Origin of the sequence: Streptomyces sp. SID5643 (assembly GCF_009872555.1) — a bacterium.
Taxonomy (GTDB): domain Bacteria; phylum Actinomycetota; class Actinomycetes; order Streptomycetales; family Streptomycetaceae; genus Streptomyces; species Streptomyces iakyrus.
The window spans coordinates 56,182-112,702 of record NZ_WWIC01000052.1 but is presented as its reverse complement, the minus strand read 5'-3'; the positions used below and the strand labels follow the sequence as shown (position 1 = coordinate 112,702).

Below are 56,521 nucleotides of genomic sequence, written 5' to 3'. Positions count from 1 at the left end.
CTGGCGGAGGAAGCGCGGCTGACGCCCTGACGCGGCCGCCAGGCCGGGGCGTCGGGGCCGTCGAGGGCTTGCCCATGGCTGCGACGCCTGCGGGCCGCGCCGGTTTCCGGCCGGCACGGCCCGCAGGCGCAGAAGCCGCTTTCACGCCACCGGCGCGATCCGCATCCTGATGTCGTCCGGCGACAGCGCTCCCTTGGCCGTCACATGGTCGCCCGACGACTCCCCGCGCAGCCGGCGCCCGATCCACGGCACGAGGAACTCGCGCGCCCAGGCGACGTTGTCCCGCCGCATGTCGAGAGCGCCGCGCGGGGGCAGCTCGGGCCACGCCTGCTCCGGGTCGGCCGGCACGTCGAGGCCGAGCACCTGGCCGGCGCGGAGCGCCACGCGCGTGTGCCCCTCGGGCGACAGGTGCAACCGGTCGGCGTCCCAGGCCCTGCGGTCCCGCACGCTGCGCAGGGACCACAGGTCGAGCACCGGGCAGCCGTACCGGTCGGCGATGGCACGGACGTGTCCGTTGTACGTGGCGATCTTGCCGCGCAAGTGCTTGAGCACGGGCACGCCACGGGTGTCGAAGCCGGTCGTCACCATGACCGTGCCGGACACGGCGGTGAGCCGGGCCAGGGCACGCTCGAAACGTTCGGCCACCTCGTCCGGGTCGGTGCCCGGCCGGATGATGTCGTTGCCCCCGGCGCAGAACGAGACGAGGTCCGGGGCCATGTCGACGGCCCGCGGAACCTGGTCCGCCACGATCTGGTCGAGGAGCTTTCCGCGTACGGCGAGATTGGTGTATTGGAAGTCGCCCTCGGGCCTGCGGTCGGCGAGCAGGACGGCGAACCGGTCGGCCCAGCCGACGAACGCCCCGTCGGGGCCGGGGTCACCGACGCCCTCGGTGAAGCTGTCCCCCACCGCCACGTACGACCCGATCTCTGCTCTGCTGTCACTCTTCGAATCGTCTGCCACAGCAGCTCATGATTCACCTTCGAATGTGGCCTACGCGACCGTAGGAAAGGGTTGACGGACGGTGAGATAGCCCACTCCTCACGTGTTCGCCAACTCCGGAACAGCCCGCTGCCGTAGAGCCGGGCTGATCAGGAACCGGCGCCGGTGTAGCGGTGGACCTGGCCGTGGTGGTCGAAGTCGCCGCGGACCGGAAGTCTGAGCGGGGTCCGGGCCGGTGGAGCGGTCACCGGCCCGGAGGTGCGGAACTGTTCCGCGACACGTGCAGCTGATGTCCCCGGCCCACTGGGCTGCCACGGTGTTGTGCCCTGCACGGGACACACGCCACGACCTCGACCAGGCGGGGGCAGCGCGGGCACGCCTGACCTCGCCACCGGGGCCAGGCCGGCACCGCGGGGCCCGCGCGAGCCACGCGGTGCGGGAAACGAGGCACTTCCCCGGCGAACTGAGCCACTGCTGTTCCTCCGCGCGGTCCGTCAAACCGACCTGGAGGGGCCGGAGGCGGAGGTGTTCTCGCCGGACGGCGGCGGGCGGCGAAGGCGGTAACAGCTGTTACCATGCCGAGTATGGCGAAAACACAGCTGGGCGCCCGCGTGGACGAAGACGTCGCCGAACTCGCGAAGATGCGCGCCGCCGACCTGGGGCTGAGCATCGGGGACTACCTCGCGCGGCTGGTGCAGGACGACGCCAGCGGGCTGCGCGCCCGAGCGGTGGGGGCGGCCGCCCGCTTCCTGGCCGACCACCAGGCGGTCTTCGACGAGGCCGAAGAGGCCCAGCAGGCACACCGGGGAACGCACGCGGCCTGATGGACCTGCACATCGACGTTCCCTGGATCCTGCGGGTCGCCGAGGCCGCTGGAGCGGACGATCCGGCCCCCGATGACTACGGTGTCCCGGTCTCGGCGGTTGCCCGCCACCGGGCCGAGCTGTTCGAGCATCCCGTCTACGACGGCCCCTACGCCAAGGCCGCCGCCCTGGTACACACCCTGGGCCGATGCCGCTGGCTGGAGCGCTCCAACATGGCCGTCGCCGCCGCGTCCGGCGTCATGTACCTCGAAGCCGCCGGGATCTCCGTCAAGCCCGGCCGCGAGGACGCCGTCGCACTCAAGGACCTGCTCCTCGACCCCGCCTGCACCGCCGGCAGCATCGCCGCTCTGCTGCGGACCTGGCCCACCGCCGGCTGACGCCCGCAGGCCGGCCGGCGCCGCGGTTCGGTGTCGGCCCGCACGGGAGGCCGGTGAGCCGCCCCCGGCCCACCCGGGTCGCGCTTCCGTACCTGCCGGATCTGCACCGGGTGGTCGGACACGCCGTCCATCTGCGCGTCTGACGCGGCCGCCGGGCAGCACCGCCGGCACGGCAGGTCGCTCACCGAACGCACTGCCGCCCGCCCGCGTTCGGCGCACCTCAGCAGGTCTGCGAGGATGGCCGACAGCCGTCCGTGCCGGGTCCGGGCACCTGCGGGCGGTGCGAGGCAGGGGGTACGGGCAGCGGCCCGGCGGGCGGGAGAGCGGAGCGGTGGGGCACATGCCGGAGTACCCGGAGTACCTCGCCGCGGTCGTGTTCGCTGCGGGAGGCGTGGTCAACGCCCTGCTGGCACCGCACCGGTTCTCCACCGCCGTCCTGTTCTGCCTCGCGGTGACCTCCACCGGACTCGGCGTCGCCGGTCGCAGTGCGGCAGCCCACCCGACCATCGCCACCGTTCTCGCTTTCGCTGCCTTGTTCCTGGCGCTCGCGCTGGGCATGCTGCTGCTGGCCGACGGCGTCCTCCTGGTCCGGCGCTACGGACCGCAGGCAGCCCTGCTGGCGACCGGGGCCGCCGGCTGCGCGGTGCTGGCGGTGCTCGGCCTCGACGCGGTCGTCCACGTGGTCGGCGGCGAGGCGTTCGGTGCCCTCGTGGTCGCGGTCAACGCGGCCGCGGGATACCTCACTCTGCTCTTCCTGGTCTTCGCCGGCTACGTGTACGTTCGGGGCCGTAGCACCCCCCTGCCGGGAACCACCCATGTCGTCGTCCTGGGCGCCGGGCTCAACGGCGACCGGCCCGGCCCGCTGCTGACCCGCAGGCTGGAGCGCGCCCTCGCGATCGACGCCGCCCGCGCACCGGACACGCCTGGTGTGGTGTTCGTCGTCTCGGGCGGCCAGGGCGACGACGAGGTCTGCTCCGAGGCGGACGCGATGTCCGACTATCTGCGCGAGCGCGGAGTGCCCGTCGGCCGGATCGTGCGGGAAGACCGCTCCGTCAACACCGGGCAGAACCTCCGTTTCAGCGCGGCCCTCGTGGAGGACACCGCTCCCGGCCGCCGTGCCACGGTGGTCACCAGTTGCTTCCACGTTTACCGCACGACCCTGCTCGCCCGCCGCGTCGGCGTACCCGTGCACGTCGTGGGCGCGCCGACCTCCCCCGCCTACTGGCTGGCCGCGACACTGCGCGAATTCGCCGCCATCCTGTGGCTGGACCGCCTCCCCCTGGTCGGACTCAGCCTTCTCCTGGCAGTACCAGTGGCGACGACGGCCTTCGAGCACTGAAACGCCGGCCGCACACCTCGTGCCGGGCCCTGACCGATCCCTTGACGCGGCCGACGGCATGCGCACACACCGAAGGCCGGACCCGGGGATCGGGGTCCGGCCTTCGGCCGCGTGTCAGGCAGGTGGTCGTGCGGTGGGTCAGCCGACGGAGACGCCGTGGGAGCGCAGGAAGGCGACCGGGTCCACGTCAGAGCCGTAGTCCGGCGTGGTGCGGATCTCGAAGTGCAGGTGCGGTCCGGTCACGTTGCCGGTCGCGCCCGACAGGCCGACCTGCTGCCCGGCGGTCACGGTCTGGCCGGCCGAGACGGAGAGCTGGGACAGGTGGGCGTACTGGGCGTAGTGGCCGTCGTTCAGCCTGATGACGACCTGGTTGCCGTACGCGCCGCCCCAGCCGGCGGAGACGACGGTGCCGGCGCCGACGGCCTTGAGGGAGGTGCCGGTCGGGACGACGAAGTCGACACCGGTGTGGTAGCCGCTGGACCACATGCTGCCGGACATCCGGTACGGGGTGCCGACGGTGGCACCGGCCACCGGGAGGCTGTAGCCGCTCGCGTTGCTCTCGGCGGCGGGCTTGGCGGCGGCCGGCTTCGCGGCGGGCTCCGCCTTCGGGGCCGACTCGGCGGCAGGCTTCGCGGCCGAGGGCTTCGGGGCGGAGGCCTTCGGCGCGGACGGCGCCGAGGACTTCGGCGCGCTCGCGGCCTGCTTGCCGATCGACAGCTTCAGACCCGGGTGGATCAGCGACGGGTCCGAGCCGACGGCGTCGCGGTTGTCCGCGTAGAGCTTCTTCCAGCCGCCGCTGACGTTCTGATCGTCGGCGATCTTCGCGAGACAGTCGCCGGCCTTCACGGTGTACGTGCGGGGGCCATTGGCCTTTTCGGCGGCCTTCTTCTCGGCCGCCGGAGCGGACTGGACGGCCTTTTCCGGAGCCGACTGCGGGGTGGCGGCGTGGGCGCCGGCGGCCCCCATGAGCGGCAGCGCGAGAGCGGCTCCGCCGGTTCCGGCGACGGCGATGGAGCGGGTGAAACGCTGGGTCTTGGGACGGCGGTGCTTACCCTTCGCGGGCATGACGAATTCCTCTCCGTCGCCTGCGAGGTGAGCTGTCGGGTGCGGGCTGGAGATGCCCGGCCGCGCCGGGGCGCGGCTTAACCCCAAGCCGTTCCGGGAACCGGAACAGGCGTCTTACCTGTGGGTCCCCCGCTCCTGCCGTACGTCGGGTCAGTGTGTGCGGGCTCCGGTCGGCGGCAGGATTAGGCGTCCGTCCGGATTGGTGTGGAACGTAAGCGACCAGGACGCAAACGGACAAGCTTGCGGTTGCCCGTGACGGTGTTTTGCTTTGACGCGTCGCCACATCCGCGGTCACCGAGCGTGGATTACCGATCTCCCGCTTTCCTCAACAGCCCTGAACAACACGAGAATTACGTGCACATGGCAACAACGGATCGTCACGAATATGACGATGGTCACGCACCCCGACCCCATCTCCTTTACAGTCGGGGCACGTTATCCCTAAGCGGTTTAAGCTCCTTATTCGGACAGAAACGGCTACTTCCGCTTAAGGCGGACGACCGCGGCATCCAGATCCCCCCGCAGGCCCACGCGCAGCCCGTGATGAAGCAGCACGGCTCCCCGGTGAATTTCGCCCGTTTCGAGGCATTCGTACGATGCGGCCGGGTCGAGGGCGCACAACCGGAGAGCCGGTACGGGCTCGCCGTACCGCTGCGCCTGGAGCCAGGCGAGGACGACGGTCTCGTCTCCGAGGGTGTACTGCACGGCACTCAGTCCGCCCTGCGGGGGACGCAGCCGGTACTGGTCGCCGCGTTGCACCACGGGCCGGATCTCCTTGTAGAGCTCCACCCACTCCCGCGCCTCGGCGAGTTCCTCCCGCGTCCACCGCGTGAGGTCGCCGCCGACCCCCAGCACCCCGGCCATGGCGCTGACGAACCGGAACCTCAGGGAGCTGGCCCGCTGGTTGAGCATGACGTTCGGACTGTCGGTGACCCAGGCGGCCATGACCCGGGCCGGATGGATCTGACTGAAGCCGTGCTGGATGGCGAGCCGGTCGAGCGGGTCGGTGTTGTCGGAGGTCCACACCTGGTCCGTGCGGCTCAGCACACCGAGGTCGATCCGCCCGCCGCCGCCCGAGCAGGACTCGAAGGCCACTCCGGGATGGGCGGCCCGCAGCCGGTCCAGCAGGGCGTACAGGCCGCGCACGTGATCGATCCACAGCCGCTGCGGGTAGGGGTCGTCCGGCCAGCCGGCGTCGGTGAAGCAGCGGTTGAAGTCCCACTTGACGTAGTCGACGGGAGCGCCGGCGAGAAGCCCGTGGAGCTGCTCCCAGAGGTACTCCCGGACGTCCTCGCGGGCGAGGTTGAGTACGAGCTGATTGCGGAACTCCGTCCGCCTTCGTCCCGGTTGGTACTGCACCCAGTCGGGGTGCGCGCGGTACAGGTCGCTGTCCGGGTTGACCATTTCCGGCTCGACCCAGATCCCGAACTGCATGCCGAGGCCGTGCACGTGGTCGGCGAGCGGCTTCAGCCCGCCGGGGAAGCGGTCGGGGTTCGGGGTCCAGTCGCCGAGCCCGGCCCGGTCGCTGGTGCGCGCCCCGAACCAGCCGTCGTCGACCACGAACAGCTCGACGCCCATGGCGGCGGCCCGCTCGGCGAGCGCCCGCTGCTGCTCCTCGGAGATGTCGAACTCGGTGGCCTCCCAGGAGTTGAACAGCACCGGCCGGTCCCGGCCCGCGTCCGGGATCACATGCGCCCGCTGGTAGGCGTGCCAGGCGCGGCTCGCCCCGCCGAAACCGCCGTCGCTCCAGAGCCCGGCGAAGACCGGCGTCGTGTACGACTCCCCCGTGGCCAGCGTCAGCAGCCCCGAGTCGTCGTAGCCCGCGCCGCCGGTGATCTGCACGCGCGCATCCGGGAGCTGGGCCACGGAGATGCGCCAGGACCCGGACCAGCCCAGGGCGCAGCCGTAGACCTCGCCGCGCTCCTCGGTGGCGTCGGCGTCCAGGGCGACCCACGGCAGGTGCTGGTGCGAGGTGTGGCCGCGGCGGCTGCCGATGACCTTCTCGCCGTGGGTGAGGCCGGAGCGCGTCAGGCGTGACTCGGCCCCCCAGCGGCCGTGCAGCTGGGACAGCCGCCACGCGTCGCGGTCGGGCAGGGTCCAGGTCGCGGAGTCGGCGCGCAGCAGTTCGACGTCCGGCCCCCGGTTGTCCAGGGTCACCCAGCGCTCGACGACGTCCGTCGAGGAGGGCATGCGGTAGTGCAGCGTGACGGTCAGGTCGCCGTCGCGGAACCGGAGCCGCAGCTCGCCGTCCCCGGCGTCGTGCCCCTCGAATCGCCACTCGGTGCCGCGCCACCCGGCCGCGCGTACGGACAGGGCGGGGCGCACGAAGCGGGGGCCGCCCTCGACCGGGTACTCCTCGCGTCCGTCGAGCGGGGACTCGAAGGGCCAGTAGTCCGGCAGCGGCCGGACGGCGAGGGCCTCGGCGTCGGTGAGGCCGATACGGGGGCCCCAGTGCAGATGCAGCAGCTCGTCCCCGTCGGTGACATGGACGGCGTAGCTGCTGGCCGGCCCGGAGAGCACCCACGTACGACCGTCTTCGGAGATCTCCAGCATCATGCCCTCACAGATTCGAACAAGCCCGACCAGGTGCGACCAGGCGGCAACATCATCGGGGGCCGCGGGGACTCCGGGCAACGCCTGTGGACAACTCATTGCCCCAGGCAGGCATGTCGTATCGTCGAGTGACGCCCGGCGACGAGCCGCGTCGGCGGCGCCGAAGGGGAGGAGCCCTCGTGACACAGCAGGTCCCGTCGACCGAGCCCGAGCTGGCCGGAGTGCGCAACTTCCGTGACGTGGGCGGGCTTCCGACCGTGGACGGACGCCGGGTCCGCCCGGGAGTGCTGTTCCGCAGCGGCCACCTCGCTCACGCGACCGGGGAGGACGCGGCCTTCCTGACCACGCTGGGCCTGCACACGATCTTCGACTTCCGCAACGCGGCCGACCAGAAGCTCGAAGGGCCGGACGTCGCGCTGCCGGGCGTGCGCAATGTGAACCTGCCGCTGAGCGACCCCGCCGACGGCGCCGAGTTCTGGAAGATGGTCCGCGACGGCGACCTGGAGCAGCTCCGCGCGATCCTCGCGGACGGCAAGGGCGCGGACCGGATGACCGCCTCGTACCGCATGATCATCAAGGACCGCACCGATGAGCACTCCCAGGTGCTGCACGCGCTGGCGCAGGACAGTGTCCCCGCCCTGATGCACTGCGCCGCGGGCAAGGACCGCGCGGGTCTGTCCGTCGCGGTCACGCTGCTCGCGGTGGGTGTCGAGCGCGAGGCGATCGTCGACGACTACCTGAAGTCGAACGCCAAGCACCGCCGCTACAAGGTGCACCGCAGCAGCTCCGCCGCCTCGGCCTACTCCCCCGAGGTCATGGAGCTGCTCAGCCCCCTCTTCGACGCCCGCGCCGAGTACCTGACGGCGGCCTTCGACACCATCGAGGACACCTGGGGCGGCGTCGACACCTACCTGGAGAAGGGGCTGAAGCTGGCCCCGGAGACCCGGGAGCTGCTGCGCGAGCGGCTCCTCGACTGAGGCGGCCGGGCGGGCGCTACTTCGCGCCGACCTCGAACAGCAGGTAGATGAACGCGGCGAAGATGTGGCCTGCGATGAGATAGACGAACAGCCTCACCCACAGGGCTCGGGGGAACTTCTCCTCCATGTCCCTCATGAGACGTCTCCAGGGGTGGGGCCCAGGCACAGGGCGGCCGTGGGGCTCTGCAGCAGGGTGTGGACGAAGAGCAGCTCGACGCCGTCGTGGTCCTCGGCGGCGATCCGGTGCGGGGTGAGCGAGTCGAAGTGGGCGCTGTCGCCGGCCGCCAGCCGGTGCGTGGTGTCCCCGAGCCGCAGCCGCAGCCGGCCGCGCAGCACATGGAGCCACTCCTCGCCGGGGTGGACGCGCACGATGTCGCCCTGGGAGCCGTGGGGGACGCGGACGCGCAGGGCCTGCATACCGCGGCCGGGGGCGCCGGCCTGCCAGTAGGTCCAGCCGCCCGCCGCGGTGGGTTCCATGTCCGCCGCGCGGATGACGGAGTCCCGCTCGGCGACCGTCTCGCCGAGCAGCTCGGCAACCGTCGTACCGTAGATGCGGGCGAGTGCGAGCAGCATCGGCAGCGACGGCTGGCGCTGGCCGGTCTCCAGCCGTGAGAGGTGGGCGGGCGACAGCCCGGCGGCGCGGGCCGCGGCCTCCAGCGTCAGGGAGGCCTGGCGCCGCAGCGCCCGCAGCTGGGGCGCGACGGCGGGCAGGGCACCGGCCGCCGGTTCGGCCGGCAGGGCGGCCCCGGAGGGCCGCTCGGTCTCGGAGGAGCTCATGGCTCCATTCAGCCGGAGGGTTGCCTCTGCGGCAAATTTCTTGCCTCTCAGGCAAAAGCCAGTGGTTCAAGGAGTCCGGACACCGGCCCTCATCGGTTGGCGACCGCCTGCTTGACGAGCGTCTTGCCGAAGTCCCACACCAGCCCGCCGTTGTGGGCGTCGTCCATCACGGCCGTGAAGGCGTCGAGGAACCGGTCCACCTCCCGCTCGCCGATGATCAGCGGCGGGATCAGCTTGATCACCTCCATGTGGTCGCCGGAGACCTGGGTGAGGATCCGGTGCCGCTGGAGCAGCGGCACGACGACCATCTGCGCGAAGAGTCCCTTGCGGGCGGCCTGGAGCATGGCCCAGCGGCTGCGCAGCTTCAGCGACCTGGGCCGGCCGAACTCGATGCCGATCATCAGGCCCCGGCCGCGGACCTCGGCGAGCATCTCGTACCGGTCCGTGAGCGCGGCCAGCCGGGACCGCAGCTGCTCCCCGGTGGCCCGGACGTTCGCGACGATCTGCTCGTTCTCCATCACCGACAGCACCGCGAGGCCCGCCGCCATGGCCTGCGCGTTGGACCCGAAGCTCGCCGAGTGCACCAGCACCCGGTCCATGGACGAGTAGACCTTCTTGAAGATCCAGTCCTTGCCGATCGTGGCGCCCACCGGCACATAGCCGCCGGAGAGCGCCTTGGCCACGCACACCAGGTCCGGTTCCACGCCGTCCTCGTGCTGGTAGGCGTAGAAGTCGCCGGTCCGGCCGAGGCCCGTCTGCACCTCGTCGGCGATGAGCAGCGCCCCCCGCCGGTGCAGCAGCTCCTGCGCGGCCCGCAGCCAGCCGGGCGGGCCCTCCAGGACGCCCTTGCCCTGGATCGGCTCGACGATCAGCGCGGCGACGTCCCCCTTCTTCAGCTCCCTCTCCAGCGCGTCGAGGTCGCCCAGCGGGACGGCCGTGTCGGGCAGCAGCGGGGCGAAGCCGTCACGGAAGCCGGACTCGCCGTTCACGGAGAGGGAGCCGGTGGTCAGGCCGTGGAAGGCGTGGGCGCAGTAGAGGATCCTGGGCCTGCCGGTGACGAACCGGGCGAACTTCAGGGCGCCCTCGACGGCCTCGGTGCCGCTGTTGCCGAAGAACACCCGGTCCAGGTGCGGGCTGTGCGCGAGCAGCTTCTCCGCCAGCAGGCCCGGCAGCGGCTGGCAGTCGAAGCGGGTGAGATCGGCGAGCTGCGCGTCCAGGACGTCGTGCAGCGCCTTGCGTACGACGGGGTGGTGCCGGCCGAGGCCCATCACCCCGAACCCGGCGAGCATGTCCAGGTAGTCGTTGCCGTCCGCGTCGTAGAAGTAGGCGCCCTCGGCGCGCTCGTAGACCTTGTCGAAGCCGATGGTGTGCAGCATGCGCGGGAGCTGGTGGTTGAGGTGGCGGGTGTGCAGCTCGTAGCGCTCGGCTCCGCGCTCGGCCAGCAGCTTGCCGAGGTCGAACTCCCCGGCCTGCGACGACTCCGACGCGGACTCGGCGGTTGTCATTCCTGTGGCTCCTTGGACTGCTCTTCCTTGACGGCCAGGCTTGCGCTGATCCGTCCGGCGACCTCGACGGGTGTCAGGCCGATGTCGGCGAGCACCTCCCCGCGCTTGGCGTGCGCGAGGAACTGCCCGGGGATGCCGAACCGCCGTACCGGCACGTCGACGTCGGCGTCGCCCAGGGCCAGCGCCACGGCCGAACCGACCCCGGCCGCACGGCTGTTGTCCTCGACGACGGCGACCAGACGGTGCTCGGCGGCGAGCCCCGGCAGCGCCGGGTCGACGGGCTTGACCCAGCGCGGGTCGACGACGGTGCAGCCGATGCCGCGTGCTTCGAGCAGCTCGGCGGACTGGAGGCAGACCGGTGCCATCACGCCGACCGCCACCAGGAGTACCTGCGGCTCGGAGGAACGGTGCAGCACGTCCAGCCCGCCCACCCGGTCGAGCGCCGGGATCGACGGGCCGACGGACTCCTTCGGGAACCGCAGCAGCGTCGGCGCGTCGTCCACGGCGACCGCCTCGCGCAGCTGGGCGCGCAGCTGGTCGGCGTCCCGTGGCGCGGCGATCCTGAGCCCGGGCACGACCTGGAGCACGGACATGTCCCACATGCCGTTGTGGGAAGCCCCGTCGACACCGGTGACCCCGGCCCGGTCCAGCACGAAGGTGACCCCGCAGCGGTGCAGGGCCACGTCCATGAGCAGCTGGTCGAAGGCGCGGTTGAGGAAGGTGGCGTAGACGGCGACGACCGGGTGCAGCCCGCCCGTCGCCAGACCGGCCGCGGACACGGCCGCGTGCTGCTCGGCGATGCCGACGTCCCACACCCGGTCAGGGAACCGCTCGGCGAAGGCGCCGAGACCGACCGGATGCAGCATGGCGGCGGTGATCGCCACCACGTCCCGGCGCTCCTCCCCGATCCGGACGATCTCCTCGCCGAACACCGAGGTCCAGGAGGGGCCGCCCGCCGGGGAGAGCGGCGCGCAGGTCAGCGGGTCCATGACGCCCACGGTGTGGAAGTGGTCCTCCTCGTGGGCGAGGGCGGGCTCGTAACCGCGGCCCTTCTCCGTGAGGCAGTGGACCAGCACCGGCCCGTGGAAGCGCTTCGCGCGCCGCAGCGCGGACTCCACGGCCCCGGTGTCGTGCCCGTCGATCGGGCCGACGTACTTCAGCCCCAGGTCCTCGAAGAGGCCCTGCGGGGCGAACGCGTCCTTGAAGCCCTTCTTCGCGCCGTGCAGGGCCTCGTAGAGGGTGTTGCCGACCAGGGGCGTGCCCTGGAGCACGTCCTTGCCCCAGGCAAGGACCCGTTCGTAGCCGTCCGTCGTGCGCAGCGTGGCGAGGTGGTTGGCGAGGCCGCCGATGGTGGGGGCGTAGGAGCGTTCGTTGTCGTTGACGACGATGATCAGTGGGCGGTCCTTGGCGGCCGCGATGTTGTTCAGGGCCTCCCAGGCCATACCGCCGGTGAGGGCCCCGTCGCCGATGACCGCGACGACATGGCCCCTCTCGCCCTGCACCTGGCGGGCCTTGGCGAGCCCGTCGGCCCAGCCGAGGGCCGTGGAGGCGTGGCTGTTCTCGATGACGTCGTGCTCGGACTCCTCGCGCGAGGGGTAGCCGGACAGGCCGCCCTTGCCGCGCAGCTTGGAGAAGTCCTGGCGGCCGGTCAGCAGCTTGTGGACGTAGCTCTGGTGGCCGGTGTCCCACAGGATGCGGTCGACCGGCGACTCGAAGACCCGGTGCAGGGCGATGGTCAGCTCCACCACGCCCAGGTTGGGTCCCAGATGGCCGCCGGTCCTGGCGACCGCGTGGACCAGGAACTCGCGGATCTCTTCGGACAGTTCCCCCAGTTCCGTCTCGGACAGCGCCTTCAGGTCACGTGGTCCCCGGATGCTCTCCAGAATCGTCACGCTCGGGCCCCCTTCGCATTCCGTGCTGCTCAGCTCACGGTGACGGCCGGCTCCCCCGGCCCCACGCCGTCCTGCTCCATCTGCTCGGCGATCTTCATCGCCTCTTCGATCAGCGTCTCGACGATCTTGGACTCGGGGACGGTCTTGATGACCTCGCCCTTGACGAAGATCTGCCCCTTGCCGTTGCCGGAGGCCACTCCGAGATCGGCCTCCCGCGCCTCGCCGGGCCCGTTGACCACACACCCCATGACGGCGACCCGCAGCGGCACCTCCATGCCGTCGAGCCCGGCCGTGACCTCCTCGGCCAGCTTGTAGACGTCGACCTGGGCGCGCCCGCAGGACGGGCACGACACGATCTCCAGCCGCCGCTCCTTGAGCCCCAGGGACTGGAGGATCTGGATGCCGACCTTGACCTCCTCGGCCGGCGGTGCGGACAGCGACACCCGGATCGTGTCGCCGATGCCCCGCGACAGCAGAGCCCCGAACGCCACCGCCGACTTGATCGTGCCCTGGAAGGCCGGGCCCGCCTCCGTGACGCCCAGGTGCAGCGGGTAGTCGCACTGTTCGGCCAACTGGCTGTACGCCTCGATCATCACGACCGGGTCGTTGTGCTTGACGGAGATCTTGATGTCCCGGAAGCCGTGCTCCTCGAAGAGGGACGCCTCCCACAGGGCCGACTCGACGAGGGCCTCCGGGGTCGCCCTGCCGTACTTCTGGAGCAGCCGCCGGTCCAGCGACCCGGCGTTGACGCCGATCCGGATCGGCGTGCCGTGGTCCTTGGCCGCCTGGGCGATCTCCTTGACCCGGTCGTCGAACTGCTTGATGTTGCCCGGGTTGACGCGGACCGCCGCACAGCCCGCCTCGATGGCCGCGAACACGTACTTCGGCTGGAAGTGGATGTCGGCGATGACCGGGATCTGCGACTTGCGGGCGATGGTCGCCAGCGCGTCGGCGTCGTCCTGCGTGGGGCAGGCGACCCGGACGATCTGGCAGCCGGAGGCGGTCAGTTCGGCGATCTGCTGGAGCGTCGCGCCGATGTCGGAGGTGCGGGTCGTCGTCATCGACTGCACCGACACCGGGGCCCCGCCCCCCACCGCCACCGGACCGACCTGGATCCGGCGCGACGCGCGCCGCTCGGCGATCGGCCGGAGCGGCACCTCGGGGACGCCCAGCTCTACGGCGGTCATGGCCTCACTCCCGATTTCCGGAGACGGTCTCGCGCATGGCGCGCAGGGACTCCTTCAGCGATCCCATGGTGGCCAGGACGGCGGTGGGCTCGTAGCCGCAGTGCGCCATGCAGTTGGCGCAGCGCGGGTCCTTGCCGCGGCCGTACTTGTCCCAGTCGGTGTCCTCGACCAGCTCCCGGTACGTCGGCACGTACCCGTCGCTCATCAGGTAGCAGGGGCGCTGCCAGCCGAAGAGCGAGTAGTTCGGGATCGCCCACGCCGTGCACGGGAAGTCGACCTTGCCCTCCAGGAAGTCCAGGAAGAGCGGCGAGTGGTTGAGCCGCCAGCGCCGCCGGTTGCCGCCCGAGAAGGCCTTCTTGAACAGCTCGCGGGTCTGCTCCACGCCGAGGAAGTGCTCCTGGTCGGGAGCCTTCTCGTAGGCGTAGGCGGGCGAGATCATCATCTCGTCGACCTGGAGGTCGTCGTTGAGGAAGTTCAGCACCTCGACGATGGTCTGCGGGGTGTCGGTGTTGAAGAAGGTCGAGTTGGTGGTGACCCGGAAGCCGCGCCGCTTGGCCTCCTTGATCGCCTCGACGGCCTCGTCGAACACGCCCTCCTTGGCGACCGACTCGTCGTGCCGCTCGCGCAGCCCGTCGATGTGCACCGCGAAGGCGAAGTAGGGCGAGGGCGTGAACGTGTCCATCTTCTTGCGCAGCAGCATGGCGTTGGTGCAGAGGAAGACGTACTTCCGCTTGGCCACCAGCTGACGCACGATCTCGTCGATCTGCGGGTGCATCAGCGGCTCGCCACCGGCGATGGACACCATCGGGGCACCGGACTCCATGACCGCCCCCACGGCCTGGGCGACGGGCATCCGCTGTTTCAGTACCCCGGCGGGATGCTGGATCTTGCCGCACCCCTCGCACTTGAGGTTGCAGGCGAACAGCGGCTCCAGCTCCACGATCAGCGGGAACTTGTCCCGCCGGCGCAGCTTCTGTTCAGCCAAGTACGTAGCGACCTTGATGGACTGTCGGAGCGGCATGGCCATCTGGCTCACCTCCTGGGGAGCAGCAAGGAACGGTGCCATTCGAAGAAAGCGGGAAGGACGGAACGAAGGACACGGAAAGCTGATATTCCACCGCGCACCGTGCCGATCCGGACGAGTTCATGTTCAGGAGCGTCCACGACCACCCGGACGGCCGCAACCGGGCGCTCGCCCGCACGCACGGCGCTCAGGAGCGTGACGGCGGACTCCATGTCGACCGCGATCGCGCCGGTGGCGCGCAGAGCGGACCGTTCCGGGCCGCGCACGACGTGGTCGGAGCCGGTGAGCGGCCCGGTGTGCACCGTCCGGCCGGGCAGCGCGCGGGCCAGCTCCTTCACCAGCAGCTCGGTCCCGACGCAGCGCGTCGTGCCGCGCGCGTCGCGGGTCTCCTCGGCGACGACCAGATCACCGGGGTGCATGCCCGGCGCGAGCCCCGCGCAGAAGCCGGTGGCGAGGACGGCCGCGTCACGCAGGGCCGGGTCGGCCAGCACGCGGGTGACGGCCCGCTCGGCGGCCGCCGGCCCCATGCCCGTCCGCAGCACCGTGACCGGCCCGCCGGCCCCGCCCCGGCCGCCCGCGCGCAGGGCGAACTGCTCGATGCCGAGCGCGCAGGCGATCAGCAGCGGGACGGGAGCGGGCTGGGTGCTCATCAGCTCCCCTTGAGCCGGCCGGCGAAGGGCTCCCCGTGGACGTACCGGCCGAGTGCCGTGAGCGGGAACACCTGCCGGTAGAGGTGGTAGTTGATCGAGAAGTCCCACGGGAAGCCCGTCCCCGTGAAGTACGGCTCGTCCCAGGAGCCGTCCTCCCGCTGGGTGGCGGCGAGCCACTCGACACCGCGTTCGACGGCTTTGGAGTCGCGCTCCCCCGCCGCGAGCAGGGCCATCAGGGCCCATGCCGTCTGCGAGGCGGTCGAGGCGCCCCGACCGCTCCACTGCCGGGCGTCCTGGTAGGAGCGCAGGTCCTCGCCCCAGCCGCCGTCGTCGTTCTGGACCGACTCCAGCCAGGCCACGGCCCGCCGGATCGCCGGGTGCGCGGCGGGAAGACCGGCCGCGGTCAGGGCCGGGACGACGGAGCCGGTGCCGTAGACGTAGTTGACGCCCCAGCGCCCGAACCACGAGCCGTCCGGCTCCTGTTCGGCCAGCAGCCACTCGATGCCGCGCCGGGTGCGCGGATCGTGGGCGAGACCCTCCACCGCGAGCATCTCCACGACGTGCGCGGTGACGTCCGCGGAGGGCGGGTCGATGACCTCGCCGAAGTCGCAGAACGGCAGACGGTTGGGGAAGGGGCTGGTGTTGTCGACGTCGAAGGCCGCCCACGCGCCGTTCTTCGACTGCATGCCCAGCGTCCAGCGCATGCCGCGGACGACGGCCCTGTCGAGGCGCTCCGGGTCGTGGTGGGCGATCCGGCGCAGGGCGAGGATCACCTCGGCGGTGTCGTCGATGTCGGGGTAGTTGTCGTTGTGGAACTCGAACGCCCAGCCGCCCGGCGGCAGTCCGGGCCGCTGCACGGACCAGTCGCCGGGCCGGACGATCTCCTCGCCCAGCATCCAGTCGGCCGCCTTCACCAACTGCGGGTGATCGGGGGGCAGTCCGGCGTCGACGAGGGCGATCGCGGCCAGGCAGGTGTCCCACACGGGTGACTGGCAGGCCTCGATCATCCGGGCCCCGTCCTCGCGCCACACGGCGAACCGGTCGAGGGACGCCAGCCCCTCGCGCATCACGGGGTGTTCGAGGTCGTAGCCGAGCAGGTGCAGGGCGATGATCGAGTACACGGCCGGGGGCTGGATGCCGCCCCAGCAGCCGTCGTTCTCCTGCCGCTCGATGATCCAGCGGGCGGCGCTGTTCATGGCGGCTGTCCGCAGTCGGCGCGGGGCGACCTTCCGCAGGGCGTGCAGGCCCTTGTCCATCCGCTGGAACGCCCCGTCCCAACTGAAGAGCGGAGCCAGGGGCTTGGGCGGGCTGGGCCGGTCCGGGTCGGTGTGCAGCTCGTCGAGCGGGAAGGGCGCGGGGCGTACCGGCCGTTTCGCGGAGACGATCGTCAGCGGGACGATGGTCTGGCGCGCCCAGCAGCCGAAGTCGTAGATGTTGAGCGGCACCCACTTCGGGAAGAGGACCAGCTCCGGCGGGAGTTCGGGCAGGTCCTCCCACTTCCACCAGCCGAACAGGGCCAGCCAGATCCGGGTGAAGACCCGGGCGGCGGCGATACCGCCCCGCGCGCGGATCCAGGCGGAGGCCTTCGCCATGTGCGGTGCGTCGGGCGCGTCACCGGCCAGGCGGAGGGCGACGTAGGCCTCGATGGTGGCGGACAGATCGCCCGGTCCGCCGAAGAAGGTGGCCCAGGTGCCGTCCTCACCCTGCTCGCCGCGGATGAAGAGGGCGGCGGCCCGTGTGGTCTTCTCGTCGCGGATGCCGAGGAACTGACGGAGCAGCAGGTCCTCGGCGTCCATCGTGACGTTGGTCTCGAGGTCGCCCTTCCACCAGCCCTGGGCGTCCTGGAGGGAGAGCAGGAAGTCGGTGGCGCGCCGGGCGGCGCGGGCGGCGGCTTCCGGTACCCCGGCCGCCCCGGGGGTGTGCGTGTCGGTGTCGCTGGCCGCGGCGGCGCGGGGTGGCAGGGCCCCGGTGCTTCCGTCGGTCGTCGCTGTCATGGCTTCCCCTTCGTGCAGTCCTGCATGGCGTGCATCTGCTTGGGTCCGCCGTCGGCCGGTGCCCGTGATGAACTCACGGCACCGGCCGGCGACTACGCGAGGGCTATTCGGCCGATAGTGATCATCTCTTTCGTACGACGACGAAGTCCGCGAGGGCCGTGAACTGTGCCCGCACCCGGTCGGGCATGTCGACGGCGTCGAGGGCTTCGATGGCGATGGTGTGCTGACGGCGTGCCTCGTCGGCGGTCCACTCTCGGCCCCCGGCCTCCTCGATGAGGGCGGCCCGGGCCGCGAACTCCTCCTCGGAGAAGTTCTCGAAGTCGTGCGCCTTGGCGTCGGCGGCGAGGATGTCACCGAGCCGCTCGGAGGCGGAGCCGCCCGCCGCGAGGGCGGCCACGACCGGCAGGGACTTCTTGCGCTGGCGCAGGTCGCTCCAGGTCTGCTTGCCGGTGGAGACCGGGTCGCCCCAGATGCCGAGGAGGTCGTCGACGGCCTGGAAGGCGAGGCCCAGGTGGTAGCCGTACTTCTCCAGCGTGTCGGCGGTGTGGTCGTCGGCGCCGCCGAGCACCGCGCCGATGGAGCTGGCGCAGGCGAGCAGGGCGCCGGTCTTGTTGCCCTCCATCTCCAGGCACTCCTCGACGCTGACGCGGTCGCGGTGCTCGTAGGAGATGTCCTGGGCCTGGCCGTCGATCAGGGCGCGGCTGGCCGTGGTCAGGCGGCGGGTGGCACGGCCGGCCTCGACGGTGCCCAGTTCGAGGAGGACCTCGTTGGCGAGGGCGAACAGGGCGTCGCCGACCAGGATGGCCTGGGCGGGGCCGTGCACCTTCCAGACCGTGTCGCGGTGACGGCGCTGTTCGTCGCCGTCCATGAGGTCGTCGTGGAGGAGGGAGAAGTTGTGGACCAGTTCCACGGCGACGGCGCCGGGGATGCCGGTCTCGGGGGCGGCGGACATGACCTCGGCGGACAGCACCGCGAGGGCGGGACGCACGGCCTTGCCGCCGTCACCCTCGGCGGGCCTGCCCTGGGCGTCGATCCAGCCGAAGTGGTAGGCGGCAACAGTGTCCATGGGAGGTGCCAGGCGGTCGACGGCCGCCCGCAGTACCGGAGTGGCCAGGGTCCGGCCGCGCTCCAGCAGCGCGGTCACGTCCACCGCCTCGGCAGTCTGTGAGGCCGGGGGCACAGTGGGCACAGTCTCTCCTCTTGTTGCGGTACCGGGGGTGCGGGGGCCGCCTGCCGCGCCGGCCTGAGCCGGCATCATGCCGCCTCCTCGAACTCGAAGAGGGCTTGCGGACGGGGCCGGCCCAGGGCGCCCAGCACGGCGTCCGCCGCGCTCACACCACTGCGGACCGCACTCTCCATGGTCGCGGGCCACCCGGTGGCGGTCCACGCTCCGGCCAGGTAGAGGCCGGATGCCTTGGTGCGGGCGCCGGGCCTGAGGCGCCCGACGCCCGGGGCGGGAGCGAACGTCGCGGTGCGCTCCCGGGTGACGAAGAAGTCCCTCACTTCGGCGCCGCGGGCCGGCGGCAGCAGCCGCTCCAGCTCGGGCAGGTACCGCTCGCGCAGCACCGCGACGGGCGCGTCGATCTCGGCCTGCGCCGCCGACTGGGAGACCGCGAGGTACTGCCCCTCGTGCAGTCCGGACGCCTCGGTCCGGTCGAAGACCCACTGCACGGGGCTGCCGAGGGCGGTGAAGAACGGCCGGCCGAGGACCTTCCGGTCGTACACCACATGGAGGTTGAGGATGGGCGCGGTACCGATCTCCAGGAGCCGTTCGGGCGCGTCCAGGGCGCCCGCGGGCAGCAGTCCGTGCGCCTCGCGCTGCGGTACGGCGAGGACGACGGCGTCGGCCCGGAGCGCCTCGCCGGGGACCTCGACGGTCCACTGCCCGTCCCCGCCCGGGCTGACGGAGGTGACGCGGGTGCGCAGCTCGGTGCGCACGCCCGCGGAGTCGAGCGCCTTGCGGGCCAGCCGGTCGTGCAGGTCGCCCAGCGGGACGCGCGCCCAGCCGATGTCGGCCGCGCCGGGGTCGGACAGCAGGCCGGTCTTGAACACCATCGCGGCGAGCGCCAGGGACGCGTCACCCGCGACCGCGTTGAGGGTGGCGACCCCGACCAGGTCCCACAGGGCCTCGACGGCGCGCGGCGACTGGCCGTGCGCGGCCAGCCAGCTGCCGAAGTCCTGGGTGTCCAGCGCCGGGTCGGCGAGGTCGAGTCCCTTGAGCGCGAGCGCGGCCCGGCCCACCCCGGCCCGGTCGGCGAGCGACAGGTGCGGATAGGTGGCGAGGCTGCGCCCCAGGTGCAGCGGCACCGGCAGGGCGTCGCGCCGGAGTCTGCCCAGCCGGCGTCCCTCGGGCCGGTCGAGGTCCAGGACGGGTACGTCGAGCCGGTCCTGGAGCGGGGCGAGTGCCGCGCCCTCGATGCGGTCGAGGAACCAGCGGTAGGCGGTGCAGCAACGCAGGTACACGTGCTGGCCGTTGTCGACGGTGAGATCGCCGCGCCGGAACGAGAAGGCCAGACCGCCGAGTCGCGGCCTGCCCTCCAGCAGGGTGACGCGCATCCCGGCGTCGGCGAGCGCGAGCGCGGTGGTGACACCGGCGAGTCCGCCGCCGACCACGACGGCGTGCCGCGCCTGTGCCTCCGGTCCTGCGGACCGTGTGCCGTGGGTCATCGCGCACCCTCCCCCAGGGCCGGAGCGTGCTGCTCGAACGGTGCACAGCCGGCCGTCTCCGTCAGGGACGCGGACCCGCGCCGGAGGGTTGCCCGCCGGTTGCCTCCGACGGCTCGGCCGAGAGGCGCGTCGCACCCGCGCCCGGCCCGGGCCGCACCGCCGACGGCGGCCTCCGTGCCGTTCACACACGCCTCCTGACGGTCCGCCGGGTCACGTGCCGGGCGTCCATGCCGGACAGGCCGCGCACGGCGACGTAGGCCTTCTCCCGGCCGGGCAGGGAGACCCGGCCGCGCAGCACGGCCTGCGGGTCGCGTTCGATGCGGTCGAGGAGGCGGCGGTAGATGCCGGCCATGGCGGCGACGCAGGCGCCGCTGCGCCGGTCGAGCATGGGGAGCAGCCGGTAGCCCTCGGCGAACAGGGCGCGGGCCCGTCGCACTTCGAAGTGCACGAGGCCCGCGAAGTCGGAGCCCTCCGGTGGTCGCGGCCCGCTGAAGCCGGCCGAGCAGCCGAACTTGGCGAGGTCGTCGGCGGGCAGGTACGTGCGCCCGCCCTCGGCGTCCTCGCGGACGTCTCTGAGGATGTTGGTGAGCTGGAGCGCGAGCCCGAGCGTGTCGGCGTACTCCGGCGCGCGGTCCACCCCGCGCGCACCCGGTTCGGTGCCGAAGACGCCGAGGGAGAGCCGCCCGATCGCACCGGCCACGCAGCGGCAGTACACCTTCAGGTCGTCCCAGGTCTCGTACGTCTCGCCGCGGACGTCCATCAGGACGCCGTCGATGAGTTCGTCCAGACCGCCGAGCGGGATCGGGAAGGCCCCGGCGGCGTGCGAGAGGGCGACGGCGACCGGGTCGGTGTCGTCCTCGGCGACCTCGTCCTCGCGGATCCGGGTGAGCAGCGCCCGGGTCTCCTCCAGCCTGGCCACCTTGACGTCGTCGGCGAGCGCGCCGTCGCCGATGTCGTCGACCCGCCGCGAGAACGCGTACAGCGCCGACATCGCCCGGCGCTGGGGCGTCGGCAGCAGCCGGATGCCGTAGGCGAAGTTTCGGGCCTGGCGCCCGGTGACGGCCTCGCAGTAGCTGTAGGCGGCGAGTACCGGTGGGGACGCGTGTGGTTCCGACTCCACGGTCCGGATCACCCCTCTCCTCGCAGAGTCACGCCCACCTCACGCAGCAACCGGACCTTGCCGGGCTTGGGCGGGCCGGGAAGTACGTCGTATTCGGCGGCGGCGATCGCGTGCACGGCCGCCCTTCCCCCCGCCACGAACCCCGCGAGCAGCAGTTTCAGCCTGCCGTGGACGCTACCCACCAGGGGGGCGCCTTCATTCAGGAGGTCCCGGGCCCTTTGCGCTTCGTACGCAATCAGCGCACGGACCGGCGCTCCGGCGGATTTCGTGGCGAGATCCGCTTCCTGGACGTGGAAGCGTTTCATGTCGGCCGCGGGCAGATAGACGCGGTCGCGGGCCAGGTCCTCGGCGACGTCCTGGAGGTGCTCGACGATCTGCAGGGCCGTGCAGATCATGTCGGAGCGGCGGATCCGCTCGGGTGTCGAGGTGCCGGTGACGGCGAGGACGAGACGGCCGACGGGGTTGGCGGACAGCTCGCAGTAGGCGAGCAGGTCGTCGTAGGTCTCGTAGCGGCCGACGAGCTGGTCCTGGCGGTTGGCGGCGATCAGGCCGAGGAACGGCTCGGGGGTCAGCGAGCAGCGGCGCACGGTCGGCTGGAGGCGGCGCAGCAGGGGGTGGCGCGGGGTCGCGTCGAAGACCCGGCGCAGGTCGGCCTCGAAGGCGTCCAGCAGGACCAGCCGGTCCTCGGCCTCCCGCGGGGGCACGCCGAGCAGGCGGGCGTCGGCGCCGCCGGGGGCCAGATCGCCGTCGCCGATGTCGTCGACCAGGCGGGCGAAGCCGTAGACGGCCATCAGGTCGGTGCGCCAGGCCCGGGGCAGGAAGAAGGGGGCCACCGGGAAGTTCTCGCCGGCGGCCTTGTCGAGCGTGCCGCGCTCCGGATCGAGGGGGCGCGCCGTGCCGGTTCCCGTCACCGCCGGCTGCCCGGCGCGGGGACGGCACGTGCTGCGTGGAGCTGGGGAGTTTCCGAAGCCATCGCCGTCACATCTCCCGTTCTACACTGCCGACCCAATACACACTATTTCGGACACGCCGCCCAGCCGTCCGCACGGTGCTCCGACGGGCGGTGTCGCGCATTATTGCCCTGATTGCCGTGTTTCGGGACCGGTACAGCTTACGTTGTACAACGCGACACGGTTCGTCAGGGTGTACCGCACATCACGAGAACACACCGATTGGCCCCAAGATTCCCAAGATGGGCCGGAGTTGACGTTTCCTTTGCAGACGCGGGGCCCCGCCGGAGCAGTTCCGTCGGGGCCCTGGCCGAATCGGGCTACTTGCCCGTGAACTTCTCGTACTCCTTGAGCACCTCGTCGGTGGGGCCGTCCATGCGCAGCTCACCGCGCTCCAGCCACAGGACGCGGTTGCAGGTGTCGCGGATGGACTTGTTGTTGTGACTGACCAGAAACACCGTGCCCGCTTCCTTGCGCAGCTCCCGGATGCGGTCCTCGGAGCGCTTCTGGAACTTCCGGTCGCCCGTGGCCAGGGCCTCGTCGATCATCAGGACGTCGTGGTCCTTGGCCGCGGCGATGGAAAAGCGGAGCCGGGCCGCCATGCCCGATGAGTAGGTGCGCATGGGCAAGGTGATGAAGTCGCCCTTCTCGTTGATGCCGGAGAAGTCGACGATGTCCTGGTAGCGCTCCTTGATCTCCTCACGGGACATGCCCATGGCGAGCCCGCCCAATATGACGTTCCGCTCGCCGGTGAGGTCGTTCATCAGGGCGGCGTTGACGCCGAGCAGCGAGGGCTGGCCGTCGGTGTAGACCTTGCCCCGCTCGGCGGGCAGCAGACCGGCGATGGCCCGCAGCAGGGTCGACTTGCCGGAGCCGTTGGAGCCGATCAGGCCGATGGCCTCGCCGCGGTACGCCACGAAGGAGACTCCGCGCACGGCGTGCACCTTGCGCACGCCCCGCTCCTCGCCCCGCTTGATGATGCGGCTGAGGGCGGCGGTGGCGCTGCCCTTGCCGGTCTTGGCACCGTTGACGCGGTAGACGATGTGCAGGTCGTCCGCGACGACGGTGGGGATGCGCGCGTCCTGCTTCTGCTCAGCCACGGCCGTACCTCTCCTCCGCCTTCCAGAAGTACACGAAGCCGCCCAGGGCGAAGAGCACGGCCCAGGCGCCCGCGGCCGCCCAGACGTGGTCGGGGAGGAACTCCGAGCCGTAGTCGTCGATGAGGGCGAAGCGCATCAGGTCCATGTAGATCGCGGCCGGGTTCCACTGCAGGACGTTCGCGATCCAGGACGGCTTGTCCGCCAGGAAGATCGGGATGGAGAACATCACGCCCGAGGCGTACATCCACGTGCGCATCACGAACGGCATCAGCTGCGCGAGGTCGGGGGTCTTGGCGCCCGCCCGGGCCATGATCAGCGCGAGGCCGGTGTTGAAGCAGAACTGCAGGACCAGCACGGGCACGATCAGCAGCCAGGACAGGTCCGGGTAGTGGCCGAAGCCGATCGTGACGGCGAACAGCACGATCATCGAGAACAGCAGCTGCTGGAGCTGCTGGAGCGCGAAGGAGACCGGCAGCGAGGCCCGCGGGAAGTGCAGGGCCCGGACCAGGCCCAGGTTGCCGGAGATCGCGCGGACGCCCGCCATCACCGAGCTCTGCGTGAAGGTGAACACGAACACACCCGTGACCAGGAACGGGATGTACACCTCACGGGACATGCCGCGGTCGGCCTCCAGCAGCAGGCCGAAGATGAAGAAGTACACGGCCGCGTTCAGCAGCGGCGTGGCCACCTGCCACAGCTGGCCGAGCTTGGCCTGGCTGTACTGGGCGGTCAGCTTCGCGCGGGAGAAGGCGAGGATGAAGTGCCGCCGGTCCCACAGCTGACGGACGTACTCGATGAGGGACGGCCGGGCGCCGCTGACGGTCAGCCCGTGCCTGGCGGCGAGTTCTTTCGCCGTGAGGCCCTCGTCGGGCGCCGCGGGCGCGCTCACCGCGACCGTGGCGTCGTGCGTTGTCTCACTCACTAGTGGAAACTTTCGTCTTCGAGATGCTCGGCCTGTGCCGGGGTCTGGCATGAGCCGGGGCCAGGGTACGGCCCGTGGGCTCCCGGGTATCGCCGGTACGAGCTTGTCAGATGACGGGGGGCCGGCCCAGCCGGGTCAGCCGCCACACCGTACGCCACTTCATCGGCCGGCGGGGCCCGCACGAGGTGGCCCAGCCTTCGCGGAACCCGCCGAACCAGGCCCGCAGGGCGCTGCGGGAGGGCCGCCGCAGCAGGGTGAGCATCAACCACACCCCGAGGTACACCGGGACGAGCGGCGCGGGGAGGTTGCGGCGGGCCAGCCAGACGCGGTTGCGGGCGACCATGCGGTGGTAGACCGCGTGCCGCGAGGGAGCGGTCGTCGGGTGGTACAGCACCATGTCGGACCGGTAGTCGATCATCCAGCCCGCGTCGAGCGCCCGCCAGGCCAGGTCGGTTTCCTCGTGTGCGTAGAAGAACGCGTCCGGGAGGCCGCCGACGTCGGCGAAGACGCGGGTGCGGACGGCGTTGGCGCCGCCGAGGAACGTGGTCACGCGCGAGGAGCGCATCGGGTCGGAGGCGCGCAGCCGGGGCACGTGGCGGCGCTGGGTGACGCCGGTCTCGGGGTCGGCTATGCGGAAACTCACGATGCCGAGCTTCGGGTCGGCCTCGAACGCCTTCCGGCACAGCTCGGCGGTGTCGTGGCCCGCGAGCAGTCCGTCGTCGTCCAGGAAGAGCAGGATGTCGACGTCCCGGCCGGCCGGGCCGAAGGCCTCGATGCCGACGTTGCGGCCGCCGGGGATGCCGAGGTTCTCGGGGAGCTCGATGGTGCGGACGCCCTCGGGGACGTCCGGGACGGGCGAGCCGTTGCCGACGACGACCACCTCGACCCGGTCACCGTCCTGCTTGGCGACGGAGTCGAGCAGAGCGCGCAGCTCCTCGGGCCGGTTGCCCATGGTGATGATGACGGCGCCGACCTTCATGCCGCTCACTTCAGCCTGCTGGAGGCGAGGATGGACACCAGGTGCAGCAGGGTCTGCACCAGCGCGATGCCGGCCAGCACCGCGACGCCGAGCCGGGTGAAGAAGAGGTCACCGCGGGCCTGGTCGGCGATGGCCAGCACGAGGATCAGCAGGGACGCCTCGATGCCGAGGATGAGGCGGTGGAACTTCAGGGCGCCGGCGGCCTTGCGGGCGAGCGCCATGCCGGAGGAGCGCATCTCGGATGCGGCCTCCTTGACGGGGGGCTTGCCGGCCTGGTGCCGGGCGACGCCGACGAGGTCGGTCTCCGCCTTGATCAGGATGGCGCCGAGGGCGGCCAGGGTGCCGAGGAAGGCCCACAGCCAGTCGATGCGGCCACTGCCCCACAGGTCGGCGGCGCGCAGACCGAAGCCGGTGAGCACCGCGGCGTCGGTGAGGTAGGCACCGACCCGGTCCAGGTAGACGCCGTTGAGGGAGTACTGCTTCTTCCAGCGCGCGATCTCGCCGTCGACGCAGTCCAGCAGCAGGTACATCTGGACGCACACCACGCCGAGGACGGCGCCCGCGATCCCCGGCACGAGCAGTGCCGGGGCCGCGAGCACACCGAAGACGGTCATCAGGTAGGTGAGCTGGTTGGGTGTGACCCTGGTGTTGACCAGGTAGCGGTCGACCCGCAGGGACACCTCACGCATGTAGAGGCGTCCCATCCAGTGCTCACCGCTGCGCCGGTCCTTCACCCCCGCGGGGTGAACGACGGGGCGGAGTTCAGCTACCGATGGCCTTGACATAGTCGGCGTATGTGTCCTTGATCTGTTCGGTGTTCAGGTCGAGGTGTTCGAGGATGGTGTAGCGGCCGGGGCGGGTCTCCGGGGCGAACTCGACGGCCTTGACGAACTCGTCCGCCGTGAAGCCGATCTCGTCGGGCAGCACGGGCAGGCCGTGGCGGCGCAGCACCTCGGCCATGTACGCCGACTCGTCGTGCGCGCCGCGCAGCCACATCGCGAAGGCCGCGCCGAGACCGCACTGCTCGCCGTGGGAAGCGGCGCGTTTGGGGAACAGCAGGTCGAAGGCGTGGTTGATCTCGTGGCACGACCCCGACGCCGGCCGCGAGTCGCCCGAGATCGACATCGCGATGCCGGTGAGGACGAGCGCCTCGGCGAGTACCTGGAGGAAGTCGTTGTCGCCGACCCCGCCCGGGTGCCGGAGCACCGCCTCACCGGCCTGGCGGGCCATGGCGGCGGCGAGCCCGTCGATCTTCTCGCCGTTGACGCGATTGGCCAGTTCCCAGTCGGCGATCGCGTTGATGTTGGAGATCGCGTCACCGATGCCCGCGCGGACGAAACGCACCGGGGCCTCGCGGATGACGTCCAGGTCGATGACGACCGCGATGGGGTTCGGCACGCCGTAGGAGCCGCGGCCCGCGTCGTTGTCGAGGGTGGCGACCGGCGAGCACAGGCCGTCGTGTGCGAGGTTCGTCGGCACGGCGACCAGGGGCAGGCCGACGCGGGCCGCGGCGAACTTGGCACAGTCGATGATCTTGCCGCCGCCGAGGCCGACCACCGCGTCGTAGTGGCCGGCCTTTATGTCGCCGGCCAGCCGGACGGCGTCGTCGAGGGTGCCGCCGCCGACCTCGTACCAGGTGGCGCCGGGCATGCTCGGCGCGATGCGCTCGCGCAGCCGGGCGCCCGAGCCGCCGCTGACGGCGACGGCGAGGCGGCCGGAGTGCGAGATGCGCTCGTCGGCGAGGACACAGGCCAGATCGTCGAGGGCACCCGGGCGGATGTCGACGACGAGCGGGGAGGGGATGAGCCGGGTCAGTACTGGCACGCGATCTCCCGTCCGCGGGCGAGATCGTCGTGGTTGTCGATCTCCACCCACTTGACGTCGCCGATCGGCGCCACGTCGATACGGAAGCCGCGGTTGACCAGCTCCTGGTAACCGTGCTCGTAGAACTGCTGCGGGTCGGTCTCCCACACGGCCTTGAGCGCGTCGGCCAGCTCGGGGGCGGCGTCCCCCTCGATGAGGGTGACGCCGATGTACTCGCCGGTGGCCTCGGCGGGGTCCATCAGCTTGGTGATCTTCGTCATGCCCTTCTCGGGGTCGACGACGACCTTCATCTCCTCGTCGGCCAGATCCTTGACCGTGTCCAGGGCGAGGATGATCTTCTTGCCGTCGCCGCGGGCGGCGAGCAGCGTCTTCTCGACGGAGACCGGGTGGACGGTGTCGCCGTTGGCGAGGATCACCCCGTCCTTGAGGGCGTCACGCCCGCACCACAGGGAGTAGGCGTTGTTCCACTCCTCGGCCTTGTCGTTGTCGATGAGGGTGAGCTTGAGGCCGTACTTGGCCTCCAGCGCCTCCTTGCGCGCGTACACGGCCTCCTTGCGGTAGCCGACGATGACCGCGACCTCGGTGAGACCGATCTCGGCGAAGTTGCCGAGGGTCAGGTCGAGCACCGTGGGTTCGCCTTCTATGCCCGCGGGGCCCACCGGCACCAGCGCCTTGGGGAGGCTGTCGGTGTAGGGGCGCAGACGCCGTCCGGCGCCGGCCGCGAGCACGAGGCCGATCATGCGGTTTCTCCTTCATCGTGTACGGCGGGTGCGCCGCCCTTGTGGGCGCCGACCCAGAAGCGGATGCTCTCGACGAGCACCACGAGGGCCACGGCCACGGCCAGTGCCGTGAGCGCGACCGTGAACTGCGAGGCGGTGAGCAGCGCGGCGAGGACGGCGACGAGCAGCGTCCGCCCTTCGTGCCCTCCGAGGGAACGCACCAGCCAGGCGGGAGGCGCTCCGGCGTCGCCGCGGATGCGGTAGACCGTGTCGTAGTGATGGTAGGCGACCGCGGCGACCAGCCCGAAGGCCGCGGGAAGGGCTCCGTCCACGTCGGCTTTGGCTGCCAGGACGAGGACGGTGCCGTACTCGGCGGCGCGCAGGAACGGGGGGACCAGCCAGTCGAGGGCGCCCTTGAGGGGACGGGCGACGGCGAGTCCGGAGGTCAGGGCGTGGACGAGGGCCACGACGATCGGCCAGGGGCCGCCGAAACCGCTCAGGGCGGCGGTGAGGACGACGGCGAGGCCGCCCAGGAGGGCGACGGCGGGTGCGGTGAAGTCCGGCAGCCTGCGGGCGGGCTTCTTGAGCGCCTCGGCGAAGCCCTGGGCGAGCGGGCCGCTGTCCGCGAGGTCGGCCAGGGCCGCGGCCGCCCTGTCGGTGCGCCGGGCCTTGCGGGTCAGGGAGCGCAGCACCCGGCCGGCCGTGGTGTAGGTGGCCGCGAAGGCGCAGCCGATGAGCAGCGCGTAGAAGGTGATGCGGGGGGTCGTGACCGCTGTGAGTACCGCGATCATCGCCCAGCGCTCGCCGATGGGCAGGACGATCATCCGCCGGACCCAGACCGTCCAGCCGACGCTGTCGAGCTTGTCGGAGAGGGCGGCGGTGGGGCTGGTGTTGGCGGTGGCGTCGTGGTTGGCCTCGTTGAAGGAGAAGTCCACGACGTGCCGGCAGGTCTGAAGGACCATGGCGCCGAGGGCCAGCGCCCAGACGTCGTCGCCGCCGCGGGCGGCTCCGAGCGCGAGGCCGGCGTAGTAGGCGTACTCCTTGGCCCGGTCGAAGGTGGCGTCCAGCCAGGCGCCGAGCGTGGAGTACTGGAGGGAGTAGCGGGCGAGCTGTCCGTCGGTGCAGTCCAGCACGAAGGACGCGATCAGCAGGACGCCGGCCGCGACGAAGCCGCCGCGGGTGCCGGTGGCCGCGCAGGCCGCCGCTATGAGGGCGGTGAGCAGGGAGGCGGTCGTGACCTGGTTGGGGGTCAGGCCGCGGCGGGCGCACCAACGGGCGATGTAGCGGGAGTAGGGGCTGATGCAGTAGGTGGTGAAGAAGCCGTCGCGGGCCTTCACGGCCGACTTCAGGCGTACGGCCTCGTCGTCGACGTCCGTCACCGCCTGCCGGGCCTCGTTGCGGGCCTGCGGGTCGGCCGGGACGGCGGCGACGAGACTGCCCAGCTCGGGGCGGTGCACGGCGGTGCCGTCGGCGTCCAGGGCGGTGAGGATGCGGTCGGCGAGGCTGCTGCCGACCAGCGTGGTGCCGGCGCCCGCGGAGTTCTCGCGGGCCATGGCCCGGGTCAGGGCCCGGCGGCCGGCGGGCTGGGCCGTGACGGCGCCGGGGATCGCGGCGAGCGGGAAGCGGGGGTCGGTGAGGCCGAGGCGCAGCGCGTGCACGTGCCCCACGAAGCGGGCGTCGACCAGGGCGACCCGTTCGTCGCCCGGCACCTCGGCGAGGAGGGTCTCGGCCTCGGCGGCGTCGGTCGCGATCCGGAGGTCGAACCCGAGGGACCGCAGGTCGGCCTCGATCGACGATCCGGGGACCGGCTGGCCGGTGAGGATGGCGGTCGACAACCGAATTCACTCCCTGGGTACCGACGCGTCCACGCCGGTGATGTACATGGTGGGGGCGCCCTCTCCGGTGGCTCCCGGGCGGCATGTCGGCAGAGGCTATCGGATGCCGGGACGACCACGTTCACCGCCCGTTCGGCGGCTGGATCGACGTGGTTCGCACAAGCCTTTGCCGCGATCATCATCGTGGATCCGGGGCCCGCCCCACAAACCGCACCCCTAAGCGGACATCGAGGACATTGCCTGGGCGGCCGCCGTGGCCGCATAGGGTGGGCGACCATGACGTGGCTGATCACCGGCGGTGCCGGCTATATCGGAGCACATGTGGCCAGGGCCATGACCGGGGCCGGGGAGCGCGTCCTCGCGCTGGACGACCTCTCGGCCGGGGTGCCCGCGCGGCTCCCCGCCGAGGTCCCGCTGGTGCGGGGCTCCTCGCTGGACGGGGAGCTGCTGAAGCGGGTCTTCGCCGAGCACGGGGTGACGGGTGTGGTGCACCTCGCGGCGCGCAAGCAGGTCGCCGAGTCCGTGGCGCAGCCGACCCGGTACTACCGGGAGAACGTCGGCGGCCTGGTGACCCTGCTGGACGCGGTGGCCGAGGCGGGGATCGAGCGGTTCGTGTTCTCGTCGTCGGCGGCGGTGTACGGCGACCCGGGTGTGGACCTCATCACGGAGGACACGCCCTGCGCGCCGGTGAACCCCTACGGCGAGACCAAGCTCGCCGGAGAGTGGCTGGTGCGGGCGGCGGGGCGGGCGCACGGGATCTCCACCGTATGTCTGCGCTATTTCAACGTGGCGGGGGCCGCCGCGCCGGAACTGGCGGACACGGGCGTCTTCAACATCGTCCCGATGGTCTTCGACCGGCTGACCCGGGACGAGGCGCCCCGGATCTTCGGCGACGACTACCCGACCCCGGACGGCACCTGCATCCGTGACTACATCCACGTCGCCGACCTGGCCGAGGCCCACCTGGCGGCGGCCCGACGCCTGGCCGCCGGCGGCGGCGCGGGTGACCTGACGGTCAACATCGGCCGGGGCGAGGGCGTCTCGGTCCGCGAACTCGTCACGGTCATCGGCGAGGTCACCGGTGACCGCCGGCCGCCGCTCGTCGAGGAGCGCCGCCCCGGTGACGCCCCCCGGGCGGTGGCCTCGGCCGCCCGGGCGGCCGAGGAGCTCGGCTGGACGGCCCGGCGCGGAGTGCGCGAGATGACCGAGTCGGCCTGGCGTGGCTGGCTGCTGCACCACGGCTCCTGACCCACTGAGGGCGCCCTGACCTGCATATCGTTTCCGCAGGTCAGGGCACATGACAACGGTGTTCAGTGCCGCGTTGCACATACCCCCTCCCCGTAGTTCACTGGGCCCCCCGAGCACGATCAGGCGGACACAGGGAGCTGACTTCTCATGGGGGCTGGGCACGATCACGGGCACGCGCACGGCGCGGCGGCCGGCGGTACCGCGACCTCGGCGTACCGCGGCAGGCTGCGCATCGCGCTGGCGATCACGCTCGGCATCGTGGTCGTGCAGATCGTCGGCGGCGCCCTCGCCGACTCGCTCGCGCTCGTCGCGGACTCCGCGCACATGGCGACGGACGCCCTGGGTCTCGGCATGGCGCTGCTCGCGATCCACTTCGCGAACCGGCCGCCCAGTGACCGGGCCACCTTCGGCTACGCCCGCGCCGAGATCCTCGCCGCCCTGGCCAACTGCCTGCTGCTGCTCGGGGCCGGCGGGTACGTCGTGTACGAGTCGGTCCAGCGCTTCCTCACCCCCGCTCAGACCGAGGGCCGGCTGGCCCTGCTGTTCGGTGCGATCGGTCTGGTCGCGAACCTGGTGTCGCTGGCGCTGCTGATGCGCGGGCAGAAGGAGAGCCTGAACGTGCGCGGCGCGTTCCTGGAGGTCGCGGCCGACGCCCTCGGTTCGGTGACGGTGATCGTCTCGTCCGTGGTGATCATGCTCACGGGCTGGCAGGCGGCCGACCCGATCGCCTCGCTCGTCATCGCGCTGATGATCGCGCCCCGGACGTGGAAGCTGCTGCGCGAGACGCTCTCCGTGCTGCTGGAGACGGCCCCCCAGGGCGTCGACATGGCGGAGGTGCGTACGCACATACTCGCCACGGACGGTGTGGAGGACGTCCACGACCTGCACGCCTGGACGATCACCTCGGGCATGCCGGTGCTGTCGGCGCACGTGGTCGTCAGCCCGGAGGCCCTGAACGCGATAGGCCACGAGAAGATGCTGCACGAGCTCCAGGGGTGCCTCGGTGACCACTTCGACGTGGAGCACTGCACCTTCCAGCTGGAGCCGAGCGGGCACGCCGAGCACGAGGCGCGGCTCTGCCACTGACCGCGGTGACGCACGAGGCAGGGGAGACAGATGGGGCGCACTCCGTCATGAGTGCGCCGGGGAACGCAACCCTCCGCCGTGCGCCCGCGTCCTGAGCCCCACAGCTCCGGCACGGACGATTTTCCGCCTGCCTGGCCGGGCACGATCACCTACCGGGTCCCTTTCCCGGCCTCGGACCGGTGCCGGCCGCGGTCCGCGCCGCCGCGCGGGACATGCGGGCGTGCCGCGAAGTGCCGGGAGTGCCGGATTCGTACGGCAGACTTGGGGCGCGAAGACCGATGTGAAGGATGGGTATGCCGATCACACCTGCCACCGCGACGCACAACCCGTCGGACGGCACCGCAGACGCGATTTTGCTGGAACTGGTCGACGAGGACGGCGTGACGATCGGCACCGCGGAGAAGCTCGCCGCCCACCAGCCGCCCGGCCGGCTGCACCGCGCGTTCTCGGTGTTCCTCTTCGACGAGTACGGCCGGCTGCTGCTCCAGCAGCGCGCGCTGGGCAAGTACCACTCCCCCGGTGTGTGGTCCAACACCTGCTGCGGCCACCCCTACCCCGGTGAGGCGCCCTTCGCGGCGGCTGCGCGGCGCACGTTCGAGGAGCTCGGCGCCTCCCCGTCCCTGCTGGCCGAGGCGGGCACCGTCCGCTACAACCACCCGGATCCCGAGTCCGGTCTGGTGGAGCAGGAGTACAACCACCTCTTCGTCGGCATGGTGCAGGCCGTGGTGCGGCCGGACGCCGAGGAGGTGGCGTCGACGGTGTTCGTGACCCCGCCGGAGCTGGCGGAACGGCACGCCAAGGACACCTTCTCGTCCTGGTTCATGACCGTCCTGGACGCGGCCCGGCCGGCGATCAGGGAGCTGACGGGCCCGTCGGCCGGCTGGTGACCCGGGCCCCCGCGGGCCGGGGGTTCAGGCGAAGCGCGTGGGTTTGAGCGGCAGGGCGGCCCAGATCACCTTGCCGCCGCTCGCGGTGTACTCGACCTCGCACACGCCGCCCGCCTCCCGCGTGACCTCGCGCACCAGCAGCAGTCCGCGCCCCCCGGTCCGGCCGTGGTCGGTCTCCAGGGCCGTGGGCCGGTACGGGTGGTTGTCCTCCACGGACACCCGCAGCCACTCGGCGCCGACGGCCAGCTCGACGGCGATCGTCGGTGACAGCACCGCCGCGTGTTTCACGGCGTTGGTCACCAGCTCCGAGACGATCAGCAGCAGCCCCTGGGCCAGGTCGTCCGATACCGGCACGCCCTGACGCAGCAGCAGGTCCCGTACGGCGTGCCTCGCCTGGGGGACCGAGGCGTCGACCGCCGGTGCGGTGAACCGCCAGACCCCTTCGTACGGCAGCGGATCCGCGGGCCCGGGGCCGAGGGGCGCCGCGCCGCCCTCTGGGCGCGGACCGAACCCACGCCCGTCGTCGTCCATCGTCCGGTCGCCACCCTCGCGCTCGATTGTCGCCACACCTCGAGTGTTGGTAACGATGCACCTCGGACTCCGGGACTGAACAGAAGTCAGCAACTATCGAGCACTTCTGACCGTTGGCGTATGACACGGTCAGTTGTGGGACTGGTCCTGTCCCTGTTGTGCCGTCTCGGCGAACTATTCGGGTTGTACGGGTTTGGCCTCCGGATAGCATCCGGCGCATGAAGCCGCAGCTGGAGCACCGCGTGACCGACTCGGTCGCGACGGTCGTCATACGCCATCCCGAGAAGCGCAACGCCATGACGGCCGCGATGTGGCGCTCCCTTCCCGTCCTGCTGGAGGAGCTCGCCGGGGATCCGGGCGTACGGGCGCTGGTGCTGACCGGTGAGGGCGGCACGTTCTGCGCGGGGGCCGACATCTCGACGCTGCGGGGCTCGCCGGAGGAGGCGCAGGGGCTGGCCGTGCGGGCCGAGGAGGCGCTGGCCGCGTTCCCGAAGCCGACACTGGCCGCGATCCGGGGTCACTGCGTGGGCGGCGGGTCGCAGCTGGCGGCGGCCTGTGATCTGCGGTTCGCCGAGGAGGGGGCGCTGTTCGGGGTGACGCCCGCGAAGCTCGGCATCGTCTACCCGGCCTCCTCGACCCGGCGGCTGGTGTCCCTGGTGGGGCCGGCCACGGCCAAGTACCTGCTGTTCTCCGGTGAGCTGATCGCGGCGGAGCGTGCGCTGCGCAGCGGGCTCGTCGACGAGGTGCTGCCCGAGGGTGAACTCGGCAAACGGGTCGCCGAGTTCACCCGGGTCCTGGTGTCGCGTTCCCAGCTGACCCAGGCGGCGGCCAAGGAGTTCGCGGACGGGCGTACGGACCGGGACGCGCACTGGGCCGGGCAGGCGCGCGCGAGCGGCGACACCGCCGAGGGTGTCGCCGCGTTCCTGGAGCGCAGGCAGCCGCGGTTCGGCTGGAGTGTGCCTACGTCAGGGTGAGATCGAGGTTGGACCGGAGCAGCTCGACGAGGTGCGCCGGGGCCGTCTCGGGCGATCCGGCGTCGTAGGGCGGCTGCGGGTCGTACTCGATGGCGAGTTGGACGATCCGAGCGTGGTCGTCGCCGGCGATCCGGCCGAGGAGCATCAGGCCCATGTCGATGCCGGAGGAGACGCCGGCGGCGGTGACGTACTTGCCGTCGGTGACGACCCGTTCGCCCGTCGGCTCGGCACCGTGCCGCTCCAGCTCCTCCAGGGCCAGCCAGTGGGACGTCGCCCGGCGGCCGTCGAGGAGTCCGGCGGCGGCGAGCAGCAGCGAGCCGGTGCACACGGACGTCGTCCAGGTACTGGTCGCGTCGGCCGTGCGCAGCCAGGTGAGCAGGGGTCCGTCGGCGGCGAGCGGGAGGGGGCCCGGGCCGCCGGGGACCACGATGATGTCGGGGTGGGGTACGTCGGCCAGGGCCCGGTCGGCGATGAGCGCGAGGTTTCCGGAGTCGTTCCGCACGGGCCCGGCCTGCTCGGCGACGAAGACGGTCTCCGCGCCGGGCACCCGGCCGAGGGTCTCGTAGGGTCCGACGGCGTCGAGGGCGGTGAAGCGGTCGTAGAGGACGATGGCGATCTGCATGGGGTCCCTTCGGTCGGCCGATGTCGATGCGTTCAGGCTGTGGTCGCCGGGCGGAAGCGGCGGCGGTACTCGGCCGGGGGCGTTCCCAGGGTCCTGACGAAGGCCCGGCGCATGGCCTCGGGCGTGCCGTAGCCGCTGGCGCGGGCGATCTCCTCGACGCCGCCGGCCGTGTCCTCCAGCAGGCGCCTGGCGTGTTCGAGGCGGACGCGGTCCACGTAGCGGCCCGGTGTCATGCCGGTCTCGGCGCGGAAGGCGCGGGCGAAGTGGCGCGGCGAGAGGCGGGCGCGGGCGGCGAGGGTGTCGACGCCGAGGTCCGCGTCCGGGTGGTCGGTGATCCACCGCTGGACCTCCCGCAGGGGCTCGCGCCGTGCGGTCTGGGCCGCGAGCTGGGCGCTGAACTGGGCCTGGTTGCCGGGTCTGCGCAGGAACACCACCAGGTGGCGGGCGATGGTGAGGGCGGCGTCCCGGCCGAGGTCCTCCTCGACCAGGGCGAGCGCGAGGTCGATACCGGCGGTGACACCGGCCGAGGTGGCGATGTGCCCGTCGCGCACGAAGACGGGGTCGGGGTCGATCTCGACGGCCGGGTGCTCACGGGCGAGCCGGTCGCAGTACGCCCAGTGGGTCGTGGCCCGGCGGCCGTCCAGCAGGCCCGCGGCGGCCAGCACGGCCGCGCCGGTGCACACGGAGACCAGGCGGCCGGCGCGCGGGCCCCGCTCGCGCACCCAGGCCACCAGACGCGGGTCGGGCCGCAGGCTGCCCGTTCCACCGGGGACGAGGAGGATGTCCGGGTCCGCCGCGGTGGTCAGGGACTCGTCGGGGACGAGGGTCAGGCCGCTGGTGGTCCGCACGGGCGCGCCGTCCAGGGAGGCCGTGCGGATCCGGTACGCGCCCGGGGAGAGCAGTTCCGCGCCCGCGAAGACCTCCACGGGTCCGGTGACGTCGAGACTCTGCAGACCGTCGAAGAGGACGGCGAGAACCGTGCGCTGGACCATGCCGTCGATTCTTCGCGGGAGCCGAGTACGGCGGCAAGGACGAGTACCCCACCTTTCCTGCCAGGAGGAGCCGGACCGCCAAGGGCATACCAAGCGGTTGGTAACCTGCCGGGCATGACGACTGCCGCCCTGGAGCCGCGCGCCGGCCGACGCTGCCACAACATGCTCAACTCCCTGCACGCGACCCACTACTTCTCGCCCGACCTCGGGCGGGAGCTGGGCGCCGTCGGGGTCACCGACCCGCGCGCCGTGAACTTCGCCGTGCGCGCCGCCGCCCTCGGACCGGTCGGGGCCGGGGCCGTCACGGCGGCCTTCTACAACTACAAGTACGAGCTCGTGGCCCGGCACGTGCCCGCGGTGTGGGAGACGGCCGCACCCGCGCAGGTGCTGGCGGCACGCGCGCGTGCGGTCGACGCGACACTGCGCCGGCTGCTCGGCGGGGAGGCCCTGGCGTCGGCGGAGATGGCCGAGGCCGCCCGGCTCGCGCTGCACGCCGCCGAGGCCTGCTCGCGCGAGGCGCGCCCGCTCTACGCCGCCCACGCCGATCTGCCCGTCCCGGAGGAGCCGCACCTCGCCTACTGGCACGCGGCGACCCTGCTGCGCGAGCACCGGGGCGACGGGCACCTGGCCGCCCTGATGTCCGCGGGTCTGGACGGGCTGGAGGCGCTGGTGACCCACACGGCGACGGGCAAGGGCATGAACCCCACGTGGGTGCGCGCCACCCGGGGCTGGAGCCGGGAGGAGTGGGACACGGCGGCGGAACGGCTGCGCGGGCGGGGGCTGCTGGCGGCGTCCGGCGACCTCACCGACCGGGGCGTCGCACTGCGGCGGGACATCGAGCAGGAGACGGACCGTCTGGACCGCGCCCCGTACGAGCACCTCGGCCCGCAGGGCGTGGCCCGGCTGACCGAGCTGGGCGGGGTGTTCGCGCACGCGGCGCTCGTGGCCGGGGCGTTCCCCGCGGACCTGATCGGAAAGGGTGACGCATAGTGACGCGTCGATGAGGTACCCGCTCTCCACCGGCCGGCGCGGCCGGGAGTGAGAAAGGGGATTTCCGTGTTCCGTGCTATCGCAGACGTGCTGCGCCAGATCGGCGGGGCCATCGCCACCGTCGTGACGCTGCCCTTCCGGGCACTTGCCCGGCTCTTCGGTGGGGCCTCGTCCTCCACCCGCAGCCGCAGGGCCTGACGGGGATCCCGACCTGCCGGGTGCCGCCCTGATCCCCGAGTGTCCGTGTCACCTGCCACAATTGCCGCGCAACGTCAGCGGAGAAGGCGGTACGGGATCGTGACGACACCCGGGTCCATCGGGTCCATCAACGCAGTGACCATCGAAGCCAGGATCGCCGAGGAGCTCGGCGTACGGGAGCGGCAGGTCAGGGCCGCCGTGGAGCTGCTCGACGGCGGTTCTACGGTGCCCTTCATCGCCCGCTACCGCAAGGAAGCGACCGAGATGCTCGACGACGCGCAGCTGCGCACCGTCGAGGAGCGGCTGCGCTATCTGCGGGAGCTGGAGGAGCGGCGGACGGCCATCCTGGAATCGGTGCGCGAGCAGGGCAAGCTCACCGACGAGCTGGAGGCGAGCATCCGGGGCGCCGAGACGAAGGCGCGCCTGGAGGACATCTACCTGCCGTACAAGCCCAAGCGGCGCACCAAGGCGCAGATCGCCCGTGAGGCGGGACTGGAGCCGCTGGCGGAGGGGCTGCTCGGCGACCCGGGCGTCGAGCCCCTCGCCGCGGCCGCCGCGTTCGTCGACGCGGACAAGGGCGTGGCCGATCCGCAGGCCGCCCTCGACGGCGCCCGGGCGATCCTCACCGAGCGGTTCTCGGAGGACGCCGACCTGATCGGTGAACTGCGCGAGCGCATGTGGGTGCGCGGGCGGCTGGCCGCCAAGGTGCGGGAGGGCAAGGAAGAGGCGGGCGCGAAGTTCGCCGACTACTTCGACTTCGCCGAGCCGTTCACCGAGCTGCCCTCGCACCGCGTGCTCGCGATGCTGCGCGGGGAGAAGGAGGAGGTCCTCGACCTCGTCCTGGAACCCGAGGAGCAGACGGACGGGCCCTCCTCGTACGAGGGGATCGTCGCCCACAGGTTCGGGATCGCCGACCGGGGCCGCCCCGGCGACAAGTGGCTGAAGGACACGGTCCGCTGGGCGTGGCGCACCCGCATCCTCGTCCACCTCGGCATCGACCTCAGGCTGCGGTTGCGCACGGCCGCCGAGGACGAGGCGGTGCGCGTCTTCGCGGCGAACCTGCGCGACCTGCTGCTCGCCGCCCCCGCGGGCACGCGCGCGACGCTGGGCCTCGACCCCGGCTTCCGCACGGGTGTGAAGGTCGCCGTGGTCGACGCGACCGGCAAGGTCGTCGCCACGGACGTCATTCACCCGCACGTCCCGGCCAACCGCTGGGACGAGGCCATCGCCAAGCTGGCCCGGCTCGCGAAGGAGCACGCGGTCGAGCTGGTCGCCATCGGCAACGGCACGGCGTCGCGCGAGACCGACAAGCTCGCCGGGGAGCTGATCACCAAGCACCCGGAGCTGAAGCTCACGAAGGTGATGGTGTCCGAGGCCGGCGCGTCCGTGTACTCGGCGTCCGCCTTCGCCTCGCAGGAGCTGCCCGACATGGACGTGTCGCTGCGCGGCGCCGTGTCGATCGCCCGCCGGCTCCAGGACCCGCTGGCCGAACTGGTGAAGATCGACCCGAAGTCGATCGGCGTCGGCCAGTACCAGCACGACCTGTCCGAGGTGAAGCTGTCGCGGTCGCTGGACGCGGTGGTGGAGGACTGTGTGAACGGCGTGGGCGTGGACGTCAACACGGCGTCGGCCCCGCTGCTCGCCCGGGTCTCCGGCATCACCTCCGGCCTCGCCGAGAACATCGTGGCGCACCGCGACCAGAACGGGCCGTTCAAGGCCCGCGGTGAGCTGAAGAAGGTGGCGCGGCTCGGCCCGAAGGCGTACGAGCAGTGCGCGGGCTTCCTGCGGATCCGGGGCGGCGACGACCCGCTGGACGCGTCGAGCGTGCACCCCGAGGCGTATCCGGTGGTCCGGCGCATGGTGAAGACCACCGGGCAGGAGGTCGCCTCGCTCGTGGGCAACACCGGGGTGCTGCGCTCGCTGAAGCCCCAGGACTTCGTGGACGAGACGTTCGGTCTGCCGACGGTCACCGACATCCTGAAGGAGCTGGAGAAGCCCGGCCGCGACCCGCGCCCGGCCTTCAAGACGGCCGCCTTCAAGGAAGGCGTGGAGAAGATCTCCGACCTGTCCTCCGGGATGATCCTGGAGGGCGTCGTGACGAACGTCGCCGCGTTCGGGGCGTTCGTCGACGTCGGTGTCCACCAGGACGGTCTGGTGCATGTCTCCGCCATGTCGAAGACGTTCGTGAAGGACCCGCGGGACGTCGTGAAGCCCGGCGACATCGTCAAGGTGAAGGTGCTCGACGTCGACATCCCGCGCAAGCGGATCTCGCTGACGCTGCGGCTGGAGGACGAAGCGGCCCAGCAGGGACAGCAGGGCGGCTCCGGTGAGCGCCGGCAGCGGGGTGGGCGTCCGCCGCAGCAGCGGCAGGGTGGGCGTGGCGGCCGTGGCGGTGGCGGCGGTTCGCGTCAGGCGCCGCCGCCCGCCAACAGCGCGATGGCCGATGCGCTGCGCCGCGCGGGACTGGCCGACCCCAAGGGCGGCAAGCGCTGACGCTCCGCCGTGGGGGCCGTGGGGAGCTGCGGGGCCGTTGTGGCTGGTCGCGCCCGCGCGGCGGAGCCGCAGATCGAAACAGCCCCGCGCCCCTGGGAAAGGGGCGCTTCGCGCCCTTTCCGTTCTAGGGTTGCCGCATGCGTGCCATCACCTGGGAAGTGTCCGGCAGCCAGGGGTTCGAGACCGCCTGGGTCCAGCTCCGGGAAGGCACGCTGCGGGCGCGCGGGCGGGCCGTCGGTACCGTCAGTGAGCCGTACTGGATCTCGTACGAGCTGGAGACCGCCGAAGGATTCGTGACCAGGCGGTTGACTGTCACGGCGGAGACCGGGGCCGGGACCCACGCACTCGATCTGCTGCACGACGGTCAGGGCCGGTGGACCGCGGACGGCGAGCCGCTGTCCGATGTCGGTGGTGCGCTCGACTGCGACCTCGGGCTGTGCCCGCTCACCAACACCATGCCGGTGCTGCGGCACAGGCTCCACCAGGCGCCCGGCGAACGGGAGTTCCTGATGGCCTGGGTGTCGGTGCCGGATCTGGTGGTGCGGCCGTCGCGGCAGACGTACACGCATCTGGGCCCCGGGCGGGTCCGCTACTCCTCCGGCGACTTCCACAGCGACCTGGAGTTCGACGAGGAGGGGTACGTCGTCGACTACCCCCGGCTGGCCACGCGTCTGACCGTCCGTTAGCGCTCGGTCACCTTGCCGTCCGCCACCTCCAGGCGGCGGGTGACGTGCACGGCGTCCAGCATGCGGCGGTCGTGGGTGACCAGCAGGAGGGTCCCCTCGTAGGCGTCGAGGGCGGACTCCAGCTGCTCGATGGCGGGCAGGTCCAGGTGGTTGGTCGGCTCGTCGAGGACCAGCAGGTTGACGCCCCGGCCCTGGAGCAGCGCCAGGGCGGCGCGGGTGCGCTCGCCCGGGGAGAGGCTCGCCGCGGGGCGCAGGACGTGGTCCGACTTGAGGCCGAACTTGGCCAGGAGGGTGCGGATCTCGACCGGTTCGGTGTCCGGGACGGCCGCGCGGAAGGCGTCGAGCAGTGACTCCTCGCCGTGGAACAGCTTGCGGGCCTGGTCGACCTCGCCGAGCAGGACGCCCGAGCCGAGCCCGGCGTGCCCGGCGTCCAGCGGGACGCGGCCGAGGAGGGCCGCGAGCAGCGTGGACTTGCCGGCGCCGTTCGCGCCCGTCACCGCCACCCGGTCCGCCCAGTCGATCTGCAGGGAGACGGGGCCGAGGACGAAGCCGCCGCGGCGCACCTCGGCATCCCTCAGGGTCGCGACGACGGCGCCCGAGCGCGGGGCCGACGCGATCTCCATGCGCAGCTCCCACTCCTTGCGGGGTTCCTCGACGACCTCCAGGCGCTCGATCATGCGCTGGGTCTGGCGGGCTTTGGCGGCCTGCTTCTCGCTGGCCTCGCTGCGGAACTTGCGGCCGATCTTGTCGTTGTCGTTGCCCGCCTTGCGCCGGGCGTTCTTCACACCCTTGTCCATCCAGGAACGCTGCATCTGCGCGCGGTCCTGGAGTGCGCTCTTCTTGTCGGCGTACTCCTCGAACTCGTCGCGGGCGTGCCGGCGGGCGACCTCCCGCTCCTCCAGGTAGGCCTCGTAACCGCCGCCGAAGAGGTTGATCTGCCGCTGGGCGAGGTCGAGTTCGAGGACCTTGGTGACGGTGCGGGTGAGGAACTCGCGGTCGTGGCTGACGACGACCGTCCCGGCGCGCAAGCCGCTCACGAACCGTTCGAGGCGCTCCAGGCCGTCCAGGTCGAGGTCGTTGGTCGGCTCGTCGAGGAGGAAGACGTCGTAGCGGGACAGCAGCAGGGAGGCGAGTGAGGCACGGGCCGCCTGGCCGCCGGACAGGGACGTCATCGGCTGGTCCAGGCCGACCGCGAGACCGAGGGTGCCGGCGACGTCCTCGGCGCGTTCGTCGAGGTCGGCGCCGCCGAGGCCGAGCCAGCGCTCCAGGCTGGTGGCGTAGGCGTCGTCGGCCCCCGGCACCCCGTCGACCAGGGCCTGGGTCGCCTCGTCCATGGTGCGCTGGGCCTCGGCGACGCCGGTGCGGCGGGCCAGGAACGCCCGGACGGTCTCGCCGGGCCGGCGGTCCGGCTCCTGCGGGAGGTGGCCGACGGTGGCGGACGGCGGGGACAGGCGCAGTTCGCCCTGCTCGGGTGCGGTGAGTCCGGCGAGCATCCTGAGCAGGGTGGACTTGCCCGCACCGTTGGCCCCGACCAGCCCGATCACGTCGCCGGGCGCGACGACCAGGTCGAGGCCGGTGAACAGGGAGCGGTCGCCGTGGCAGGCGGCGAGGTTCTTGGCGACGAGGGTGGCAGTCATCAGAGCGCCGATCCTAACGGCCGGGCCGCTCAGGGGTTCACGGCCGCCACCAGGACGCTCCCGGCGGTGCGGGCCACGAGGAACGACCTTCCCCGCACGGCTTTCGCGTCGAGGGCGACGCGGTGCCGGCCCGCTTCGAGGACGCTGTCGAAGATCTCGTGGGTGTGGGTGCGGGAGAGCCGGTCGATGCGGTAGGCGGTGAGGGTGACACGGCAGGCGGAGGTGACCTCGACGTCCGCGCCTGCGCCGGTCGCGGTGAGGCCGGTGAGACGGCGCCGGCCGGCCGGGCTGCGGTCCAGGGCGTGTTCGATCTGGGCGACGAGGAGCGGGACGATCGGGGCGAGGCCGTCGACGTGGGCGACCGGGACCCCGGCCCGCTCGAAGGCGCGGCGGACGGCGGCACGTTCCTGCTCGCCGGCCGCGTGGCCGAAGGCGACGGCGCCGTAGCCGCGGAGTTCGTCCGGGGGCACGCCGTCGGCGTCATGGGCGATGTCGGCGCCGACACCGATGGCGCGCAGGGCCGCAGCGAGCTTGGCGAGGACGGCCACGCGGGCGCCGATCAGCAGCACGCGGCGCCGGGGATCGGACGCGGAGCCGTTCAGCAGGGCGCCCAGCGCCGTACGGTACTCGGCGCCGCGGAACCGGAACGGGCCGATGCCGTGGTAGCCGTTGAGCTCCAGATCGGCGTGTTCACCGGTCTGCCAGGCGAAGTCCCGCCAGATGAAGTCCTCACCGTCACTCTGGATGACCGCGGTGACGGCTCCGCAGGCCAGGTCCTCGCACTCGGGACAGCCGTAGACGACGTAACGGCCGCCGGGCAGCGGGGCCTCGCTCTCCAGGAGCAGGCTGCGGACCTGTGCGGTGAAGATCGCGGGAGGGACGTCGGAGGCGAGCGGGGAGACCGCGTCGAGGTCGGAGAGCTGGAACAGCAGCGGGCGTCCGTCGACGATGAAGTCCACGAAATCCCGGTGGACCTGGTAGCCACCGTCGTTGAGGACTCCCCCGGCCCGCATCGCGGGAGCCAGGCCGAAGGTCGCGTACTCGGCACACATGCTGTGAGTATCCCCACACTCGGCGTGATGTGAGCACGGCATGACACATTCCGCTACGGTCCGGGCATGGCAAGCGAGTCGAGTGGCGAGATCGTGGTGGTCGGTGGCGGGGTGGTCGGGCTGACGACGGCCCTGGCTCTCACCGGGCGCGGGTGGCGGGTACGGGTGTGGACGCGGGACGCCGTCGAGGCGACCACCTCAGCCGTTGCGGGTGCGCTGTGGTGGCCGTACCGGATCGAGCCCGTCGCGGCGGCGCGGAGGTGGGCGCTGCGGTCGCTGGACGTGTACGAGGACCTGGCCGCACGGGGCGAGCCGGCCGGCGTACGCATGGTCGAAGGGGTACAGGGTGAGACCCGCCTCGACGAGGCCGACACGTGGCTGGCGGGCCGGGTGCCGGGGCTGCGGGCGGCCACGGCCGGCGAGTACGCGGGGACGGGCCTGTGGGTGCGGCTGCCGCTGATCGACATGCCGGTCCATCTGCGCTGGCTGCGGGAGCGGTTCGTCGCGGCGGGGGGTGTGGTCGAGACGCACACGGTGTCCGGGTTCGCGGAGGTGGACGCGGACGTCGTGGTCAACTGCACGGGTCTCGCCGCGCGGGAGCTCGTGCCGGACCCCTCCGTGCGGCCGGTACGGGGGCAGCTGGTCGTCGTGGAGAACCCGGGGATCGACACCTGGCTGGTCTCCACCGACGCGGCCGGGGAGCACGCGTACCTGTTCCCGCAGCCGGGCGGACTCGTCCTCGGCGGTACCTCCGAGGAGGACGCCTGGTCGCTGGAGCCCGACCCCGCGACGGCCGAGGCGATCGTCCGCCGCTGCGCGGAGCTCCGGCCGGAGATCGCCGGGGCCCGCGTGCTGGAGCACCGGGTCGGTCTGCGGCCCACCCGGCCCGCGGTCCGGCTGGAGCGGGACACCCTGCCGGACGGGCGGCTCCTGGTGCACAACTACGGCCACGGCGGTGGGGGCGTCACCGTGGCCTGGGGATGCGCGGAGGAGGCGGCCGGGCTGGTGGCCGGCTGAGCGCGAGCCCGGGGGGGAACGGCGCGGGCGGTCCGGGTCGTGGGACCCGGACCGCCCGCTGCCTTTCGGGATCAGTGCTTGCCGATCGGGTCGCCCTCCACGTCCGGGCCGCGGCCCGGGCCGACGCGGAACTCGAACTCGCCGTCGTACTTCTTGTGTCCCTCCATGACGGCCATCTCGACGGCCTCGGAGCCCATCTGCTCACGCACGATCACCGGGTCGCGGCGAAGGTCGCGCATCAGGGCGACGCACATGAAGATCATCACGATGACGAACGGTGCCGCCGCGAGGATCGTGAGGTTCTGCAGACCGGTCAGGGCGTCGCCCTGCCCGCTGCCGACGAGCAGCATGATCGCGGCCACGGCACCGGTGACCACGCCCCAGAAGACCACCACGAAGCGGCCGGGTTCGAGGGCGCCCTTCTGCGACAGGGTGCCCATGACGATCGAGGCCGCGTCGGCGCCCGAGACGAAGAAGATGCCGACCAGGATCATCACGAGCAGGCTCGTGACCGTGGCGATGGGGAACTGCTGGAGCACGCCGAAGAGCTGGCCCTCCGGGGTCGCCTCCTTGCCGAGCTGCCCGTCCTCCTGCATCTTCATCGCCGAACCGCCGAAGATCGCGAACCAGATCAGGCTGACCGTGCTGGGCACGAGGATGACACCGCCGACGAACTGGCGGATCGTGCGGCCCCGGCTGATGCGGGCGATGAACATGCCGACGAACGGCGTCCAGGAGATCCACCACGCCCAGTAGAAGACCGTCCAGCTGCCCAGCCAGTCGGCGACGCCCTCGCCACCGCTCGCCTCGGTCCGGCCGGCCAGCTGGGGCAGGTCGCCGAGGTAGGCGAAGACGGAGGTGGGCAGCAGGTCCAGGACGATGATGGTCGGGCCCGCCACGAAGACGAACAGGGCGAGCACCAGCGCCAGCACCATGTTGGTGTTGGACAGCCACTGGATGCCCTTCTCCACACCGGAGATCGCGGACGCGACGAAGGCCAGGGTCAGCACCGCGATGATCGTGACGAGCAGCCCGGTGCTCACCTTGTCCATCCACTTCAGCTCCTGCACACCGGAGCCGATCTGGAGCGCGCCGAGTCCCAGGGAGGCGGCGGAGCCGAAGACGGTCGCGATGATCGCGAGGACGTCGATGGCCCGGCCGATGCCGCCGTTGGCGTTCTTCTTGCCGATCAGCGGGGTGAACACGGCGCTGATGGTCTGCCGGCGGCGCCTGCGGAAGGTGCTGTAGGCGATGGCGAGGCCCACCACGGCGTAGATCGCCCAGGGATGGAGCGTCCAGTGGAACAGGGTGGTGGCCATGGCCGTCTCCATGCGATCGCCGGAGTCGGCCGGGTTGCTGCCCGGCGGGGGCGTGCCGTAGTGCGACAGCGGCTCGCTCACGCCGTAGAACATCAGGCCGATGCCCATGCCCGCGCTGAACATCATCGCGACCCAGGACACCGTGCGGAACTCGGGTTCCTCACCCTCCGCGCCGAGGTGGATCCGGCCGTAACGGCTGATCGCGAGCCAGAGGGCGAAGACCACGAAGCCGGAGGCGGCGAGCATGAACGCCCAGCCGCCGTTGTGCATCAGGCCGCTGAGCATGCTGGTGGAGACGTCTTCGAGCGAGTCGGTCGCCGCGGCGCCCCAGACCACGAAGGCGAGGGTGAGCACCGCCGTGACGCCGAAGACGATGCGGTCGGTCTGCGGCCGGTCCTGACCGGGCAGACCCGCTTCCGACCCCGGCAGCGCGACTCCGTCCGGGGAGCCCTTGTCGCTTGGTCGTTCTTGCGTCACAGGCGGCACCTTTCATCTGGGAAAGCAGGGGAGGACCCAGGCCCTCCGTAACGCTGCTACCACGTGTGGCGGAATTTCACCCCTCTCAGCATGCGGTTTCGGATGAACCTCCGGTCAGGTGGTACTCGGCCCGGTCGTCGAGCAGCAGCGGCACGAGCGCCCGCAGGGGCTGGCGCAGGGGGACGAGCACCCCTGCCCGGTCCTTGCGCACGCGCACGCCGTGCAGGGCGAGTTCGTCGCCGACCTCGGCGTACTGGGCGGCGGTGAGCCGGTAGCCGCAGGGTGGATTCTGGATGATTTCGGCCGGTTCGGGCGGGTCGTTGTCGGCGCCGCCGACGTAGACCGGCCCGGTGGCGGTGTAGCCGGCGAGCCGGGCCCCCGTCGTCGCCGTCTCGATCGCGGTGCGGCGCTGGCCGGTGTATCCGAACAGGCCCTTGAGGGCATCGAGCTGGGAGGCGACCCGGCGTCGGTTGTTCAGGGCCTCGTCCGCCTTCTCCGCCTCGGTGAGCGGGTCCACGCGGCTTTCGATGAGCAGGCCGACAGAGTGCTTCACACCGGACATGTTGCGCAGAATGCGCTCCTGTCCGTCGCCGGCGACCTGCCGGACCGGCTCACCGGTCTCCGGGTCGGTCCAGATGCCGTAGGTGCCGGTCGAGTGTCCGGCCCGGCCGGCCGCGGGCCGGACGTACGCCTCGGACAGGGCCCTGGCCTCGTCGTGGACCGCCGCGTGGGTGTTGAGGTTGCGCGGCCACAGGTCGAAGAGGTCCTTGTCGTAGTACGGCGGGGTGGCGCCGTACTCGTGCAGGTCGTAGACGACGTCGGGACGCTGGTCGCGGATGAGGGCGGCCAGGGCGCGCCCCTCGGCCGTCTTCAGGGCGAGGTGGTCGCGGTTGATGTCGACGCCGTCGGCGTTGCCCCGCGTGTTGGCGGCCCTGCCGTCCGGGTTGGCGGTGGGCACGACCAGGACCGTGGTGCGGTCGAGGAAGCGCCGGGTGCGGCTGTCCCGGGCGTGGGTGAGGTCGCGGACGGTGGTCAGGCAGGCCTCGCGGCCGGAGGGTTCGTCGCCGTGCTGGCTGCACACGAGCAGCACCTTGCTCTGGCTCGGGCGGGTGCCGATGCGCAGCAGCTGGAGCGGGCGGTCCTGCTTCGTCGTGCCGAAGCGGGTCAGGGAGACGCGGCCACTGGAGCGGTCGACCGCCTTGAGGAAGTCCTGCTCCTCCGACTGCGTGGTCCAGCGGGCGCCGTTCGACTGTTCGAAGCCGGTGCGCGGCCAGGAGTCCGGGGCCGCCTGGGCCGGTGCGGCGATCAGGGAGGCCGTGAGGGCGGCCGCGGTCAGGGCGAGGGCGCCGGCGCGGGTCACCGGGTCTCCCCCGGGACGCGCTGCGTGGTGCGCGGCTCCCGTACGCCGTCCAGGATCGTGGCGTCGGGGGTGGCGAACGCGGTCCCCGCGGCGGCGCGGGCGAAGGCGGTGGTGCCGCCGACGAACGGGACGCGCGCCGAGGTGCGGGACAGGTCCAGCGTGAGCTTCGGCCGGTCGGCGGGCGGGTCGATGAGATCCTTGTCCGTGCCCGCGACGATCAGCGCCAGGCGGTGGCCCTTCGGGACGACGTGGTCGGTGGCCGCCAGGTCGAGCGTGATCGTGTACCGCTTGCCCGGGGTGAGCGGGGAGCCCTTGTGGTCGGAGGCGTGGTTGCCGAGGTCCGCCCAGCCGCGGCTGACGACGGTGTAGTCGACGTCGGCGGTCTTGGCCTTCGTCTCCTTGAAGCAGGGGCTGTCGCCGGTGGTGCCCGCGCCCCAGCAGGTGCGGTCGGTGAGGGTGGTGATGCCTTCGCCGGCGTCGGCGTAGTCGCGGATGGCGGCCGGGCCGATGTCCACGAGGACGGCGGAGAGATGAGCCGTCGGGGTGGAGGGGGTCGCGGTGACGGTGACCTCGGAGGAACCGGACAGGCGCAGGTCACGGGTGAGCGGCCCGGTGACGAAGCCGGCCTTCTCCGGTGTCGGCCGGTCGATCCGGGCGGCCCAGTCGGTCTCGCTCAGCTCCGGGTCGTCGGTGAAGCTCTCGGTGCCGTGGCCGCGCCGCAGGCCGAGGGTGCCGACGCCGGCCTGGGAGCCACGGTCGGGGCGCAGGGTGGCGGCCCGGGTGCCGCTCGGCGGCCAGACGCGTGAGGTGTCCCACCGGTCGGGCGCGCGTTCGATGTCGGCCATGGGCTCGCGGTCGATGCCGTTGTCCATGCCCATGAGTTCGTGGTCGAACCAGCGGTGCAGCGTCGTGACCCAGGCGCCGCGCCGGAAGTCGAAGGGGTCGACGTGCCCGGTCTGGGACAGCCAGATCTTGCGCTCGACACCGTTCTTCGCGAGGGCGTCCCACCATTGGCCGACGTGCTTCATGCGGACGTTGAGGTCCTGCATGCCGTGCACCAGGAAGACGCTCGCCTTGACCTTGCGCGCGGCCTTCACGTAGTCGCGCTCGGTCCACAGCGGGGTCCGGTCGCCGGTGCGCGGGGCGCCGTCGGTGAGCTTCTGCTGGACGGCTGCGCACTTGGCACGGGCGTCGGGGCTGTTGACGTAGTCCGACAGCCACGCGGGGCCGGAGTCGTAGAGGGGGGCGCCCTGCTGGAAGTAGTAGTCGTACCAGGAGGAGATGGCGCTGATGGGGACGATGGTCTTCAGGCCCTCGACGCCGGTGGCGGCCACGCCGTTGGCGATGGTGCCGTCCCAGCTCTTGCCGATCATGCCGGTGCGGCCGTTGGTCCAGCCGGCCTGTGCGCGGGTGGCGCCGGTGCGGCTCGTGTAGGCCTTGGCGCGGCCGTTCAGCCAGTCGACGACGGCCTTGGCGGACTGGACGTCGGAGCGGCCGCCGACGTCGACGCAGCCGTCGGAGCGATTGGTTCCGGCCAGGTCGACGCCGACGAAGGCGTAGCCGCGCGGGACGAAGTAGTTGTCGTAGTACAGCGGCATCTGTGCGACACGGCCCTGCGCGTCGTACGTCTTCTTCTGGCTCTCGTTGCCGCGCCCGCAGCAGGAGTAGTACGGGCTGGCGTCCATGATGACGGGGATCCTGCGGCCCTGCCGGGCGGCTTCGCGGGGGCGGACGATGTCGACGGCGACCCGGTCGGTCTTTCCGTCGCGGTCTCCGTCGAGCCCGGTGTCCACCCAGACGGCCTCGCGGATGGCGTTCGCGTAGGAGTAGACGGGTTCACTGCCGCTGGGTGCGGCCGGTGCGGCCTGTACGGCCGCCGGGGTGATCAGAGTGGCCAAGAGGGCGGCCGTGGCCGCCGTCGCGAGCGGTCTCCAGGTCGTGAAGCGCGTGCGTTTCGGCATGCGCCGGACGGTACATCGGTGAACTGCCGTGCAGAAGAGGGCAGCTGACGGACCGGCGTGTCCCGGGGGGCCTTCGGGGCGGGCGTCTCATGTCGGCCGAATGGCGATCGTGTGACAGCTGGGGCCATGGACATGATCAGGGGCACAGGGAGTCAATAGGCTCCGGACAGATCCCGGACAAGATCCCGGGCAGTCCCTGAAAGACCGCGGCACCCTACGACTTGGAGCCTTGCGTGCACCGCAGAATCATCGCGCCGGGAGCCCTGGCAGCGACCGTTCTCCTGCTGGCGATCCCGGCATCGGCCGCGCCCCACTCCCCCGGCGCGCCGGGCATCGGCGACCCCTACTACCCGGACCACGGCAACGGCGGCTACGACGTCTCCCACTACGACCTCCGGCTGAAGTACCAGCCGGCCACGGACGAACTGGAGGGCACGGCGACCCTCGTGGCCCGCGCCACGCAGGACCTGTCGAGCTTCAACCTGGACTTCCTGCTGGACGTCGGCGAGGTGCGCGTCAACGGAGCGAAAGCCTCGTTCCGGACCTCGGGCGAGCAGGAGCTGGAGATCACGCCGAAGACCCCGCCGGCCGAGGGCGCGCCCGTCACGGTCGTCGTGCGCTACCGCGGGGTGCCGTCGTCGAAGCGGGCCCACGGCTTCACGAGCTGGCACCGCACCCCGGACGGGGGTGTCGCGGCGAACGAGCCCGAGGCTGCCGCCTGGTGGTTCCCGAGCAACGACCATCCGCTCGACAAGGCGACCTACGACGTGTCCGTGCTCGTCCCGGACGGCACCCAGGCCATCTCCAACGGCACGCTCCAGTCGACGAGTTCGAAGCTCGGCTGGACCCGCTGGAACTGGCGGTCCGACAAGCCGCAGGCCACGTACCTCGCGACGCTGGCGGTCGGGAAGTTCGACATCACGACCGGCACGACCGAGGGCGGCATACCGGTCCTCAACGCCTACAGCAAGGATCTCGGCGCCCACGCCGGGGCGGCACGGGCGAGCCTGGAACGGACCGGGGAGATCGCGGACTGGCTCGCCGGGTACTTCGGGCCGTACCCGTACAACGCGCTCGGCGGGTACGTGCCGAACACGAACACCGGGTACGCCCTGGAGACCCAGACCCGGCCGTTCTACAGCCCGCGGCAGTTCGCAGGCGGGTCCAACGTGTCCGTCGTCGTCCATGAGCTGGCCCACCAGTGGTACGGCGACGAGGTGTCGCTCAAGCGCTGGAAGGACATCTGGATCAACGAGGGCTTCGCGCGGTACGCGCAGTGGCTGTGGTCCGAACACGAGGGCGAGGGCACGGCGCAGGAACTCGCCGACTACGTGTACGCCTCCCATCCGGCCGACGACCCGTTCTGGACGGTGAAGCCCGGAGACCCCGGCCCGGAGAACCAGTTCGACATCGCGGTCTACGACCGTGGCGCGCTGGCCGTCCAGGCCCTGCGCAACAAGATCGGCGACGAGGCCTTCTTCACGATCCTCAAGGGCTGGCCGGCGAAGTACGCCCACGGCAACGCGTCGGTGGCGGACTTCCAGCGGTACGCGGAGGAGGTGTCGGGCAAGCCGCTGGCCGCGCTGTTCGACACGTGGCTGTTCCAGCCCTCGAAGCCGGGGGTGCCGGCGGCCCGGGCCGCGGCGGTGGCCAAGGGGGCGAAGGGCGCGAAGGGCGTGTCCCAGCCCAGGTCGTGGAAGCGGATCGCTGCGACGAACGGGGTGCACGGGCACGGGGAGCACGAGCGGAGGCACTGACCGGCCAGGGCCGGCAGGGGCCTTCGAGCGCGTCCGGCGGACCCGTGGTCCAGGGCCGCCGGGCGGTGCGGGCCACTGCCGCCGGCAGCCGTTCGCCCGGCGGCGGTGATCACGCCGCCGGGTCGGCGGCACCTGGGCGCCATGGGTGCTCGATCGCGCGCTCGGGCGCGCCTGCCGGCGGTCCTCGAACTACGGTGGGTCCGGGTGCCGGGCGCTTGGGTCCGGCGGCGTTGTCGGGCCGACCTGGGAGCCGGACGTGCGGAACGTGGCGATCGTCGAGGCACCGTCCGTGCTCGGGCTGCGCCCCACCGGTGTCGAGGAGCTGCCCGGGGCGCTCCTGGGGGCCGGGCTGGCCGAGGGGCTCGGGGCGGCGCGCGCGGGCCGGGTCGATCCGCCGCCTTACGAACCCGAGCGGGACCGGGAGACGGGGCTCCTCAACCCGGGCGGCATCGCCGCGTACTCCGGCGCGCTGGCCGACGCGGTGGGCGGCGTCCTCGCCCGGGGCCGGTTCCCCGTCGTGCTCGGCGGGGACTGCAGCGTCCTGCTCGGCCCCCTGCTCGCGCTGCGCCGCAGCGACCGGCACGGCCTGCTCTTCCTGGACGGGCACAGCGACTTCTACCAGCCGTCGGCGGAGCCGGCCGGTGAGGTGGCCTCCATGGAGCTCGCCCTGGCCACCGGGCGCGGCCCGCGCGTGCTGGCCGACCTGGAGGGCCGGGGCCCGCTCGTGCGGGACGAGGACGTCGTCGCCCTGGGGTTCCGGGACGCGGAGGAGTCCGCGTCGTACGGGATGCAGCCGCTGCCGCCCGCGCTGCACGCGATGGGGCTGGACACCGTGCGCGCCCTGGGGGCGGCCGAGGCGGCCCGGCGCGCGGTCGGGCTGCTGACCGGCGGCGGCGCGGACGCCGGGTACTGGGTCCATCTCGACGTCGACGTGCTGGACGACGCCGTCATGCCCGCCGTCGACTACCGGCAGCCGGACGGGCTGACCTGGCAGGAGCTGGAGACCGTCCTGCGCACGGCCCTGACCGGCGGCGGTGCCGTCGGCCTCACCGTCGCGATCTTCAACCCCCGTCTGGACCACGACGGCACCATCGCCCAGCGCCTCGCCGGCTGTCTGGTACGGGCCTTCGACAGCCAGGGCTGAGCCGGCGGCCCGTACCGCTCCCTCACCACCCGCTACTTCGCCAGCCGCGACAGTTCCTCGTCCGCTGTCCGGGACACCCGGCGGCGAACGCCGAACCAGCCCGTGACCAGCATGGCCGCGATCAGCGGGATGAGCAGCAGGGTCTTGCGGCCGACCTCGGGGTCGTTCCACATCATGCCGAGGCAGGCCAGCAGGAAGACGATCGTGGTGATCTCCGTGACCGGGCTGAGCGGGAGGCGGAAGGACGGGCGGGTGACCTCGCCGACCTCGGCGCGGCGGACGAAGACCAGGTGGCAGACCATGATGATGACCCAGGTGCTGATGATGCCGAGGGAGGCGACGTTCAGCACGATCTCGAAGGCCTGGGCCGGCACGAGGAAGTTCAGGCCGACGCCGAGCACGCACACCGCGCAGGTCAGCAGGATGCCGCCGTAGGGGACCTGGCTGCGGTTCATGCGCGCGGTGAACTTCGGGGCGGAGCCCGCCATCGCCATGGAGCGCAGGATGCGGCCCGTGGAGTACAGGCCGGAGTTGAGGGAGGACATGGCGGCCGTGAGGACCACCAGGTTCATCACGTCGCCCGCGGCCGGGACGCCGATCTTCGACAGCACCGTGACGAAGGGACTCTGGTCGGCCGAGTAGACCGAGCCCGGCAGCAGCAGGGCCAGCAGGACGACCGAGCCGACGTAGAAGAGGCCCACCCGCCACATGATCGAGTTCACCGCGCGCGGGACGACCTTCTCCGGCTCGGCGGTCTCGCCCGCGGCGACGCCGACCAGCTCCAGCGCGGCGTACGCGAAGATCACGCCCTGCATGACGAGGACGACCGGCATCATGCCGTGCGGGAAGACGCCGCCGTTGTCGGTGATGACGCTCAGGCCCGGGGTCTGCCCGCCCACCTCGTGCTGCGTGGCGAGCAGGAAGATGCCGATGAGCATGAAGCCGACGAGCGTGGCGACCTTGATGATCGAGAACCAGAACTCCATCTCGCCGAAGATCTTCACCGAGATCAGGTTCACCGCCAGAACGACCGCGAGGGCGACCAGCGCGAGCACCCACTGCGGGATATCGGTGAACAGGCTCCAGTAGTGCGTGTAGAGCGCGATCGCGGTGATGTCGGCGATGCCGGTGGTCGACCAGTTGAGGAAGTACATCCAGCCGGCGACGTACGCGCCCTTCTCGCCGAGGAACTCGCGCGCGTACGACACGAAAGAGCCCGAGGACGGGCGGTAGAGCACGAGCTCACCGAGGGCCCGGACCACGAAGAAGGCGAAGACGCCGCAGACCAGGTAGGCGATCGCCAGCGCCGGGCCGGCGTTGTGGAGGCGGCCGCCCGCACCCAGGAAGAGCCCGGTGCCGATCGCGCCTCCGATGGCGATCATGTTGACGTGGCGGGCCTTGAGGTCCTTGCTGTAACCGGCGTCGCCCGCGTCCGCGGGCACCTGCGCCGCGTCACGGGGGATTGCGGCTGCTGCCGTGTTCACGGCGTCCTTGCTCACGGTGGATCCACTCTCTGGTGCGCCCGAGCGGGTCGCGCTCGGCTTCCGGACGTACAGAAGGTCTGCGCCCTCGGTAAAGGCACAGACCAGGGGGCCACCTTCCCCCACGCTGCGCGACTCACGCGGTGGCATACGTCACAGAGCGCTCCTTCTCACACGGTGGTCACCTGAGGCGCCGGAGGTTTCACAGCACTGGTGAGACAGCGATACTGCTGCACATGACGACCGACACCGAGGAGCCGACCCTCACGATCGACGAGCTGGCCGCCCGGGCCGGTGTCACGGTGCGCACGGTCCGCTTCTACGGCACGAAGGGGCTGCTGCCCCCGCCGGTGCTCGGTCCGCGGCGCGTGGGCCACTACGGGCGTGGGCATCTGGCGCGGCTGGCGCTGATCGAGGAGTTGCGGCAGCAGGGTATGACGCTGGCCGGCATCGAGCGCTACCTGCGGCAGCTGCCGCCGGACCTGAGCGCGCACGACCTCGCCATCCACCGGGCCGTGGTGGCCTCCTGGGCGCCGGAGAGCGTCGAGACGGTCACCCGGGCGGAGCTGGAGCGGCGGGCCGGAGGGCCGCTGGGCGACGAGGACGTCGAGCGGCTCGTCGCGATGGGCGTGCTCCGGCCCGCGGACGGCGGGTTCGAGGCCGACCTCGGTCTGCTCCGGCTGGGCGCCGGGCTGCTGGACGTGCCGCTCTCGCAGGAGGCGATCATCGCGGCGCGCAAGGTGCTCGTCGAGCACGCGCGCGCCGCGGCCCGGGAGCTGTCCCAGCTCTTCCGCGGTGAGGTGGCGGAGCGTGACGCCCGGGACGTGCGGTCCCTGTCGGCGCACATGCACCCGGTGGTGGTGCAGGCGCTCCTCACCGCGTTCCAGCGGTCGCTGAAGGAAGAGCTGGGCGAATGGCTCACCGGGCCGTCGGACTCCGGCGGGTCAGCCGCGGGGTGAGTCGCTGAACCGCTCCCCCTTCTCCGCCTTCTCCACCAGCAGCGCGGGCGGGGCGAAGCGCTCCCCGTACTGCTCGGCGAGTTCCCGCGCGCGGGCCACGAAGCCGGGCAGGCCGCCCTCGTAGCCGTTGATGTACTGGAGCACGCCGCCGGTCCAGCCCGGGAAGCCGATGCCGAAGACAGAACCGATGTTGGCGTCGGCGACGGAGGTCAGCACGCCCTCCTCCAGCAGCCGGACGGTGTCCAGCGCCTCGGAGAACAGCATGCGTTCCTGCATGTCCCGGAACGGGATGCGGTGGCCGGGCCTGGTGTAGTGCTCGCGCAGTCCGGGCCAGAGGCCGGTGCGCTTGCCGTCGTCGCCGTAGTCGTAGAAGCCGGCGCCGCCGCTGCGGCCGGTGCGGCCGAACTCGTCGACCATGCGGTCGATGACGGCCTCGGCCGGGTGGGCCGTCCAGGTGCCGCCCGCCTCCTCGACCGCGCGCTTGGACTCGGCCCGGATCTTGCGGGGCAGGGTGAGCGTCAGTTCGTCCATCAGGGACAGCACCTTGGCCGGGTAGCCGGCCTGGGCGGCGGCCTGCTCGACCGAGGCGGGCTCGATGCCCTCGCCGACCATGGCGACGCCCTCGTTGATGAAGTGGCCGATGACGCGGGAGGTGAAGAAGCCGCGGGAGTCGTTGACGACGATCGGCGTCTTGTTGATCTGCCGGACCAGGTCGAAGGCGCGGGCCAGGGCCTCCTCGCCCGTGCGCTCGCCCTTGATGATCTCGACGAGCGGCATCTTGTCGACGGGCGAGAAGAAGTGCAGGCCGATGAAGTCGCCCTGGCGCTCGACGCCTTCGGCGAGGGCGGTGATGGGCAGGGTTGAGGTGTTGGAGCACAGCAGCGCGTCGGCCTCCACGACGTGCTGGATCTCCTGGAACACCTTGTGCTTGAGGGAGGTGTCCTCGAAGACGGCCTCGATGACGGCGTCGCAGCCGGCCAGGTCCTGGACCTCGGCGGTGGCGGTGATGCGGGCGAGCAGCGCGTCGGCCTTGTCCTGAGTCGTACGGCCCTTCGCCACGGCCTTGGCGCACAGCTTCTCGGAGTAGCCCTTGCCCTTGAGGGCCGCCTCCAGGGAGACGTCCTTCAGGACGACGTCGATGCCGGCACGGGCGCAGGAGTAGGCGATGCCGGCGCCCATCATGCCGGCGCCGAGGACGGCGACCTTGCGGACCTGGCGCCGTTCGACGCCCTGGGGGCGGTTCGCGCCGGAGTTGACGGCCTGGAGGTCGAAGAAGAACGCCTGGATCATGTTCTTCGAGGTCTGCCCGGCCGCGAGGTCCACGAAGTAGCGGGCCTCGATGACCTGCGCGGTCTCGAAGTCGACCTGGGAGCCCTCGACGGCGGCGGCGAGGATGTTGCGCGGGGCCGGGTAGGGGGCGCCGTTCGTCTGCTTGCGCAGGTTGGCGGGAAAGGCGGGCAGGTTCGCGGCGAACTTGGGGTTGGCCGGTGTGCCGCCCGGGATGCGGTAGCCCGGCCTGTCCCAGGGCTGCTGGGACTCGGGGTTGGCGTCGATGAAGGCGCGGGCCTTGGCGAGCATGTCCTCGGGGCTGTCGGCCACCTCGTCGACGAGGCCGTTCTCCTGCGCGCGGCGCGGGTTGTACTGGGTGCCCTGGAGGAGCACCTTCAGCAGCGCGTCGGCGATGCCGAGCAGGCGGACGGTGCGGACGACGCCGCCCCCGCCGGGGAGCAGGCCGAGGGTGACCTCGGGGCAGCCGATCTTGGAGCCGGGCGCGTCGAGGGCGACGCGGTGGTGGCAGGCCAGGGCGATCTCGTAACCGCCGCCGAGGGCCGCGCCGTTGAGGGCGGCGACGACGGGCTTGCCGAGGGTCTCGATGCGGCGCAGGTTCCGCTTGATGGCCATGCCGCCGTCGAACAGCTCCTGGGCCGTCTCGGGCGTGACGCGGATGAGGTCGCGCAGGTCGCCGCCGGCGAAGAAGGTCTTCTTCGCCGAGGTGATGATGACGCCCCGGACGGAGTCCTTCTCGGCCTCCAGGCGGTCGGTGACGGCGGCGAGGGAGTCGCGGAACGCCTGGTTCATGGTGTTCGCGGACTGGTTCGGGTCGTCGATGACCAGGGTGACGAGGCCGGTGCGGTCCTGTTCCCAGCGGATGGTGGTGGATTCAGTGCTCATGTGGAGGTGCTCCGTGTGATCCGTCGGGAGGGGGTCAGATGCGCTCGACGATGGTGGCGACGCCCATGCCGCCGCCGACGCACAGCGTGGCGAGGCCGTAGCGCTTGTCCTGGCGCTCCAGTTCGTCGACGAGGGTGCCGAGGATCATCGCGCCGGTGGCGCCGAGCGGGTGGCCGAGGGCGATCGCGCCGCCGTTGACGTTGACCTTGTCCAGGGACAGGCCCATGTCCTTCACGAAGCGCAGCACGACCGCCGCGAA

51 protein-coding genes and 1 riboswitch (2 of these 52 running past the window's edge) are annotated in these 56,521 nt (G+C 71.8%); of the genes, 17 read left to right on the top strand and 34 right to left on the bottom strand.

Features of this window, described 5'->3' with window-relative positions; translation table 11 throughout:
* Positions 1–30 carry the 3' portion of a TetR family transcriptional regulator C-terminal domain-containing protein gene (locus tag GTY56_RS06425; RefSeq protein WP_161363342.1) on the top strand. Its footprint begins 585 nt before the window's first position, so only the last 30 of its 615 coding nucleotides appear in the window; the start codon falls outside the window, past its left edge; its stop codon occupies positions 28–30.
* A 111-nt stretch (positions 31–141) separates the two neighbouring features.
* Here GTY56_RS06425 and GTY56_RS06420 read toward each other — a convergent pair whose 3' ends face one another.
* Positions 142–960, bottom strand: a complete 819-nt coding sequence (locus GTY56_RS06420) for an SGNH/GDSL hydrolase family protein (RefSeq protein ID WP_346345427.1) — start codon at positions 958–960, stop codon at positions 142–144.
* Positions 961–1,523: 563 nt separating this feature from the next.
* Here GTY56_RS06420 and GTY56_RS06415 point away from each other — a divergent pair.
* From GTY56_RS06415 to GTY56_RS06405, 3 genes are all read left to right on the top strand, one after another.
* Positions 1,524–1,763, top strand: a complete 240-nt coding sequence (locus GTY56_RS06415) for a hypothetical protein (protein WP_161363340.1) — start codon at positions 1,524–1,526, stop codon at positions 1,761–1,763.
* On the top strand, positions 1,763–2,140 hold the full coding sequence (locus GTY56_RS06410; RefSeq protein ID WP_161363338.1) for a fic family toxin-antitoxin system, toxin component: 378 nt from the start codon (positions 1,763–1,765) through the stop codon (positions 2,138–2,140). Before GTY56_RS06415 ends, GTY56_RS06410 begins: the two co-directional genes overlap by 1 nt.
* Before the next feature lie 340 nt (positions 2,141–2,480).
* Positions 2,481–3,479: a YdcF family protein gene (locus tag GTY56_RS06405; RefSeq protein ID WP_161363336.1), complete on the top strand. Its 999-nt coding sequence runs from the start codon at positions 2,481–2,483 to the stop codon at positions 3,477–3,479.
* Positions 3,480–3,617: 138 nt separating this feature from the next.
* On the opposite strand, the gene GTY56_RS06400 is transcribed toward GTY56_RS06405, so the two are convergent.
* Positions 3,618–4,544 (bottom strand): M23 family metallopeptidase, encoded by a 927-nt coding sequence (locus GTY56_RS06400; RefSeq protein ID WP_161363334.1) that lies wholly within the window; start codon positions 4,542–4,544, stop codon positions 3,618–3,620.
* Positions 4,545–4,548: 4 nt separating this feature from the next.
* Positions 4,549–4,703, bottom strand: a riboswitch (cyclic di-AMP (ydaO/yuaA leader).
* 318 nt (positions 4,704–5,021) lie between these two features.
* On the bottom strand, positions 5,022–7,097 hold the full coding sequence (locus GTY56_RS06395) for an alpha-galactosidase (protein WP_161363363.1): 2,076 nt from the start codon (positions 7,095–7,097) through the stop codon (positions 5,022–5,024).
* Between the two features lie 179 nt (positions 7,098–7,276).
* On the opposite strand from GTY56_RS06395, the gene GTY56_RS06390 reads away from it, so the two are divergent.
* On the top strand, positions 7,277–8,074 hold the full coding sequence (locus tag GTY56_RS06390) for a tyrosine-protein phosphatase (protein WP_161363333.1): 798 nt from the start codon (positions 7,277–7,279) through the stop codon (positions 8,072–8,074).
* A gap of 16 nt (positions 8,075–8,090) precedes the next feature.
* Here the strand turns inward: GTY56_RS06390 and GTY56_RS06385 are convergent, their stop codons facing one another.
* The 20 genes from GTY56_RS06385 to GTY56_RS06295 all read right to left on the bottom strand — a co-directional run bounded on the left by GTY56_RS06385 (position 8,091) and on the right by GTY56_RS06295 (position 29,219).
* Positions 8,091–8,210: a DUF6126 family protein gene (locus GTY56_RS06385; protein ID WP_107454012.1), complete on the bottom strand. Its 120-nt coding sequence runs from the start codon at positions 8,208–8,210 to the stop codon at positions 8,091–8,093.
* Positions 8,207–8,851 (bottom strand): helix-turn-helix domain-containing protein, encoded by a 645-nt coding sequence (locus tag GTY56_RS06380; protein WP_161363331.1) that lies wholly within the window; start codon positions 8,849–8,851, stop codon positions 8,207–8,209. Before GTY56_RS06380 ends, GTY56_RS06385 begins: the two co-directional genes overlap by 4 nt.
* A gap of 89 nt (positions 8,852–8,940) precedes the next feature.
* Complete coding sequence (locus GTY56_RS06375) at positions 8,941–10,356, bottom strand: aspartate aminotransferase family protein (protein ID WP_161363329.1); 1,416 nt, start codon at positions 10,354–10,356, stop codon at positions 8,941–8,943.
* Positions 10,353–12,248, bottom strand: coding sequence for a 1-deoxy-D-xylulose-5-phosphate synthase (gene dxs / locus GTY56_RS06370; RefSeq protein ID WP_161363328.1), 1,896 nt, complete (start codon positions 12,246–12,248; stop codon positions 10,353–10,355). The genes GTY56_RS06375 and dxs overlap by 4 nt, the downstream gene beginning before the upstream one ends.
* Positions 12,249–12,277: 29 nt before the next feature.
* The gene (gene ispG, locus GTY56_RS06365; protein ID WP_161363326.1) at positions 12,278–13,435 is read right to left on the bottom strand and encodes a flavodoxin-dependent (E)-4-hydroxy-3-methylbut-2-enyl-diphosphate synthase; all 1,158 of its coding nucleotides are present in this window, start codon (positions 13,433–13,435) and stop codon (positions 12,278–12,280) included.
* Between the two features lie 4 nt (positions 13,436–13,439).
* Positions 13,440–14,462 (bottom strand): adenosyl-hopene transferase HpnH, encoded by a 1,023-nt coding sequence (hpnH, locus tag GTY56_RS06360; protein ID WP_161363325.1) that lies wholly within the window; start codon positions 14,460–14,462, stop codon positions 13,440–13,442.
* Between the two features lie 5 nt (positions 14,463–14,467).
* Positions 14,468–15,109 carry a phosphorylase family protein gene (locus tag GTY56_RS06355; protein WP_161363323.1) on the bottom strand — a complete coding sequence of 214 codons (642 nt, stop codon included), beginning with the start codon at positions 15,107–15,109 and terminating at the stop codon, positions 14,468–14,470.
* Positions 15,109–17,103 carry a squalene--hopene cyclase gene (gene shc, locus GTY56_RS06350; RefSeq protein WP_161363321.1) on the bottom strand — a complete coding sequence of 665 codons (1,995 nt, stop codon included), beginning with the start codon at positions 17,101–17,103 and terminating at the stop codon, positions 15,109–15,111. Before shc ends, GTY56_RS06355 begins: the two co-directional genes overlap by 1 nt.
* 121 nt (positions 17,104–17,224) lie before the next feature.
* Positions 17,225–18,358 (bottom strand): polyprenyl synthetase family protein, encoded by a 1,134-nt coding sequence (locus tag GTY56_RS06345; protein WP_161363361.1) that lies wholly within the window; start codon positions 18,356–18,358, stop codon positions 17,225–17,227.
* The gene (gene hpnE, locus GTY56_RS06340) at positions 18,358–19,770 is read right to left on the bottom strand and encodes a hydroxysqualene dehydroxylase HpnE (RefSeq protein ID WP_161363320.1); all 1,413 of its coding nucleotides are present in this window, start codon (positions 19,768–19,770) and stop codon (positions 18,358–18,360) included. The genes GTY56_RS06345 and hpnE overlap by 1 nt, the downstream gene beginning before the upstream one ends.
* The gene (locus tag GTY56_RS41530) at positions 19,767–19,955 is read right to left on the bottom strand and encodes a DUF6380 family protein (RefSeq protein WP_524540083.1); all 189 of its coding nucleotides are present in this window, start codon (positions 19,953–19,955) and stop codon (positions 19,767–19,769) included. The genes hpnE and GTY56_RS41530 overlap by 4 nt, the downstream gene beginning before the upstream one ends.
* Positions 19,952–20,902 (bottom strand): presqualene diphosphate synthase HpnD, encoded by a 951-nt coding sequence (hpnD, locus tag GTY56_RS06335; RefSeq protein ID WP_161363318.1) that lies wholly within the window; start codon positions 20,900–20,902, stop codon positions 19,952–19,954. Before hpnD ends, GTY56_RS41530 begins: the two co-directional genes overlap by 4 nt.
* The gene (gene hpnC, locus GTY56_RS06330) at positions 20,899–21,801 is read right to left on the bottom strand and encodes a squalene synthase HpnC (protein WP_161363315.1); all 903 of its coding nucleotides are present in this window, start codon (positions 21,799–21,801) and stop codon (positions 20,899–20,901) included. Before hpnC ends, hpnD begins: the two co-directional genes overlap by 4 nt.
* A 359-nt stretch (positions 21,802–22,160) precedes the next feature.
* Positions 22,161–22,940: an ATP-binding cassette domain-containing protein gene (locus GTY56_RS06325; protein WP_161363313.1), complete on the bottom strand. Its 780-nt coding sequence runs from the start codon at positions 22,938–22,940 to the stop codon at positions 22,161–22,163.
* A complete protein-coding gene (locus GTY56_RS06320; protein ID WP_161363311.1) occupies positions 22,933–23,862 on the bottom strand; it encodes an ABC transporter permease in 930 nt (309 codons plus the stop codon). The genes GTY56_RS06325 and GTY56_RS06320 overlap by 8 nt, the downstream gene beginning before the upstream one ends.
* 106 nt (positions 23,863–23,968) lie before the next feature.
* Positions 23,969–24,841, bottom strand: a complete 873-nt coding sequence (locus GTY56_RS06315) for a glycosyltransferase family 2 protein (protein WP_161363359.1) — start codon at positions 24,839–24,841, stop codon at positions 23,969–23,971.
* Positions 24,842–24,846: 5 nt separating this feature from the next.
* A complete protein-coding gene (locus GTY56_RS06310) occupies positions 24,847–25,626 on the bottom strand; it encodes a CDP-alcohol phosphatidyltransferase family protein (RefSeq protein ID WP_161363310.1) in 780 nt (259 codons plus the stop codon).
* Positions 25,604–26,665, bottom strand: a complete 1,062-nt coding sequence (locus GTY56_RS06305; protein ID WP_161363308.1) for an iron-containing alcohol dehydrogenase — start codon at positions 26,663–26,665, stop codon at positions 25,604–25,606. Before GTY56_RS06305 ends, GTY56_RS06310 begins: the two co-directional genes overlap by 23 nt.
* Entirely contained in the window at positions 26,653–27,405 is a 753-nt protein-coding gene (locus GTY56_RS06300) for a phosphocholine cytidylyltransferase family protein (RefSeq protein WP_062930342.1), read from the bottom strand. The genes GTY56_RS06305 and GTY56_RS06300 overlap by 13 nt, the downstream gene beginning before the upstream one ends.
* Positions 27,402–29,219: a DUF5941 domain-containing protein gene (locus GTY56_RS06295; RefSeq protein WP_161363306.1), complete on the bottom strand. Its 1,818-nt coding sequence runs from the start codon at positions 29,217–29,219 to the stop codon at positions 27,402–27,404. Before GTY56_RS06295 ends, GTY56_RS06300 begins: the two co-directional genes overlap by 4 nt.
* Before the next feature lie 276 nt (positions 29,220–29,495).
* Between GTY56_RS06295 and galE the strand changes: the two genes are divergently transcribed.
* From galE to idi, 3 genes are all read left to right on the top strand, one after another.
* Positions 29,496–30,467 carry a UDP-glucose 4-epimerase GalE gene (gene galE, locus GTY56_RS06290; RefSeq protein ID WP_161363303.1) on the top strand — a complete coding sequence of 324 codons (972 nt, stop codon included), beginning with the start codon at positions 29,496–29,498 and terminating at the stop codon, positions 30,465–30,467.
* A gap of 147 nt (positions 30,468–30,614) precedes the next feature.
* Positions 30,615–31,553 carry a cation diffusion facilitator family transporter gene (locus GTY56_RS06285; RefSeq protein WP_161363301.1) on the top strand — a complete coding sequence of 313 codons (939 nt, stop codon included), beginning with the start codon at positions 30,615–30,617 and terminating at the stop codon, positions 31,551–31,553.
* 293 nt (positions 31,554–31,846) lie between these two features.
* Positions 31,847–32,440 (top strand): isopentenyl-diphosphate Delta-isomerase, encoded by a 594-nt coding sequence (gene idi, locus GTY56_RS06280; protein WP_161363299.1) that lies wholly within the window; start codon positions 31,847–31,849, stop codon positions 32,438–32,440.
* Between the two features lie 24 nt (positions 32,441–32,464).
* Here idi and GTY56_RS06275 read toward each other — a convergent pair whose 3' ends face one another.
* On the bottom strand, positions 32,465–32,971 hold the full coding sequence (locus GTY56_RS06275) for an ATP-binding protein (protein ID WP_161363357.1): 507 nt from the start codon (positions 32,969–32,971) through the stop codon (positions 32,465–32,467).
* Between the two features lie 218 nt (positions 32,972–33,189).
* Here GTY56_RS06275 and GTY56_RS06270 point away from each other — a divergent pair, with 218 nt between their 5' ends.
* Positions 33,190–33,945 (top strand): enoyl-CoA hydratase/isomerase family protein, encoded by a 756-nt coding sequence (locus GTY56_RS06270; protein WP_161363297.1) that lies wholly within the window; start codon positions 33,190–33,192, stop codon positions 33,943–33,945.
* On the opposite strand, the gene GTY56_RS06265 is transcribed toward GTY56_RS06270, so the two are convergent.
* Positions 33,932–34,567 carry a DJ-1/PfpI family protein gene (locus tag GTY56_RS06265; RefSeq protein ID WP_161363295.1) on the bottom strand — a complete coding sequence of 212 codons (636 nt, stop codon included), beginning with the start codon at positions 34,565–34,567 and terminating at the stop codon, positions 33,932–33,934. The two genes, GTY56_RS06270 and GTY56_RS06265, sit on opposite strands and share 14 nt — an antisense overlap.
* Positions 34,568–34,599: 32 nt before the next feature.
* Positions 34,600–35,559 (bottom strand): GlxA family transcriptional regulator, encoded by a 960-nt coding sequence (locus GTY56_RS06260; RefSeq protein WP_161363293.1) that lies wholly within the window; start codon positions 35,557–35,559, stop codon positions 34,600–34,602.
* A gap of 114 nt (positions 35,560–35,673) precedes the next feature.
* Between GTY56_RS06260 and GTY56_RS06255 the strand changes: the two genes are divergently transcribed.
* From GTY56_RS06255 to GTY56_RS06245, 4 genes are all read left to right on the top strand, one after another.
* Positions 35,674–36,549, top strand: a complete 876-nt coding sequence (locus GTY56_RS06255) for an SCO6745 family protein (protein WP_161363291.1) — start codon at positions 35,674–35,676, stop codon at positions 36,547–36,549.
* 66 nt (positions 36,550–36,615) lie between these two features.
* Complete coding sequence (locus GTY56_RS41080; RefSeq protein WP_252100478.1) at positions 36,616–36,747, top strand: LPFR motif small protein; 132 nt, start codon at positions 36,616–36,618, stop codon at positions 36,745–36,747.
* A 99-nt stretch (positions 36,748–36,846) separates the two neighbouring features.
* Positions 36,847–39,240 carry a helix-hairpin-helix domain-containing protein gene (locus tag GTY56_RS06250; protein ID WP_161363289.1) on the top strand — a complete coding sequence of 798 codons (2,394 nt, stop codon included), beginning with the start codon at positions 36,847–36,849 and terminating at the stop codon, positions 39,238–39,240.
* Between the two features lie 137 nt (positions 39,241–39,377).
* Positions 39,378–39,926: a putative glycolipid-binding domain-containing protein gene (locus GTY56_RS06245; RefSeq protein WP_161363288.1), complete on the top strand. Its 549-nt coding sequence runs from the start codon at positions 39,378–39,380 to the stop codon at positions 39,924–39,926.
* Here GTY56_RS06245 and GTY56_RS06240 read toward each other — a convergent pair.
* Positions 39,923–41,563: an ABC-F family ATP-binding cassette domain-containing protein gene (locus GTY56_RS06240; protein WP_161363286.1), complete on the bottom strand. Its 1,641-nt coding sequence runs from the start codon at positions 41,561–41,563 to the stop codon at positions 39,923–39,925. The two genes, GTY56_RS06245 and GTY56_RS06240, sit on opposite strands and share 4 nt — an antisense overlap.
* Positions 41,564–41,592: 29 nt before the next feature.
* A complete protein-coding gene (locus tag GTY56_RS06235; RefSeq protein WP_161363284.1) occupies positions 41,593–42,615 on the bottom strand; it encodes an oxidoreductase in 1,023 nt (340 codons plus the stop codon).
* A 66-nt stretch (positions 42,616–42,681) separates the two neighbouring features.
* On the opposite strand from GTY56_RS06235, the gene GTY56_RS06230 reads away from it, so the two are divergent.
* Positions 42,682–43,632: an NAD(P)/FAD-dependent oxidoreductase gene (locus tag GTY56_RS06230; protein ID WP_161363282.1), complete on the top strand. Its 951-nt coding sequence runs from the start codon at positions 42,682–42,684 to the stop codon at positions 43,630–43,632.
* 71 nt (positions 43,633–43,703) lie between these two features.
* Here GTY56_RS06230 and GTY56_RS06225 read toward each other — a convergent pair whose 3' ends face one another.
* The 3 genes from GTY56_RS06225 to GTY56_RS06215 all read right to left on the bottom strand — a co-directional run bounded on the left by GTY56_RS06225 (position 43,704) and on the right by GTY56_RS06215 (position 48,749).
* Positions 43,704–45,428, bottom strand: a complete 1,725-nt coding sequence (locus GTY56_RS06225) for a BCCT family transporter (protein WP_161363280.1) — start codon at positions 45,426–45,428, stop codon at positions 43,704–43,706.
* Between the two features lie 85 nt (positions 45,429–45,513).
* A complete protein-coding gene (locus tag GTY56_RS06220) occupies positions 45,514–46,788 on the bottom strand; it encodes a M14 family zinc carboxypeptidase (protein ID WP_161363278.1) in 1,275 nt (424 codons plus the stop codon).
* Entirely contained in the window at positions 46,785–48,749 is a 1,965-nt protein-coding gene (locus tag GTY56_RS06215) for a Xaa-Pro dipeptidyl-peptidase (RefSeq protein WP_161363276.1), read from the bottom strand. Before GTY56_RS06215 ends, GTY56_RS06220 begins: the two co-directional genes overlap by 4 nt.
* 233 nt (positions 48,750–48,982) lie before the next feature.
* Here GTY56_RS06215 and GTY56_RS06210 point away from each other — a divergent pair, with 233 nt between their 5' ends.
* On the top strand, positions 48,983–50,506 hold the full coding sequence (locus GTY56_RS06210) for a M1 family aminopeptidase (RefSeq protein ID WP_161363274.1): 1,524 nt from the start codon (positions 48,983–48,985) through the stop codon (positions 50,504–50,506).
* 256 nt (positions 50,507–50,762) lie between these two features.
* On the top strand, positions 50,763–51,650 hold the full coding sequence (locus GTY56_RS06205; RefSeq protein WP_161363272.1) for an arginase family protein: 888 nt from the start codon (positions 50,763–50,765) through the stop codon (positions 51,648–51,650).
* A gap of 32 nt (positions 51,651–51,682) precedes the next feature.
* Here GTY56_RS06205 and GTY56_RS06200 read toward each other — a convergent pair whose 3' ends face one another.
* Positions 51,683–53,149: an amino acid permease gene (locus tag GTY56_RS06200; protein ID WP_161363270.1), complete on the bottom strand. Its 1,467-nt coding sequence runs from the start codon at positions 53,147–53,149 to the stop codon at positions 51,683–51,685.
* Between the two features lie 218 nt (positions 53,150–53,367).
* On the opposite strand from GTY56_RS06200, the gene GTY56_RS06195 reads away from it, so the two are divergent.
* Entirely contained in the window at positions 53,368–54,090 is a 723-nt protein-coding gene (locus GTY56_RS06195) for a MerR family transcriptional regulator (RefSeq protein ID WP_161363268.1), read from the top strand.
* Here GTY56_RS06195 and GTY56_RS06190 read toward each other — a convergent pair.
* A complete protein-coding gene (locus GTY56_RS06190; protein ID WP_161363267.1) occupies positions 54,076–56,262 on the bottom strand; it encodes a 3-hydroxyacyl-CoA dehydrogenase NAD-binding domain-containing protein in 2,187 nt (728 codons plus the stop codon). The genes GTY56_RS06195 and GTY56_RS06190 overlap by 15 nt on opposite strands.
* 34 nt (positions 56,263–56,296) lie before the next feature.
* Positions 56,297–56,521 carry the end of an acetyl-CoA C-acetyltransferase gene (locus GTY56_RS06185; protein WP_161363265.1) on the bottom strand. 990 nt of this gene lie beyond the right edge of the window, so only the last 225 of its 1,215 coding nucleotides appear in the window; the start codon falls outside the window, past its right edge; the stop codon is at positions 56,297–56,299.

Excerpts from the sequence above, each read along its gene's own strand:
- GTY56_RS06415 (WP_161363340.1), top strand. The coding sequence starts at position 1,524 with ATGGCGAAAACACAGCTGGGCGCCCGCGTGGACGAAGACGTCGCCGAA.
- GTY56_RS06410 (WP_161363338.1), top strand. The coding sequence starts at position 1,763 with ATGGACCTGCACATCGACGTTCCCTGGATCCTGCGGGTCGCCGAGGCC.
- GTY56_RS06405 (WP_161363336.1), top strand. The coding sequence starts at position 2,481 with ATGCCGGAGTACCCGGAGTACCTCGCCGCGGTCGTGTTCGCTGCGGGA.
- GTY56_RS06400 (WP_161363334.1), bottom strand. The coding sequence starts at position 4,544 with ATGCCCGCGAAGGGTAAGCACCGCCGTCCCAAGACCCAGCGTTTCACC.
- GTY56_RS06395 (WP_161363363.1), bottom strand. The coding sequence starts at position 7,097 with ATGCTGGAGATCTCCGAAGACGGTCGTACGTGGGTGCTCTCCGGGCCG.
- GTY56_RS06385 (WP_107454012.1), bottom strand. The coding sequence starts at position 8,210 with ATGAGGGACATGGAGGAGAAGTTCCCCCGAGCCCTGTGGGTGAGGCTG.
- GTY56_RS06380 (WP_161363331.1), bottom strand. The coding sequence starts at position 8,851 with ATGAGCTCCTCCGAGACCGAGCGGCCCTCCGGGGCCGCCCTGCCGGCC.
- GTY56_RS06375 (WP_161363329.1), bottom strand. The coding sequence starts at position 10,356 with ATGACAACCGCCGAGTCCGCGTCGGAGTCGTCGCAGGCCGGGGAGTTC.
- ispG (WP_161363326.1), bottom strand. The coding sequence starts at position 13,435 with ATGACCGCCGTAGAGCTGGGCGTCCCCGAGGTGCCGCTCCGGCCGATC.
- hpnH (WP_161363325.1), bottom strand. The coding sequence starts at position 14,462 with ATGGCCATGCCGCTCCGACAGTCCATCAAGGTCGCTACGTACTTGGCT.
- GTY56_RS06355 (WP_161363323.1), bottom strand. The coding sequence starts at position 15,109 with ATGAGCACCCAGCCCGCTCCCGTCCCGCTGCTGATCGCCTGCGCGCTC.
- shc (WP_161363321.1), bottom strand. The coding sequence starts at position 17,103 with ATGACAGCGACGACCGACGGAAGCACCGGGGCCCTGCCACCCCGCGCC.
- GTY56_RS06345 (WP_161363361.1), bottom strand. The coding sequence starts at position 18,358 with ATGCCGGCTCAGGCCGGCGCGGCAGGCGGCCCCCGCACCCCCGGTACC.
- hpnE (WP_161363320.1), bottom strand. The coding sequence starts at position 19,770 with ATGACCCACGGCACACGGTCCGCAGGACCGGAGGCACAGGCGCGGCAC.
- GTY56_RS06315 (WP_161363359.1), bottom strand. The coding sequence starts at position 24,841 with ATGAAGGTCGGCGCCGTCATCATCACCATGGGCAACCGGCCCGAGGAG.
- GTY56_RS06310 (WP_161363310.1), bottom strand. The coding sequence starts at position 25,626 with ATGTCAAGGCCATCGGTAGCTGAACTCCGCCCCGTCGTTCACCCCGCG.
- GTY56_RS06300 (WP_062930342.1), bottom strand. The coding sequence starts at position 27,405 with ATGATCGGCCTCGTGCTCGCGGCCGGCGCCGGACGGCGTCTGCGCCCC.
- galE (WP_161363303.1), top strand. The coding sequence starts at position 29,496 with ATGACGTGGCTGATCACCGGCGGTGCCGGCTATATCGGAGCACATGTG.
- GTY56_RS06285 (WP_161363301.1), top strand. The coding sequence starts at position 30,615 with ATGGGGGCTGGGCACGATCACGGGCACGCGCACGGCGCGGCGGCCGGC.
- idi (WP_161363299.1), top strand. The coding sequence starts at position 31,847 with ATGCCGATCACACCTGCCACCGCGACGCACAACCCGTCGGACGGCACC.
- GTY56_RS06275 (WP_161363357.1), bottom strand. The coding sequence starts at position 32,971 with ATGGACGACGACGGGCGTGGGTTCGGTCCGCGCCCAGAGGGCGGCGCG.
- GTY56_RS06270 (WP_161363297.1), top strand. The coding sequence starts at position 33,190 with ATGAAGCCGCAGCTGGAGCACCGCGTGACCGACTCGGTCGCGACGGTC.
- GTY56_RS06265 (WP_161363295.1), bottom strand. The coding sequence starts at position 34,567 with ATGCAGATCGCCATCGTCCTCTACGACCGCTTCACCGCCCTCGACGCC.
- GTY56_RS06260 (WP_161363293.1), bottom strand. The coding sequence starts at position 35,559 with ATGGTCCAGCGCACGGTTCTCGCCGTCCTCTTCGACGGTCTGCAGAGT.
- GTY56_RS06255 (WP_161363291.1), top strand. The coding sequence starts at position 35,674 with ATGACGACTGCCGCCCTGGAGCCGCGCGCCGGCCGACGCTGCCACAAC.
- GTY56_RS06245 (WP_161363288.1), top strand. The coding sequence starts at position 39,378 with ATGCGTGCCATCACCTGGGAAGTGTCCGGCAGCCAGGGGTTCGAGACC.
- GTY56_RS06240 (WP_161363286.1), bottom strand. The coding sequence starts at position 41,563 with ATGACTGCCACCCTCGTCGCCAAGAACCTCGCCGCCTGCCACGGCGAC.
- GTY56_RS06235 (WP_161363284.1), bottom strand. The coding sequence starts at position 42,615 with ATGTGTGCCGAGTACGCGACCTTCGGCCTGGCTCCCGCGATGCGGGCC.
- GTY56_RS06230 (WP_161363282.1), top strand. The coding sequence starts at position 42,682 with ATGGCAAGCGAGTCGAGTGGCGAGATCGTGGTGGTCGGTGGCGGGGTG.
- GTY56_RS06215 (WP_161363276.1), bottom strand. The coding sequence starts at position 48,749 with ATGCCGAAACGCACGCGCTTCACGACCTGGAGACCGCTCGCGACGGCG.
- GTY56_RS06195 (WP_161363268.1), top strand. The coding sequence starts at position 53,368 with ATGACGACCGACACCGAGGAGCCGACCCTCACGATCGACGAGCTGGCC.
- GTY56_RS06190 (WP_161363267.1), bottom strand. The coding sequence starts at position 56,262 with ATGAGCACTGAATCCACCACCATCCGCTGGGAACAGGACCGCACCGGC.